This is a genomic window from Acinetobacter sp. 22323 (genome assembly GCF_052044895.1).
Lineage (GTDB): Bacteria > Pseudomonadota > Gammaproteobacteria > Pseudomonadales > Moraxellaceae > Acinetobacter > Acinetobacter schindleri.
Map to the genome: position 1 here is coordinate 57,352 of NZ_JBQEOL010000006.1, position 57,671 is coordinate 115,022.

Here is a 57,671-nt window from a genome sequence, read left to right on the forward strand (position 1 = left end):
CCGTTTTGGTTATCAGAACTCAGCCCAAAAGCAGCTCGGTATTCATTACAACAACTTGCAGGACTATCTGGAAGGTCTGCAAAAAGCAGTTAAAACACCATATAAACAATTTACCCGTCTGGGCTTTGAAGATGCAGCAGGGCAACCAATCCAGATCAATGATCATGTGCTACAGATCGAAAATGAATATTACAGTCTGGTACGTCCAAAGCAGGTGCCAGAAGCCGGTGAAACTCCATCACAGGCACTGGCAAATCGTGGTATTGGCTATGTGGAACTGCGTGCAGTGGATGTCAATCCATACAGCCCGATCGGGATTGATGAACATACCGCAGGCTTCCTGGAAGTAGTTGCACTGTACTGTTTATTGCAGGACAGCCCGGCACTGCTCAGCGATGAGCAGGACATCATCGAAAAGAATCAGGCTGAAGTGGTCAATCGCGGTCGTGCTCCGAATGCGGCTATTCTGGAAAATGGTCAAAAATATCTAATCGAAGACTGGTGTGGAGTTCATCTGGCGCGCATGCAGCCGCTGGCAGAATTATTGGATGCAGCATATGGCAATAATCTTTACACGACGGCCATGAAGACCATGCAAATCCGTGTTGATGAAGTCGATGCGACACTTTCTGCGCTTGTGGTGGGTGATATTCGTAAGCAGGGTGGCATGTGGCATTTCGGCCAGGTGCTGGCACAGCAGCATGCTGCGGTTTATCAAGCGCATCAGCTCAGTAAAAAAACCACTGCATATTTTGATGAATTAGTACAAAAGTCCTTGCAGCAACAGCAGGAACTCGAGCAAGATAGCAGCATCAGCTTTGCTGAATATCTCGCTCAATTTCGATTAAAAACAAGAGGATAGACCATGAAATGGGATTACCACTTCGTGAGTGGTGCGTTATTTGCCGCATCCGTGATGGGGATGGCATTTGCATTATATCTAGAACATGTGCAGGGTCTTGAGCCTTGCCCGTTGTGTATTTTTCAGCGTATTGGCCTGATTGGTCTGGGGATTATTTCTTTCATTGCTTTCTTGCATAATCCGAAAGCAAATGGCATGAAACGCCTGTATGCCTTTTTAGGATCAGTGAGTATTTTGTGGTCCGCAGGTGTGGCAGCACGTCATGTCTGGCTGCAAAACCTGCCGCCGGATAAAGTCCCAAGTTGTGGTCCGGGTCTGGATTACTGGCTGGAAACCTTGCCAATGAAGTCGGTGTTCCAGCAGGTACTTAGCGGTTCAGGTGAATGTGCCAAAGTGGACTGGACTTTTCTGGGGCAGTCTTTACCGGTCTGGTCACTGGTATTTTTCTGTATCTTGTTGCTGGTCAGTTTATGGCAGTTATTCCGTAAATATCAGACGGCGCCAGTCAAATGCCTAAGAGATAAATACTGATGCAAATAAAAGCCCTCATTTGAGGGTTTTTTTTATAACTGAATCAGGTCAGAGCAATGCCTTCAATACTTTCCAGATCCATCATATATTCATGGATCTGGTCAAAGACTTTGTCCTCCACACTCGGATAGAACCAGCGCACGATCTGTTCAGCCACTTGTGGGTGAAACCGGATTTCAAAATGGTTCAATCCATAGAAAATCGCTTTATGGGAGTCTGGAACTTTCAACTGAAAACGCGGGTTTGGATGTTCACCGAGCGCACTTTTGACACTGACCAGATAATCCCCAATCACATTGCGGGTGCGGTTATGCCGGTTTTCATATTCAATTGTACCGGCCACCAGATAGGTCTGGATATGCGACGGAATCGGTGCCGGTTTACGGTTATCATCCATCAGGCCAATTCTGACTTCATTATGTTCCCAGTCATCATCCCGAACACTGCCGTGGCGCAGATCCAGAATGCCATTACTGCGGATATTCACCACATGACCAATAATCTTTCCAAACGGGAAGCGTCCCAATTTATCCTGCAGGCTAAAACCAAAGCGCTCTAATGCTGCACCATGATGTGGTGAGCCGAGACAGACCAGATTGTCGACCATATTGACCCATTCATAGACATGCTGTTTGCCATAGAACAGGGCACTACGAGCGACTAATCCGCCCATACTGTGTCCGATCAGATCAATACTGGTAATGCCGGGATTGCGGGTGATCAAGTCATGCAGGGTATTGGCCAGACTACGGCCATTAGCGGAGATACGGCGTCCGGAATTATAGTTGAGGTACAACATGGTATTGTTATCACGCTGCGTTAGCAGCTTTTCACCAATGCCTTCATGCTTATGATTGGACCAGGTCAGATGATTCATGCATAAACCATGCACGAAGATAGTAATTCGACCCGTCAATTCGCCCTGCTGTAGTGAGGTATAATGATCATAAACCACCATCGGCAACGCCATCGGATTTTGATGCTTGATCAGATAGTCGCCAATGATGCCATTTAGCACACCAACCAGAAAATGCAGGCTCGGCGTCAGCGGCTTGTCATGCAGACGTGGGAATCTGGTAATAATACGGCGCAGTCCAGGGGCAACCATGGTATTGCCGTAGTGGAACAACAGGTCATAGGAACGCTGATAGAGCCGGACAATGGCAGGCAGGTTCTGGATTTTTTCTGAATGACGTTCACTTAAACCAAAGAAACTATATAAGATTTCACGCTGGATAGTCTTGATCAGTTCTTGGGCAACATCATTAAACCGCATGGTAACAAGCTGAGCAAGTCCTTCCAGTACATCTGCCTGGGTAGGAGGAGTACGATCCCACTTGCAATAGGTTTCATGCAATGGCGTTAAGCTTGTCATCGGATCCGTTCCTTTCATCAATGCGAATATCTGAGACCTTTCTTTTTAAAGATGTTCGCGGTATAAATTCTTCTGAACTTTGATGTTTCTAATTTTTCTGGGAATATTCTTAAAATACCGAGGAACGTGAAAAACTGCGGTGTTTTTTGTCGGACAATTCACCAAAAACAGATTAGATAACGATGATCCATCTCTCATATATAAAATAGATTTTGATTAAAACATAGGCGTTTTTTATTAATAATTGATGAATGTCATTTACTTACACGGCTTTCGAAGCAGCGCTGCCTCGATCAAGGGCCAGCTGCTTCAGCAGTATTGCGAAAAAAATCCACAAATTCAGGTGCATTTGCCAGATCTGAACATGTCACCTGTGGATACTATTCAGCACATGTCAGCGCTGATTGAGTCACTGGACCATGTAAGCTTGGTGGGCAGTAGCCTGGGGGGATTTTATGCGACACATCTGGTCGCCAAGCACAGTGTGCCGGCTGTACTGATCAATCCGGCCATGCGACCATGGCAGCTGTTCCGCGAACTGTTCGATGATGAGCTGCCATTACAGGTGCATCCGAACTGGCGTCTGGATGATTCACATCTTGATCAGCTGGAAGGACTGGCACTGCCAACTGCACAAGATGCAGACAAAATACTGGTACTGTTACAACAAGGCGATGAAGTTTTGGATTATCGTGAAGCACATCGCTATTATAGTGCTGCTCATCCTCCGGCGATGCTGATGACTGAGGCCAATGGCAATCACGGGATGGATGATTTTGCGGAGAAAATTCCGCTGGTGTTACAGTTTTTATTGGACTGCATAAAAAAGGAAACCGAATAACGTGTCTCAATATACGGCTCAATCTCTTGAAGTTCTGTCTGGTCTGGACCCGGTCCGTCGTCGTCCGGGCATGTATACCGATACCACTCGTCCGAACCATCTGGCGCAGGAAGTGATTGACAATGCTGTGGATGAGGCACTGGCCGGACATGCCAACAAAATTACCGTGACAGTCTATAAAGATGGCTCGTTATCAGTCGAAGACAATGGCCGTGGTATGCCAGTGGATATTCACCCGGAATATGGTCAGAGCGGGATTGAAATCATCCTGACTAAACTGCATGCCGGTGGCAAGTTTAGTACCGATAATTACCAGTTCTCTGGTGGTCTGCATGGTGTCGGGATTTCAGTGGTCAATGCGCTGTCGACCCGTGTCGAAGTAGCCGTACAACGTCAGGGTAACCTGTACAAAATGGCCTTTGAAAATGGTGAACCGACAGGTCCGCTGGAAGTGCTGGCAGGTAAGGCACCCAAACGCGCGTCTGGGACTACGGTGCAGTTCTGGCCAGAAGCCAAATACTTCGATTCACCAAAATTTGCCCTGAAAGCGTTAAAGCATAATCTTAAAGCCAAAGCTGTTCTGGCCGCGGGTTTAGAGATCAATTATATCGATCAGATTAATGATGAGAAGATCACCTGGCAGTTTGAAAATGGTCTGGTCGATTATCTGATGGATGAGCTGGAAGACCGTGAGATCATCCCAGCACCCGCTTTTGTTGCAACGGGTGATGCCGAACGAGCCAGTGCTGAATTTGCCATTTGCTGGAATGTTGAAGGTGGCGAAAGCATCCAGGAATCCTACGTCAACCTGATTCCAACTGCGCAGGGCGGTACCCATGTCAATGGTCTGCGTTCGGGTGTGACTGATGCGATGCGTGAATTCTGTGAATTACGTAATCTGTTGCCGCGTAACATGAAGCTGTCTGCCGAAGATGTCTGGGACGGCGTGAACTATATCCTGTCACTGAAATTCCAGGAACCGCAATTCTCAGGTCAAACCAAAGAACGCCTGTCGAGTCGTGAAGCGGTCGGGGTGGTGCAGAATATTGCTAAAGATGCCTTTGCATTATGGTTGAACCAGAATTCAGATATCGCCATGCAACTGGCTGAAATGGCCATTTCCAAAGCAGGACGCCGTCTGAAAGCGGCCAAGAAAGTTGAACGTAAGAAAATTGTTGCGGGTCCAACTTTGCCGGGGAAACTGTCGGATTGTGTAGGCCATGATCTCGATCAATCTGAATTATTTATTGTGGAAGGTGATTCTGCCGGCGGTTCAGCCAAGCAGGCGCGTGACAAGAATTTCCAGGCGATCATGCCAATTCGAGGTAAGATTCTGAATACCTGGGAGGTCTCTTCTGATGAGGTGCTGGCGTCTCAGGAAGTACATAATATCGCGATTGCCATTGGGGTGGATCCGGGTTCGGATGACCTGTCTGAACTGCGCTATGGCAAGATTTGTATTCTAGCCGATGCCGACTCGGATGGTCTGCATATTGCAACCTTGCTGTGCGCACTGTTTGTGAAACATTTCCCGACGCTCGTCGAAGAAGGCCATCTATATGTCGCAATGCCGCCTTTATTCCGGATTGATGACAACAAAGACGTGCACTATGCTTTGGATGAAGACGAGCTAAATAGCATTCTGAAAAAATGCAAAACCAAGAATCCGCAAATTACTCGATTCAAAGGTTTGGGTGAGATGAATGCCAGCCAGTTACGTGAAACCACACTTGATCCAAACACACGTCGTCTGGTGCAACTGGACCTGGATGATGCCCATCATACCGCAGGTTTACTGGATAAATTGCTGGCGAAAAAACGTGCCAGTGACCGCAAAGACTGGTTAGAGCAAAAAGGTAATCTGGCAGATCTGGTGGTTTAAACTACCGATTTTAAGCAATCAAAAAATCCCGCCAGAGCGGGATTTTTTATGAATCAAGATTAGACATCGCATAAAGAACAGTTAACGCCGCGGCAATTATGTAAAACCGAGCTGCGTGCGCTATTTTTGTTGGTACCGGGTCCTTCTACCAGAGGCCCTGCAAGTTGTTCAGCACCTGAACCCGGACGCCATTTGCTTTTCATATTAATTTGCTGATGACCGGTGATCATCGGTTTAGCCAAGGTTTGCTGTTGGCAATAATTACATTCAATCGTATCGGTTGAGATACGGGCAATTGGAACCCGTTGTTCAAAAATCCCCTCGCAATGCTCACAGCGGAAATCATATAACGGCATTTCTGTACTCCTGTAGCATGAAGGCCTCAAATTAAAAAGACGGGTAGCCGAAGGCTTTAGGTTGGATGACTACCCGTTGCGAAGCTAAAACAACAATAAATTGTAAAACTAGCGTTTATGCCCCCAGAATTTGTCATCGTTCAGTGCACCCTGAGGAAGGATGTTCTGCTCGAAGATTGAAGTTGGCAGAGATACGGTACATGCACAGTTTGGAATATCCACGATGCCACCGATACGGCCTTCAACTGGTGCCGCAGTCAGTAACATGTATGCTTGTGAACCGGTAAAGCCAAAGTTTTCAAGGTATTTGATCGCTTTTAAACACGCCTGACGATAGGCCACAGTGGCATCCAGATAATGGTTTACGCCATCTTCAACGCTGATGCCTTCAAAGGTCAGCCACTGGTCATAAGCCGGACGGACATTACTTGGCACAAAGATTGGAGAATCGATATTGTACTTTTCCATACCGCCCTTGATCAGGTCGAAGCCGACACGGGTAACACCATCCATTTCGATCGCGCCACAGAAACCGATTTCACCGTCTCCTTGCGAGAAGTGCAGATCGCCCATCGAGAAACCGGCACCTTTTTGATAAACAGGGAAATAGATACGGCTACCTGCTGCCAGGTCTTTAATGTCCGTATTTCCGCCATGTTCACGTGGTGGAACAGTGCGCGCAGCTTCTGCTGCCATACGGTCGAATTCGGCACCTGTTACGCCACGCAAAACGGCAGTACGCGGATCAGGTGGGTTGGCTTGGCCTTTAGGCACCAATAGTGCCTCACGACGGTTCCACTCTTTTAGCAGGTCATGTGAGGGTAAGGTTCCCATCAGGCCTGGGTGTTTGAGGCCGGCAATACGCACGCCCGGAATATGACGTGAAGTCGCAAATAAGCCTTTTAAGTCCCAGATGGCTTTGTCAGCTTCAGGGAAATAGTCAGCCAGGAAGCCACCGCCATTTTCCTTGGCAAATACGCCCGAGAAACCCACATCTGAAATTGGCTGAATGTCGAGCAGGTCAATTACCAGCAAGTCACCTGGTTCAGCACCTTCTACATAGAAAGGTCCGGTCAGTGGATGGGCACGGGTCAGGTCGACATTTTTGACATCAGAAATGTCATCAGTATCTTTAATCTGCGCATCGAGGAAGTCCAGACTTTCAATCAGGATTTCTTCACCCGGTTTTACCGAAGTCAGAAATGGCAAATCCGGATGCCAGCGGTTATGTCCAATTTCCGCCTGTTCTGCCAGCGGAACCCCCGGTTTAATTTTAATATGTTGCATGGTTTATCCCCTGTGTTGAGGTCGAATAAAGCTAGTTTTTGATGTTATTGCCCGTGTCATCCATGATGAACAGCGGATCTTCGATCACGCTTTCAACCGGAACTGACTGAACCTGGATCGCTTTGCCGTCATAATCAATGATTATCTGACCGGCTTCTGGATGCTGTATAAAAAACCTGGCGAGTTGTGGCTCAACCAAAACCCGAAAACGGCGACTCAAGCCTCGGGCACCGAAGCGAACATCGTGTCCGGTAGACAGAAACTGGGTGGCAGCGGGTGTAAGTTCAACCGTACGGCTCTGCTTACGGAGTCGCTGATTCAGTTTCTCGATTTCCAGACTGACCAGTGTTGGCGCGAAATCTGCTTCAACCGCTTCATACTGCAGAATACGCTCAATACGATTCAGAAACTCTGGATCAAACTTCTTGTACAGAGCGCGTTCGGTAATCTGGCTGTCATCCAGTTTGGCCAGTCGGGCCAGTTTCTGGATCGGTTTTGGAAGCTTGGTCAGCTGTTTTAAACGTGCCTGGGCGTCTTTGGCACCGACGTTACTGGTCATAAAGATCATGCAGTTTTTGAAATCCAGCACTTTGGTACCCGCGGTCAGCTTTAAGGTTCCGGTTTCCAGAACGTTGAGCAGACCGCGAATGACTTCGGTACTGGCTTTTTCAATTTCATCAAACAGCACAATACCTGGCTTGGAAAAACTGCCCTGAATATGGGCTTCATCAAACAGGGTATTGCCTTCTTTAGAGCCGACATAGCCTGGAGGGGCACCTGTCAGTGCTGCAGCATAATGTTCCTGTGCCAGTGTGTTCATGTCGATCCGGCAGAATGCATCTGGCTTGCCATGGATTGCCTCAGCAATCAGCCGAACCGTTTCGGTTTTCCCCACCCCCGTCGGCCCGAGCATCAATGTGACTGCCAGTGGCCGGGTAGGGGCATTAAAATCTGCCTTGACGGTTAAAAGCATGTTTTCAATTTCATCCAGTGCGGCACGCTGTCCGATGATATGACCACGTACATGCTGCATGACTTTTTCAGGATCAAAGCTAAAGCGAGAGGTACGTGCAATACGTTCTTTGCTCTGCATCTCATAACGCTGTTTGGCCAGAGTTTCCTGATTGGCACTGATGCGGTCGCTGGCAAATGTCATATCGAATACCTCCTCTCAGACCAAACTTAAGATGCTTCTTTTTCTAGGCCTTCATGTGGCAGATTGCCGATTGGGCATTCTGCAACACCGATGGTAGAGCGGGTAATTTTTTCCACGTTCTCTTGCGCTTTTTGAGCATCCAGAACCCAGGTTTTGTAGAAGTCGAATGGACAGTCCGCAACGCCTTTATCGCCGTCACCATTGTTATAGACACCGGTATAGCCGCGGTGCAGTAATTTAAATAAATGGTTTTGTGACTGGTCGTATTTACGTGCATCACGAATCTCATGCAGTGACAATTGTGCGTATTGAATGCCGTTTTCTTCCGTACCACATTCACCCAAGGTACGGCCGTCGAAGCCGACTACTGCTGAGTGACCGAAGTAGGTGTAGACCCCATCAAAACCGGTACAGTTGGCAACAGCAACATAAACGTTATTTGCCCATGCCATGCATTTCGCCATGTTGATCTGCTGATCTGCAGCCGGGTACATATAGCCTTGGCAACGCACGACCAGTTCAGCGCCTTTCATGGCACAGTCACGCCAGATTTCCGGATAGTTACCGTCATCACAGATGATCAGTGACATCTTGATGCCCTTCGGTCCTTCAGTCACATAAGTGGTATCACCTGGGCACCAGCCTTCAATCGGGCACCATGGGATAATCTTGCGGTATTTCTGAACGATTTCGCCCTTGTTATTAATCAGGATCAAAGTGTTATAAGGCACCTTGTTTGGATGTTCCTCATGTTGTTCACCGGTAATCGAGAACACGCCCCAGACGTTGGCTTCAATACAGGCTTGCGAGAAAATCGCGGTTTCATCGCCTGGAATGGTGGCAGCGGTTGCCATCATCTCGTCATGGTCGTACATAATGCCCATGGTGCTGTATTCGGGAAAAACAATCAGGTCCATACCCGGTATACCCTGTTTGATTCCTTTCAACATTTCAGCAATTTTTTTTGCGTTCTCAAGAACTTCCGCTTTAGTGTGCAAACGAGGAATTTTGTAGTTTACAACTGCCACACCTACTGTATCTGGGCTGCTTGAGATATCACCGTGACGCATTCAAATTTCTCCAACTCTTTTATCGATTCAACTTTATGATTCGAGTGTCGCGTGAAATGCGTCACAGCAAAATACGTTGAATTGCGTATATGGATGCGTAGACTAGAAGGAATTTTTAAATGTGAATAATCAAATAAAATATTAAAATCAGCTGCCGATTAATTAAGTGAAATAGAAATTAAAAATCCCCCGACGAATCGGGGGAGGTGGAGAAAAATTATAGCCAGATTAAACCAAGAAGATTAAACAGAGAGATATTTACTGATGGTGGTCTCATCAACATTTTCACGGACATTTTCATAAGCAAAGCGACCTTTGTCGATTACCAGGAAGCGATCGGCCATCGCCATGGTGAAACTCAGTACCTGCTCAGAAACCACAATGGTCAGATCACGCTGGTCACGGATTTCTTTCAGAGTTCTGGCAATGTCCTTGATGATAGAGGGCTGAATCCCTTCCGTCGGTTCATCCAGCAGCAGTACTTTAGGATTAGTCGCTAAAGCACGGGCAATTGCTAATTGCTGTTGTTGCCCACCCGATAAGTTTCCACCTTTACGTTTACGCATATCCCAAAGTACAGGAAACAGCTCATACAGGTCATCCGGGACTTTGCCGTTCGCAGAAGCCGGTAAACCGGTCTGTATATTTTCCAGTACGGACATGGTGGAGAAAATCATCCGACCTTGTGGCACATAAGCCACACCGTTTTCTACACGCTGGTAAGGATCCAGTTTTTCCAGATTCTTGCCATCCAGCCTGATTTCACCTTTGGTATTTTTAATATCACCAATCAGGGTTTTAAACAGGGTGGTTTTACCCATGCCGTTACGGCCCATGATCGCTACAATTTCCTTCGGCTGGATCTTCAGTTCCAGGTCGTGAATCACCTGACTTTGTTTATATCCTGAACACAAAGCATTAATTTCTAATAATCCGCTCATAGTGGCCTCCTTAGTGTCCCAGATAAACTTCAATCACTTTTGGATCATTTTGTACATCGTCCATTTTTCCGGCTGCCAGAATTTTGCCCTGGTGCAGTACTGTGACTTTGTCCGCAATGGTTTTGACGAATTCCATGTCATGTTCAATCACCAGCACAGAACGTCCTTTGCTGATTTCCCGTAACAGTTGCGCCGTCTGCTCACGCTCTGACACACTCATCCCTGCGACAGGTTCATCCAGCATGAGCAGCTCTGGGTCTTGCATGAGTAACATGCCAATTTCCAGCCACTGCTTCTGGCCATGAGAGAGCAGACCGGCGGAGGTATCCAGCAGGTCAGTCAGGAAAATCTTGCCAGCAACTTCACGAATACGCTCATCGACATCTTTGGTGCGTCTGAAGAACAGCGCACCAAAGACATTACGGCCACGCGGGAAGGACATTTCCAGGTTGTCATAGACCGACAAATTTTCATAAATATTCGGGTTCTGGAATTTACGCCCAACCCCTTTACGGACAATGTCGAACTCTTTCAGTTTGGTCAGTTCAATATCATTAAACTTGATCGTGCCTGACGTTGCTTTGGTCTTGCCGCAGATCAGATCCAGCACTGTGGTTTTGCCGGCTCCATTGGGACCGATCACCACATGGACTTCGTTTTTATCCAGATAGAAGTTGAGATCACTGACTGCCTTGAAACCGTCGAAGGACACGGTGAGATCTTCAATGACCAGAACCGGTTTATTCATTTCTACGCCGACTTTATTCATTTCACGCCTCCTTCTACAATTGGATCGATCGTTTTATCCGGATCACTACTTGGCGGTGGCGAAGTGCTGTCGATCGGTTTCTTTTTCAGGAACAATGGACGGACATATTTTTCATACAGACCCGCTAAGCCATTTGGTAAGAACATGACCACACCGATGAACAATGCACCGAGGAAGTACAGCCATATTTCAGGGAAGGCTTCAGAGAAGTAAGTTTTACCCAAGTTCACCAGAACGGCACCATACACTGCCCCAATCAGCGACAGACGACCACCGACTGCAGCCAGAATGACCATTTCAATCGAAGGTACGATGCCGATAATCGTTGGTGACATGAAGCCGACTTGCAGGGTAAACATCGCACCACCAATAGAGGACACCACAGCTGCGAAACAGAAAATGAAGACTTTGTACATGGCTACGTCATAGCCAGAGAAACGTACACGTTCTTCTTTGTCACGCATCGCAGAAAGCAGACGACCGAGTTTAGAACTGAGGACAAAACGGCTGATCATGATCACTGCAATGAGCAGCAGGGCATTGATGTAGTACAGGACATATTTGGCTTCATCGGTACGGATATCCCAGCCATGCAGGGTTTTCAGGTCTGTAATCCCGTTAATGCCGCCAGTGAAACCTTGTTGACCAATAATCAGAATGGTCAGGATCGCTACAATGGCTTGCATGATGATCGAGAAGTACACATCACCGACACGACGGGTAAACATCGCGAAACCGATGATGAAGGCAAGCAAGATTGGAATGATGATGATGGCAAACAAAGTAAACCCGAAGCTATGGAAAGGTTCCCAGAAGCCTGGCAAGCTGGTGATCTGGTTCCAGTCCATAAAGTCTGGAATTCCTGGCGTGGTTTGCGCTGCTGTAGATTGCATGTCTGAAGCTTCAAGTTTCAGGAACATGGCCATGCAGTAGCCGCCAATGCCAAAGAAAATCCCTTGACCTAAACTTAAGATACCCCCGTGTCCCCAACACAGAACCAGGCCGATTGCGACAAAAGCAAAAGTCAGATATTTACCCATCAGATTCAGACGGAAAATATCCAGGAACATTGGCATGACCAGCAGGATCAGTACGGCAAGAATCACCAGACCAATCGCACCTTCTTTACCGCCTAAAAAGGCATTCATTAGATTCTTCATAATATCTCTCCTGAATCCCTATTTACGTACTTTGATTGAGAAGAGACCCTGAGGACGCAGCATCAGGATAATAATGACTGTAGCCAGTGTCAGGACTTTAGCGACAGAACCAGAAAGGAAGAATTCCAGAATAGATTGTGCTTGCGCGATACTGAATGCAGAGGCAACGGTGCCAAGCAAGCTTGCAGCGCCGCCGAAGACCACGACTAAGAATGTATCGACGATATACAGCGAACCGGCTGTAGGACCAGTAGAACCGATGGTTGTGAAGGCTGCACCGGCAATACCTGCAAGCCCACAACCCAAGGCAAAGGTTAAGCTATCAACACGTTTGGTATTGATCCCGACAGCACCACTCATAAAGCGGTTCTGGTTGGTTGCACGAAGCTGTAAACCCCAGCGTGAACGGTAAATCAGAAAGTAGACAAATGCAGTGACACAGAGGGTAACGCCCACCAAGAATAGACCGTTGATTGGAATATCGATGGCTTCCGTCGGTTGATAAGAACCCATTAACCAGTCAGGTAAAGTCGGGCTGACTTCCTTAGGGCCGAAAATAGAACGGAACAACTGTTGCATGATGAGGCTTAAGCCCCATGTTGCAAGAAGTGTATCGAGTGGCCGTTGATAGAGCCGGCTGATCATGAGCCGTTCCACCATGTAACCGATAATGCCTGCTGTGAGGAAGGCTGCAATGATTGCAATCAGAAAATAGTAAGGTAAGAGTTGAGGGAAAAAACTTTCAGTCAGTGTGGAAATGAAAAATGTCGTATATGCACCAATGGTCAGAAACTCCCCATGTGCCATGTTAATTACGCCCATTTGCCCAAAGATAATTGCAAGGCCGAGCGCCATCAATAACAGCACACAGAACACAGAGAGACCATTAAAGCCTTGCATGGCAAATATTGCACCGAATTCTGCAAATGATAGATCCATCGCATCATCCTCCAAGCTTTAAAAAATTGTGTGGAATAAAAAGATCAGGAGAATGGCTTCCCCTGATCATGTGGCTGTTAACTCAGTAACCTTTAGGGAATGGGTTTGGTTTGATTAGACCTTTAGACTCGTAAACCACTTTAAATTGGCCATTTGGTTGCACTTGACCAATACGTGATTTGCTCCATAAATGGTGGTTCGGGTCAATTTTTACGTAGCCTTCAGGCGCGTTTTTCATTTCTAGGCCTTTAGATGCGGCAGTCACTTTCGCGACATCGAAGCTACCGGCTTTTTCAACTGCGGCTTTCCATAACCATGGACCAAGGTAGGCTGCTTGTGTTACGTCACCTACCACCGCTTTAGGGCCATATTTCGCTTTAAAGGCTTTTACGAATGCAGCATTATTGGGGTTATTCAGGCTTTGGAAATATTTCATTGAAGAGTAGAAGCCCTTCATGTTTTCGCCGCCAATCCCCAGCAATTCATCTTCAGTCACTGAAAGGGTAAGCAGTGTCTGTTTGTCGCCTGTTACGCCCGCAGCTTTCATTTGTTTGTAGAAGGATACGTTTGAACCGCCCACGACTGCTGCAAAGATGGCATCTGGTTTACGCAGTTTGGTTTTGTTGATGAGGGAGCCGAATTGTGTATGGCCCAATGGATAGTATTCTTCACCAACCACTTTACCTTTCAGTACTTTTTCGATGTGGGTACGGGCAATTTTCATGGTGGTACGTGGCCAGATGTAATCAGAACCAATCAGATAGAAGGTTTTGGCTTTTTTCTCTTTTGCCAGCCAGTTCAGTGCTTCAAGTACCTGTTGAGTTGCTTCCTGACCAGTGTAGATCACGTTTTTAGACTGCTCTAAGCCTTCATAGAAGGTTGGGTAATAAAGTAGAGAGTTGTTGCGTTCAATAATTGGCAATACGGCTTTACGAGAGGCTGAAGTCCAGCAACCGAAAATTGCAGCAACACGGTCTTTTTCAGACAATTTACGTGCTTTTTCTGCAAAGGTTGGCCAGTCAGAAGCACCATCTTCCTGAATAATTTTGATCTGTCGACCAAGTACACCGCCCTTTTTATTGATCTGTTCAATGGCCAGACGTTCTGCCTGGATTGAACCGGTTTCAGAAATCGCCATGGTGCCGGTTGCTGAATGCAACTGACCCACATACACAAACTTGTCATCGACTTTAAGTTTGGTGGTATTGACCTTTGCTGTTGCAGGAACGCTGGCATTGGTCAGTGCTGGTGCCAGCAGGAATGGAACAGCAAGTAAACCTGCCAGTAATCCAGATGTCTTTACTTTTGATTTCAAGCTCATGTCGGGTTCCCCTATAGAATTAGATGTGCTGATGCGCATAATCATTGGTTTGCGCTTGGTATGGAACTAAGCCTAAGGGGAGTTAAAAAATGAGCATATACGTCACTTTACGTATATAACCTTCAGTCGGATTATTTTTAGATACTGATAGGCTGGGCATAGTTATTGCTTTTAAGAGCAGATATTTAGCTTTATTTGATCTGTATGGACCCAACAGAGAATACCAGTCAGGCACCGCAGCGCGTCATTCATACCCGGCGTAAATACAATACCTGGGTGATCGATGAAAGTATTGAGGATTACGCCCTGCGCTATGCGCCTAAATCCGTCCGGAAATGGTCACTATGGACAGTGACCAACACGGCGCTTGCAGCCGTCAGTTTCCTGGCAATGGAGGCACTTGGAGCAACCATGCTCTGGCAATACGGTTTCAGTAATGCTTTCTGGGCACTGGTGGTTGTGGCAATTATCATTTTCCTGACCAGTTGGCCGATCGGCTATTATGCTGCCCGTTATAATGTCGATATTGATTTACTGACCCGTGGTGCCGGATTTGGCTATATTGGCTCCTCCATTACCTCGGTCATTTATGCCAGTTTCACCTTTATCTTTCTCGCCTTTGAAGCCGCTATCATGGCGCTGGCATTGGAGTTAGGCTTAGGGATACCCTTGAGTATTGGCTATCTGATTTCAGCACTGGTGATTTTGCCATTGGTGGTCAAAGGTATTGGCTTCATCAATAAGGTGCAGGCTATCACCCAACCACTCTGGTTATTTCTGCTTTTATTACCATGGTGCTTTGTCTTGGTGAAACAACCTGATTTGATCAACAATCTTGCATTCATTGAGGGCGCAAAAAGTCAGAGCGCTGCCTTTAATCTGTCTTTTTTTGGTGCATCCTGCACGGTGCTCTTTGCCTTGATCACCCAGATCGGAGAACAGGCGGATTATCTGCGGTTTTTACCCGATAAAAAACATATTCAGCGTAAATGGAATTGGGCAGTCTTTTTAGGTGGACCAGCTTGGATTCTAGGCGGATTTATCAAGATATTCATGGGTATGCTACTTATGGCGCTGGCAATGCAGTATCTGGTTGCCGATTCCGAACTGAGTAACCCCAATTATCTGTACTGGATTGCATATCAACAGGTGGTCAATCATCCCGGCATCGCTTTATTTCTGACTGTTCTATTTGTCTGCGTCGCTCAGATCAAGATTAATGTTACCAATGCTTATGCAGGGTCATTGGCCTGGTCGAACTTTTTTGCGCGTCTGACGCATAGCCATCCAGGGCGCGTAGTCTGGCTGGTATTCAATATCTTTATCGCTTTGCTGTTGATGGAGCTAGGGGTAATCCATGCGGTGGAGCGTGTGCTTGGCTTATACAGCAACGTGGCCCTTGCCTGGATTGGTGCCATTGTTGCGGATCTGATGATCTGTAAACCACTGGGACTGAGTCCAAAAGGAATTGAATTTCGACGGGCCTATCTATATGACATTAATCCGGTTGGAGTCGGTAGCCTGATCATTGCATCGGTCTTATCCATGCTGTGTTACTGGGGCGTTTTTGGCGAGATTGCCCGGTCCTTGGCCGGCTTTATCGCACTCGGTACGGCGATGTTATGTGTACCGCTAATTGCCTGGTTTACCAAAGGTAAATATTACTTGGCACGTCAAGAAAAGCCTGAGCTGGAACTGGTCGAAACCCAAACCTGTGTAGTCTGTGAGCATGATTATGAAACTGCAGACATGGCCAGTTGTCCAGCCTATAGCAGTCAGATCTGTTCTCTGTGCTGCACGCTTGAAGCACGTTGTCATGATCTGTGTAAGCCGCATGCACGCTGGTCTTCACAGCTCAGAGTTTTTGCAGCCTGGTTCCTGCCGAAATACTGGGTACAACATATTAATACCCGATTGAGTCTGTATATCCTGCTGATTTTTGTCTTGGGCGTGGTGTTGGCAGTTAGTCTGAGCCTGATTTATTTACAGGAGTCTGCCAGCCTGGGTGCTTTGTCACAGCAGCAGGATGCGCTGACAATGCTGTTCGTCAAAATCTATGCCGTACTGTTCCTGCTACTGTGTGTAGCCGCCTGGTGGTTAGTGCTGAATGATGAAAGTCGACGTCAGGCACAGCTGGAAAGTAATACCCAGACTCAACTGCTGATGGATGAGATTGAAGCGCATAAAGTTACCGATCGCCAGTTGCAGGATGCCCGCATTCAGGCTGAAAAGGCCAATGAAGCCAAAAGCCGTTATGTGATTGGTATCAGTCATGAATTACGAACACCGTTGAACAGTATTCTCGGTTATAGCCAGCTACTGCAGAAACAGGAAAAACTGTCTGAACAGGGCGAATCTGCCCTGGGCGTGATTAGCCGGAGCGGTCAGCATCTGACTTCTCTAATTGATGGTCTGCTGGATTTGGCACGGATTGAAACTGGTAAGATTTCTTTGGAAAATTCCAATATCGACCTGCCAAAATTTCTTAAACAGATCGTGCATATATTCGAGCCACAGTTTGCCCAAAAGCAGCTGAAGTTTGATGTGGAGATCAGTAGCAAGATTCCACAGTATGTCCGTATTGATAAAAAACGTCTGGAACAGATACTGATTAATTTGCTGGGTAATGCTTTGAAATTTACCCTGGAGGGGGGAGTCAAATTTAAGGTCGATTACCGTTTTCAGACCGCTTATTTTGAAATTCAGGATACTGGTTGTGGGATTGCTGAGTCGGATGTTGAGCGGATCTTCCAGCCTTTTGAACGTGGTCGTAATGTGGTACAGGGCAGTTTTGCCGGCACGGGTTTAGGGCTGCCAATCGTGAAGCTTCTGGTCGATATTCTTGGTGGCGAGCTGACCCTGAGTAGCCAGTTAAAACAGGGTTCAGTCTTTAAAATAAAACTGTATTTGCCTTCTAAATCCCTGATCCATCCGATCGCTGACGTTGCCTCTAATACTGTAACCGGTTATACCGGAGAACGCCGTAAAATACTGGTGGTTGATAATGAAGCGACCGACCGTGGCTTGGTTCTGAATTTTCTTAAACCCTTAGGTTTTATTTTAGAAGAGGCAGAATCAGGTTTAGCCTGTTTGCGTCAGGTTCCAGAATTTAATCCTGATCTGATTTTGATGGATTTGAGCATGCCTTTACTGGGCGGCTGGGAAACGGCGAAATTGCTGCGCCAGAATAAAATCACCAATGTACCGATTATTATTATTTCCGCAGATGCCAATGAGCGGATGATCAATCCGGAAACCGATGTTCTCAACGAAGACTTTTTAGTAAAGCCGGTCGATCTCAATTTATTATTAAACAAGATTGGCGATAAGCTGGGCTTAAGCTGGCTTCATCAGCATGAGCAGCAGACAGAACAAGAACAGCCTTCTGATCAGAAAGCACAGATCTCCACGCTGGTGGTTGAAAGCGAAAATGAACTGAACCCATCCATTTCATTGTTGAATGTGGCAGAGGTGGTCATTCAGTTGGAACAGTATTTAAGTATTGGTTTTATCCGGGGGGCAAAAGATGTCCTGCATGAATGTGGCCAGCACTTTGAACAATATAACGATATATGGCATCAGATTGAGCAGGATTTAAAACAATTTGATTTTAAAAGAGCAATTCAGCGACTTCATGAGCATGCAGATGTGCTGAAGTAGGGGTAAGGTGGACATGTTGGAAAGTATTTTGATTGTGGATGATATACCTGAAAATCTAAGTCTATTGCATGAGAGCCTGGATCAGGCTGGCTATCAGGTACTTGTGGCGACCAATGGATTTGATGCAATTGAAATTGCGCATCGCATTCAACCCGACATGATCCTGCTCGATGGCAGTATGCCGGAAATGGATGGCTTCGAAACCTGCACCCAGCTTAAGGCCAGTCCAGTAACTGAACATATCCCGGTGATTTTTATGACGGGTCTGACTGAAACCGAGCACATTCTTAAAGGCTTTCAGGCAGGTGGGGTAGATTACGTAACCAAGCCTTTAAATATTGATGAAGTTCGGGCACGAGTAAAAACCCATTTGTTACAGGCTCGTTTAATGCATCAGCAGCGACAAATGCTGGATGCAACCGGCAGTGCGATTCTATCGCTGAATCTGGAAGGTGAAATTATCTGGCAGACCCCAATCGTCAGTGAATTACTGAAAAATCATCAGGTGGATGTACAGCATTTTCAGTCCAGTTTAAATCAGTGGCTACAGGACTTGCTCAAGCAGCCAGATCAAGCACACTTACTGCATGGTCAGTACGGTCATGGCCATCAGCAGTTACAGCTTAACCTGCTCACCAAACTGTATGCAGGGCATATCTCTAAACATGTATTGGTGCAGTTGAAAGAGCAGACCCAAATGCCGAGCGCAGAGGAAATCGCGCAGGCTTGTCCCAACCTGACACCGCGTGAAGCAGAAGTGATGCATTGGGTCACGATGGGGAAGACCAACCGGGATATTGCCGAGATCCTGCAACTCAGCCCACGGACGGTAAACAAGCATCTTGAGCATGTCTTTGAAAAGCTCTATGTAGAAACACGGACGGCTGCGGTATTGCATGTCATGTCAGCCTGTCAGAATCAGGCAGTGGCTTAGTTTTCCCTTAGTAGAGAAATCTTTTGGAGGATTTACAACCTCACCCTAACCCTCTCCTAGAAGGAGAGGAGACTTAAAATTTTTATTTAGATCTCGGTATTTTCATTCCAGAGGAAATAGCCGCCATACTGACTTGGTCTAAACTCACCACCAATTTCTTTTCCTTGCTCAGTTAGAAGGTGTTTACCATTTTCATTGAGTTTTAGAAAACCTTTCTCTGTCATCTTATCGAGCAAATCAGCTGTTTTAATTTTGTGCTTTGCGGCGAGTTTAGACGTGGTAAGTCTAGAAAAAGTATTACTTTCTTCATCTACCTCAGTTTCTTTAGAACCAGATTCATTTTTCACTTCATCTAGACTAATTCGGACTTCTTCACTGATACGTATAACCCGCTGAGCTTCCTCGTAGGCTTCTTTAAAGACAATATCATCTTCGTATTTGCGAACCAGAATGCCCATCTCATTATTATTGACCTGACTAAACTCATAGAGATTTAAGCTTGAGATAATACATTCAGACTCATTGAGATAGCATTTAGCATGTAAGTTCTTACAGAAACTAAGACGGACATAATCAAGTTTTTGCAGCCATTTAATCTCTTCTGGATGTAGATCGCTCTTCCCATATACGATGCGAATATCAATTTTTAGCCGATCTTTATCTTCTAATAATTCTTTAATTCGATCATTCAAACGCAAGTATGGACTAATCAGGATTAAACGTTCTTTTGCACTCTTAATCAGCTCTTCCAGGAAGAAATTCGTTGCGCTAGTATTTAAAAATTTTGCCATCGTTTCCCTCTAATCTATTTTTATTGTCTGCGGTATATTAAATGATAATTTTTATAAAATTGAAGATTTATTCAACTTTCAAATAAACTCCACTCGCCGACACATTATGACCAAAACCACAACTCATGATGTTAGTTTCTTTTACATGAAGCTGCTGCCCAACTTTTGAATCAAATTTAAAATCCAAATCAATTTTACAGTCATCTGCACGATAGCTGGTTTGAGTTTTATTAAATGGCATGGTGGTCTGGAATTCACCGATATTTGGTCCATAAATCAGACTGCGAATTCCCATATATAAGCCATTAAATTCTATTGCATAGGACTTTGCAGTACGTTTCACTTCAATAGTATTCCATTGCCCAAAACCCGCGTAACGTACATATTTTCCAGACAGGTGAGAACTTTGCCTTGGGGCAGGAAGCTGTTTCAAGTTGAACTGGCTGTTTTTAGCGTCAGGATAGACAGAAAACCAGGCACGTGCCCATTGCGGTTTGCCTAGTTTGGCATAACTCAGACCAACATTATTAAACGCAGTACTAATTGCGTGCTCGGTAAAAGCAATGCCCCCATCTTCCACATTCATACTGCAAAAGCTTGACCATGCTGCCTGTTGTTCAAACTGTTCAACGGCCTGAGCATACTGTTTCTGATCATAGAATTGCTTGCCAGTGGCTGCATGGCTTTTGACCTTGGCACAACCAGCCCGTAATTCCTGTTGAAAGGGGGTATCTGAAAAACAAAGAGGACTCAAAGCAGTCAGAGCGATAGTAGCTAAAGATTTATACATGGTTTGCTCAGTTTTAATTCTTATTCTGAATAAAACACACAGCATACTTCAAGTAAATATTGGTCTTGTGATTAGAAGAGATTTCCTTCGATTTTGAAAGTTTCGGGAAACTGATAGACATCGCAATTATGTCCGGTACCAATCCGGTCAACCACGGCAAAATCACTGGGTGCCTCTAGGGTCAGCAGGGGATGATGCCAGGTACCTACCCGGTAATTGACCCCCTGTGTCCCATCTGTAATAAATGCACAAAGCTGAGACAGATCCGGAGTATCTGTATCCAAATTTGGCGCAACGATAATCAGGAACTTTTGTCCCTGCATGGGGATAAAGGCTTGAGAACCATTCGGATGTCGTTCCAGCATGGAGATTTCAAAAGGAATTTGAGTACTTTTAATATTTCTAAAAATACTGATCCCCGCTTTGGCATCTCCCATAATTTCAGTCATCACCAGTGCATGATAACGCTCGGTATGTGCATCGTTGATATGGAAATAGTCATTACCCTGACAGCTGATGACTTCACCAAAACGAGCAAAGTTTTCACTGGTTAATAGCTGAATTTGGATGGTATTTTTCATTCTTTTATATTCCTTTTGCTCGTATTTTTATGACAAGACTTTCTTGATTAATCTCACTATTTTATCCCTGTATATTAAGTAAGCAAGAAGGATACTTTGATGAAAATGTGAGTAGAAAGTAAATGAGCGAATTCGATCTGTCAGAAAGTATGGATAAAGTTTGGCAGTGAACCCGATTCTGAGATCAGGTCCACTGCCATCTGTTAAAACAGCTGTTCGATTGACCATCCTGTGGAGAGGGAGGGTCAATCGCATTAATCAGCTACCTTTCCCCATAAACGGATACGGCTAATACCGCCATCAGGAATCATATTCACACGGATATGTGAAATCTTTTCATGTGCCAGAATTTCATTGATAAAGCTATGCACATGATCCATCTGCATGGGCTGGGCTTCAAGCAGGAAAGGCCAGAACATACTTTGTGGAATCAGTTGCGGATCAGTCGCATCTTCTATATAGACAGCTTGAATGGAGACTTCTGCTGGATAGTTGCCTTTGAAGTGTGCAGTATCAATATCAATTTTTTCAATTTTTCCAGCTTGGCCTAAAGCCAGAATACACCAGTCAAAACCTGGAGCACGGCGGCGTTTAGTTTCCCAGCCATCGCCCATATTGATGCCACGGCCTGGGTTAATCAGGTTACGTGGATGACCAAAATGCGCATCACTATATGCAATCACACGTCCGCCATTTTCCAGTGCCAGCAGATCCAGAGTTTCATTGCTGTCTTTTAACTGAATCTGGACCTCCCCATAAACGCGTAGACGAGCTACACCACCATCCGGGTAGATATTTAAACGCAAATGGGTATAAGTGTTTTCTGAAGCAACTTGAAAAATATGATGCTGGCTTGGCCCTAATATACTGTTTGGTAAAATTTGGTGCCATTCAACCTGCTCCAGGTTCTGATCTGGTGCATAGCAGGCTTCAACTGCAGCGGAGGCAGGATAGTTGCCACTAAAAAAAGTGGTATCAATATCCAGTGCACTAATTTTTCCCGCAACACCGAGCTTTACAATTACCCAGTCATAGCCGGCATGACGCTTGCGGCGGGTTTCCCAACCATCCATCCATTTGCCATGATCATCGAACTTATCTTCGACAAAAATAGGTGCTGTAAATTGGAGCATGCGCTGTGCTTCAGCAAAAAAATCATCTGAACATTGCAATACTTTTGCACCAATACGTTCATCTGCCAGATTAGTAAGTTGCTGTAACTGTGCAGGTATTTCAAAAGCAGGTGCAAACAGGGTCGCCATATCAATCTTCCATTCTAAATTTATTCAACTGTCATTTTTTACGGGCTAAAGATAGCCAATGCCCTGTTTTTTTCTCCCCAAAACAAGGCAGTACTTTAAAAAATAATGCACAGCATGTGCCAACTTGAATCTGGGTATTTGAAACTATTCGGAAAATGGCACACTTTTCGCTTTGTCTCCCTGAGATGGATCAACATTTATGAACTTAGGGGGAACAATGAATATCACCATTATTGGCGCCGGGATGGCGGGCTTAACCACAGGCATTGCATTAAAGAAGTTCGGACATCAGGTCAGCATTTATGAGCAGGCCGAACAGATTTTGCCCGTGGGTGCTGCGATTTCTCTCTGGTCCAATGGGGTGAAATGCCTGAATTATTTAGGTTTAACTGACCAGGTCGCCCAACTGGGCGGGCAGATGGATAATCTGGCTTATGTTGATGGTCTGACTGGCGATGTTATGACCCAGTTCAGCCTTTATCCGCTGATTGAAGAAGTGGGGCAGCGTCCATATCCGGTCTCTCGTGCCGAATTACAGAATATGCTGATGGATGAATTTGGTCATGCTGATATTCATCTCGGTAAAAAAATGGTGGCGCTCAATGATGATGGACAACAGGTTACCGTTAGCTTTGCAGATGGTTCAGAAATTCAAACAGACTTGCTGGTTGGTGCCGATGGAACCCATTCCATGACCCGCGCTTATGTGCTCGGTGAAACTGTATCGCGTCGATATGCCGGTTATGTGAACTGGAATGGTCTGGTTGAGGTATCGGAAGATTTAGCCCCTGCTGATCAATGGACCACTTTTGTCGGTGAGGGCAAACGTGCTTCACTGATGCCGGTTGCAAATAACCGTTTCTACTTCTTTTTTGATGTGCCATTGCCAGTAGGACTGGAGAATGAGCGTAGCCAATATAAAACATTACTCAAAGAATACTTTAAAGACTGGTGTCCTCAGGTTCAAAAGCTGATTGAGGCAATTGATGAGCAGCGTACCAATCGTGTCGAAATTCATGACATCGAACCATTTGCCGATTTTTATAAAGGCAATGTCGTCATTGTCGGCGATGCAGCCCACAGTACAACGCCGGATATTGGTCAAGGCGGTTGCCAGGCGATGGAAGATGCGATCTATCTGGCTCGTGCACTTCAGATCAATACACTGGGATTACAGGACTCATTACGTCGCTATCAGAATAAACGCAATGAACGTGCAAATGAACTGGTGCTGCGTGCGCGTAAGCGCTGTGATGTCACTCATATGAAAGATAAAGAGGTAACAATGGAATGGTATGAAGAATTACGTCGTGAAAATGGCCCACATATTATGAAAGGCATTATTAGCAATATTATCGGTAACCCTTTGGACTGAAACTTGTATGAAAATTCATGATAATAAGCATATAAAATAATAACAATGATTGATCAGCAGAAGGGCGTAAGCCCTTTTTTTTTATCTCTGTACTTTCTTGTTGCAGTCAGTTTTTAATATAGAAAAATCTAAAGTGAATTTTGATCCAGGTTCAGCTGAAGCAAGACCAGATTACGCCACTGACCAAATTTTTCTCCCACCTGTGGCATATAACCCGTTTGAATAAAGCCAAGTTTTCGATGCAAATGAATGGAGGCTATATTTTCCGAATCAATTGCTGCCACCATGATATGCATGCCCTGCCTGCTGGCAATTTCCATCAAGCGCAATAACAACTGTTTTCCTATCCCTTGACCAGTATAGTCAGGATGTAGAAAGACCGCATGTTCAATTGTTTTAGAGAAACCCTGAATACTACGGAACTCATCATAATTGGCATAGCCAATGATTTTAGCTGTAGGCTGATGTTCTGCAACGAGTACCGGATAGCTCTGATCTTGAAGGGTTTTGAACCAGGCCTGTATATCTGACCATGCCATCGCAGTATGGTTCCAGGTGGCAGTACCGTTGATAATCTCCTGATTATAAATATTAAGGATACTTTCAAGGTCGTCTATATTGGCTGTACGGATCTGAACTGCACTCATTGAACCATCTACTGATTAAGTTAAATTAAAGAAATAAAAAAAAGCAGAACCGAAGTTCTGCTTTTAAGATAACATCTCTTAGAAGTGATACTTCACAAGAGCGCTGACATCGTGTTGGTCTAAACCTGGAATACCATATTTGTTATTCCACACAGAGTGCTCGACACCTAAGTAAAGTTTAGTCTCAGGAGAAATATGTTTGCCCAGATTCCATTTGTATTGTGAGGTCCAGTTTAATTCACTTGCGTGATCTTTTTCAGCAGTTGACCAATCCAGGAAAGCATCTGCCAGGAATTCTTCAGAACCGATTTTAAATGGCACTGCATAAGTGATGGTCATTTGATAATCATCTGGTGTGTCATCGTTGTCAGCTTTGTAGAAATTGATATTCGCATAACTTGTGTATGGAATATCAAGTGCAAAACCAATACCATATAAGTAGTTGTTAAAGTCAGTATTAGCGCTAGCGCTGCCTTCCCAAGTTGTCGCGATAAGAACGTCTTTAATTGGACCCAATTCAAGTTTTTGACCTGTTACAGCGCCCAGGCTTAAACGTGGTGCAACTTCGAAATAGGTTTCATTACCAAAGTCAGTATTACTACGGTCAGCAAAAGCAAAAAAATCGCCATACTTAAGACCTGCTGCATATTCAGCAGTAATCGTGGTCTGTTTGTTGTCATCACCTGCAAAAGGGACAGCATAGTTTTCACCATACAGACCTGTTAAGCTAAAGTCTTGCCAGATAGGTGCTGCTTGAGTAACAGCCGCAGTAGAAGCCAATGCACAAAGTGCTACGATTTGTTTAAGTTTCATTTAATATCTCTCCCCCAAGAAAGCAGATAAAGCATACAGATTAATAAGTAAAAATAAAGTGAAAATTGATCGCTAACCAACATTTATATATGCAATATTCCGACCAACTTTTTTAACCCAGGTTTAGTGGTGGCTATCTACTGCCGGTTCAGCATTGGCCAAAGTCTTAGTCTTAAACCAGTTTAAATGGTTGAATAAGATATTCAGTAAAATGGCCATTAAACAGGTTGAACTAATACCAGAGTGGAATAAAGTTTGAACCCATTTTGGAAAATCTGCATAAAAACTATGATCAATAATAGGCACCATGCCGGCAGCGATTGACGTTGCTACAATGATCAGGTTCTTTTGCTCGTTATAGTCAATCTTCGCTAAGGTACGAATACCACTGGCTGCAACTGTTCCAAATAACACCAAGCCTGCACCCCCCAGCACCGGTACGGGAATAGACGCAATTAAACGGCCCATAATTGGTAGCAAGCCCAGTACCACCAGAATAATGCCGCCTGCGGTCACAACAAAACGACTCTTAACTCCAGTAATCGCTACCAGTCCAACATTCTGTGCAAAAGCACTTTGCATAAACGAACCGAAGATAGGGGCTGCGGCACTCGACAGCATGTCCGCACGCAAGCCATCAGAAATACGGTCAGCATCGACTTTGGTGCCAACAATTTCACCAACTGCAATAATATCAGCCGTGGTTTCAGTCATGATCACCAAAGTCACAATCAACATGGAAAGAATGGCTGTCAGTTCAAAAGTAGGTATGCCAAAAGCAAAAAAACTCGGGAATTGTAACCATGCACCATCTGCCACTTTAGAAAAGTCACCAAAGCCGATTAAACCTGCAATTATGCTTCCTAATACAATAGATAGCAGAATGGACAAACGACGTACTGTGGCATTACTGGATAAATTCAGCAAAATCACAATAGCTAAGGTCATTAGCGCCAAGCTAACATTTTCTGCACTACCCCAGTTTTCAGCATTTTTGTTGCCACCCATCATCCAGCGTACTGCAACTGGCAGTAAGGACAGACCAATGATGGTGATCACACAGCCAGTGACTACCGGTGGGAAAAACCGGATAATTCTAGAGAAATAGGGTGCCAGGAAGAAACCGATCAGACCAGAGACAATTACAGCGCCATAGACTGCCTGCAATCCTCCTCCGGTGGTCACGATCGCCACCATAGTGGCTACGCCAGCAAAAGATACCCCTTGTACCAAAGGCAAACGAGCACCGACATATTTTACGCCTGCTGTTTGTAAAATCGTTGCCAGGCCACCTACAAATAGTGCTGCGGCAATCAACAGACCGATTTCCATACCACTCAGGCCTGCAGCAGTACCCACAATCAGGGGTGGGGCAATAATACCGCCATACATGGTCAATACATGCTGCAAGCCATAAGCCGCACTTTTTCCAACCCCTAAAAATTCGTGTTCGGGTGAGACAGTTTTTTCTTGTTCTGACATATAAAATCCTTCTCTATTCTGAATAATGAGCGGGCTAACTTAACTACCGCGATAGGTCGAATAAGCAAAAGGGCTGATGAGTAATGGAATGTGATAATGCTGAGCAGCATCTAAAATGCTGAAATGGATCACAGCCTTTGGGAAAAATGTAGCCAAGCCTTGGACATCAAAATAGGCTTTGGTTGCAAACTCGATGCTGTAGTCACCGGTGCTAATAATGTCTAAGCCAAAATCCGGCACCAGTACCCGGCCATCATTATTGGTGCTAGCAGTCGCCAATACCTGACCTGTGGCATCCATTAATTTGACTTCAACATCGGCTGCAGGTTTACCCAGATGAGTATCAAGAATATGGGTGCTGATCATGAATCAATCTCCTGTGCCAGACGTAACAAAGCAATTTCTAAAAGTTGCTGATGAACAATACGCTTTTCAGTATCCAGGTCATTCACCAGGCGGTAATTCAATGCTGTCAGAATCTCTTCGCTACTACGACCTGCTGCGCGAATCAGGAAGATGAAATCAAATTTTTTCTCATAGGCCAGATTGCCTTTTAGCAAAGCGGCTTGAGTTTCTTCATCTTGTGAAATCGAGGCCTGTTCCCGTTCGGAAAAACCTTCTTCTTTGGCGGTTAAAGCAGTCTGTGCCTGCTTTTCACCAATCCGAGGATGGGTTGCGAGCGCCTTGTAAATTTCTTCCCAAGTCCAGGTCTGTGCCTGTCTTTTGGCAGCTTCGAGCAGCTCATCGCATGAAGTAAAAGGTCGTTGCTGTTTTAATTCTTTAGCCCAACGGTCAATATGCACACACTGCTTGAGCAGCAGTTCAATATCGCTGTCAGATGCCTGGTTAAATTCAGTTAATTGCATAATTAAAGTTTGTTATCCATATTTCTCACTGGAAATTGCAATAACAATGCCAAATTGTTGAAAATCGCCTAATAGGGGGGCAACCAAAAGGTCAAAATAAAAAAAGAGAGCATGAGGCTCTCTTTGGATGATTTGAGTGAATGATTAATCTTGGTGCGCAGGAAAATGATGCGTATACCAATGCTGTGCAATATCGTTACGACGACAGACCCATACTTTGTCATGACTCTGTACATAATCCATAAAGCGCTGCAAGGCTTTGAAGCGTCCCGGACGTCCGAGCAGGCGACAGTGCATACCAATTGACATCATTTTTGGTGCAGTTTCCCCTTCACTGTAGAGCACATAAAAGGCATCTTTTAAATATTGGTAAAATTGCTCACCTGAATTGAAACCACCCGGAGAGCTAAACTTCATATCATTGCACTCTAATGTATAGGGGATGATCAAATGAGGGCGTTTTTGACCATTTGGTTCAGTTAAGGTGCTCCAAAATGGGAGGTCATCACCATAATAATCAGAGTCATATTTAATCTGAGAAAATTCAGCTAATAATTGACGTGTATTGGGACTGTCGCGTCCGGTATACCAGCCAATTGGCGTTTCACCAAAGAGTTCAGTCAGCACACTTAAGGCCTGATCCATATGCTGACGTTCAGTTTCAATCTCCATATCCTGATAATGCAACCAGCGCTGACCATGGGAGACCACATCATAATCAGCCGCCTTAATGGCCTCGACGATATAAGGATTACGAGCCAGTGCCATACCGACTCCAAAAATTGTCATAGGCCAGCCACGTTTTTGAAACTCCTCATGAATACGCCAGAAGCCAGCACGTGAACCATATTCATACATTGAATCCATGGAGCGGTGTACTGCTGGAAAACTGGCAGCACCCACGATTTCGGACAGAAACTGCTCGGAACCGCTATCACCATGTTCGACATGATTTTCACCGCCTTCTTCATAGTTCAATACAAACTGTACCGCGATCCGGGCAGCATTGGGCCACTGTGCATGGGGTGGTTTGCCGTGATAGCCGATTAAATCGCGTGAATATTCTTGCTTTTGTATCGTTTCAATCAATTGTTTTCCGCGTAAGTAAGCAGTTGTCACTATTGGTTGTCCTTTTGCTAAAAAAATCAAAATATCACTTGCATATTTTTAAGAGAGGACCGATATTCAAAGTATAAGGACACGGTTCTGCAGACTCAAAAATGTGTTCATCATTCAATGTGGAGGGTTAATCCAAAACGATTTGAAGAAGTGAAATGCAATACAAAACAGCAAGCTACAAACGTGCCAAGATAAAAAATCTGCACTAAAAAGTTACAATGATTTGAGGATGGTATTTTATGAACATTGAACTCCGTACCGATAAAAATATTCGCAATAGTGATCGCCTAATAACTTACGTTCGTACCGAATTAAATCAGGAATTCCAGCGCCACAGTGAGCGTATTACCCATTTCTCCGTGCATCTTAGTGATGAAAATGCCGCAAAAGGTGGCGATGATGATATTCGCTGCATGATTGAAGCACGTCCAGCAGGCTTGAAGCCAATTGTGGTCAACCATCATGGTCACAATATTGATACCGCAATTCGTGGGGCCATTGATCGTTTAAAACGCAGCCTGGAACATGTAATTGAGAAAAAAGACAATGTGCGTGGTAATCCGCTAAAACTTGCCGAAGAAACGGTTACAGATATAGAAGAATAAAAAGTTTGCAGATGAAAAAGGCCCCTACGGGGCTTTTTTCAATTTTAGATAAAATAAACGAATGAGAATAAAACAAATCCTGCTTTATTCGGCATAATAGTCGAAAACGAATTGAAGTGAGCTCCATCATGTTAACTGCGCAACAACAGCTTTTTGTGCAAGCACTCGAAGAACTGGATCTGAATCAGGTGAAAAAGCTCCTGGCAGATGGACTCAACCCAAATTTTATTGATATGGAAAAAGGCCCGGTCATTTCTGTCTGGTCAGATGGTCTGTTCAAGTGGTGGGAAGAAGTTTGTGAGGCTTATGAAGCAGGCAATGTTCTATCTAACGAAGAAAAACAACAGAAGCTTCAAGTGCATCTTGATATTCTGGATGCCCTGATTGCAGCCAAAGTGAATCTGCACCTGTGGGATGCCGAAGAAATTTATGGTCCACTTTGGGACGCTGCCAGTGCTGCCTGTGTACCTGCCGTACAACGTTTACTGGATGAAAATGTCGATCCAAATACCCGGGATGAAGACGGTCTGACGATTCTATCTTCAATCTGTGATCTGTTCTTTGACTGTGACTTTGATGAAATTAACTGGGCAGAAGCACTGGAAGAAGAAAAGCAGACACTGGAACTGCTGCGTAGCCGTGGCGCGAAGATGTCCAAAGAACTCGGTTAAGACTTAAAAAAGAAAGAGTAGCAATCTATGACAACATTAAAGACATTGGGTTTTGTGGCACTGGCAACTGCGAGCGCGCAGGTATTTGCTGCAGATTTTGCTTTCGACCGTCCAGGCACGGGGTTTAGCACGACGACGATACCAGTAGGGCAGTTAGTCTGGGAACAGGGCCTGCCTTCTGCCAGCTATGTTGAATCAGGCAGTGACTATAGCACCACACTCAATGCCGATATGTTGTTGCGTACCGGTTTAAGTGACAGCCTAGAATTACAACTGGGTTGGCAGGGCCCATCCTGGTCTAAAAGTAAAATAGATGGCATTAAATCAGAAGATGATGGTCTCGGTGATGTCAGTATTGGTTTGAAAAAAGCCATTGATCTGGATGATGAGCGACTTTCAATGGCCTTACTGGCTGAAGTACTGATTGCGACAGGTAATCAAGGCTTTAGTAATGAAGAAGATATTTATAGTTTAAGTTCAGCTGTGGCTTATCAATATAATGATCTGGTCAATACTTCAATTACCATGCGCTATGAATGGCAGGATGATCAGTGGGCCATCCAGGCCGTACCCACACTGAAATATAAAATCGCTGATAAATGGTCAGGCTTCTCGGAATTTGTCTATCGCAAGGCTGAAAGCCAGGATTATGAATATGGGCTGGGTACAGGCGTAATGTATGCCCTGAATGATCGTGTTCAGCTGGATGCCAGCGTGGGCGTGGATCTGAATGGTGCTGACAAGAGTTATACCTCAGGTCTGGGCGTAGCGTTCCTGTTCTAGGAGTTTTGACCAGTCGTCATGGATGCCGAAAAACTGAAAGCCTGGAGTAGATCTGGCTCCCGAATCCTGTTCGGGAGCCTGCTGCTAAGTTGTGCAGTACAGGCGCAAGCACCTTTATTGTCGCCTGATCAGGCTTTTCCATTTACGGTGGTTTCCAGCAGTCCGCAGCAGGCGGAACTCAGCTGGGAAATTCCAGACAACTATTATATCTATCAGCATATGGTGGAAGTTCAGCAGGGTGGCCAAATACTCCAACTGGATTTGCCACCTGCTGAAGACCTGCATGATGATAATTACGGTCAGACTCAGGTTTACTATCAACAATTACAGTTCAATATTCCGACACAAGCCTCGCAAACCTATCAGGTGACCTGGCAAGGTTGTGCCAAAGATCGGCTCTGCTATCCGCCACAAACGGTTGAATTCAAAACTGATCTGTCCGGCTTGGTACAATATCAGCCTACAGAAGGCAGTTCTAAACGGTTACTTGACCTAAGCAATTCATCAGACCAGCAAAACACTATTCTGAATAATAGTTCTGAATCTGTCGAGGTGAGTACATTAGATAATAAGGATGGCTCCAGCTTTGCTGCCAAAGACCAGAAATGGTCTGAACAACTGGCAGAAAGTTCATTAGGCTATGGCCTGTTGCTGTTTTTTGGCTTAGGTATGCTGCTGGCTTTCACGCCTTGTTCCTTGCCAATGTTACCGATCTTGACCTCACTGATTGTGCGGGATCGACGTGGAATGCAGGCCTGGATGGTTGCCTTGTGCTTTGTCACCAGTATGGCTCTGGTCTATGCAGTACTGGGCTTGATTGCTTCTTCTGCCGGACTGAATTTCCAGCGCTGGCTACAGCAGCCCGCTACTTTAATTGCCTTTAGCTTATTATTTGTGGCTTTTGCCCTCAACCTGTTTGGTCTGTTTGAAATCAAGTTGCCACAGCGTTTAGTACATCGACTGGATCAGGTTCAAGCCATGCAACAGGGCGGGACTCTGGTCAGTGCCAGTATTATGGGCATGGTGTCAGCACTGTTGGTGGGTCCCTGTATGACAGCACCGCTGGCAGGGGCATTACTATTTATTTCTCAAACCCAAAGTCAGTGGCGGGGTGCTTTGCTTCTATTTACCTTAGGCTTTGGTATGGGAACTCCTTTGCTACTCGCCAGTGTTCTCGGTTCGCGTATATTGCCTAGAGCGGGACATTGGATGAATCAGGTCAAGGTTCTGTTTGCTTTTATCATGCTGGCGCTGGCATTGTATTTTATCCGCCCCCTGATTTCAGAAGCAGCACTACAGTGGCTCTCTCTTGGACTGGGTTTAAGCTTTGTGGCCTACATATTGGCACGGCTGTTCTGGAAAAATACTGGACTGCGATGGTTGTATATTATCTGCCTGGCAACGGCAGTGCCGTATATTATTTATAGTCAGTATCAGCACAGTCAGCGCTTTTTTGTTGAAACTGCTCAGCAACAGGCGACTTGGCATGTCGCAGCGACTGCTACCGATTTTGAGCAGTTACTGGCTACAGTACCAAAAGGGCAACGAGTTATTGTCGATGTCTATGCCGACTGGTGTGTGGCCTGTCAGCCCATCGAACACCGGGTGCTAAAATCAGCTCAGGTACAGCAGGCTTTGGCACCGTATTTTCTGATCAAACTGGATCTCAGTCATTATGATGTAACGCATCAAGCACTGTTAAATCAGTGGGAAATTCTAGGTCCACCTACATATCTATTCTTGAATGATCAGCAACAGGAAATTCGTGGCTTGCGTTTGACTGGGGCTTTTACTGAAGCTGAATTATTAGAACAAATAGAACGTTTTGTTCAAGCGCAATAAAATAATTTTATGTACTGTGCAATTATGGAAAAGTCAATTAAATCACGAATGATGCAGTTGCATCCCGCCATCAAGTGTAGTGTTATAAGCTTTAACCAGATTACGACCACTCGCTTTGGCTTGATACAGGGCTTTATCTGCCTGACTCAATAACTGTTGTGGGCGAAGTTCTGGACTAGATAATGCAATACCAAAACTTGCAGTGACATGAATGCGCTGACCATCATCACTATAAATTTCCAGTTGCTGAATTGCAGCACGGCAACGTTCTGCAACCTGACGCGCCTTTTCCAGATTGGAATTTTTCAGGATCAAAATAAATTCTTCACCACCAAAACGGCCAACCACATCACTTTCACGTAGCAGCAAGGTGAGCACCTCACTGACCCGGATCAGGGTTTCATCACCTTTATGATGCCCATAATAATCATTAATTCTCTTGAAATGATCCAGATCTAACAAAACTAAGGCATAACTTTCCAGTTTCACGCTATTCAGTTTATCCAGACATTGATTGATACTACGTCGGTTAAACAGATTGGTTAATGGGTCAATCTGGCTTAGGTGCTGAATCAGTTTTTCACGGTGTCGCCACTGGCTGAGCAGGATTTCAAACAGCATCATACAGATAGTCAGAATAGGCAGAATAAAATACAACATGGATACCAGCCAGAAACCGTTATAGAACAGTTTGCCTGGAATGGTAAAAAGTGGTGAATAAGTAAGCTGGCCGGTATAGCTCAAATAACCGCAAATACTGAGAAAAATTGAAGCTGGAATCAGCATGCTATATACCAGCGTTCGAGAAAACAGGACCAGCCCTACTGTAATCAGGCTCACATAGGCAATCATGGCCACTGGACTGACGACACCAACAATATAGGCATCACGGCAAAGGGAAATCACAAAGATGCCGACTGAGATATAGGGCAGATAACGTTCGACGCGGGTGTTATTTCGAAATTTATAACAGGGATAAATCAGGCAAAGCAGAATCAGTAAAAACAGGCTATTGAGGATAATCTGCATTTTTGCCACGCTTATATCCACATATTGCCAATATTCAGGACTGAGTAAAACAAAGATATCCCAAAGCATCCAGCTGAGATGGATACCACAGCCAAGTACAAGCATGAGGATACATTTTTTCAGTATCCCCCAATTCATCACCACTTCTTCTTCAACCAGATACTTGGTAATTTTATACTTGAAAATAGCTTGCAGAGCAGGCGAGATACGCTTCATACAAGGCTGTATCCTATAATGACCATTCTAAATTATAAATATCGTAATAAATAAAATGTTTTATTTCTTGGGCTTAAGATAACATGAATATACTGCGAAAGAGAATGGTTATATTTTGTACAGCTAGGTCATTTTAGTAAAGTTTGAAATTTACATCGTTGTAACATGCGAAAAGATTACAGGATAGGCAGGTCACAGTGATGCATTTGGCTTTTTAAATATTTACCAAATAGAAAATTTTCCTGCACCATCCTGAAAATTGAAAAATATAAAAACTGGGCTTTTAGTCCCGATCCAGACGGTGTGCAAAGTCGGCCAAATCAGCCAGAGATTGTCGGGCTTCATCAAACCAGGCGCTAAACATCTGAAAATTGTGCCACATACCTGTATATAGCTTGAACTCTACTTCAACCCCTGCTGCGAGGGCCTTATCGCGGAGACGCTGCGCATCATCCAGCAAAATTTCCTTGGAACCGACCTGAATATGCATGGGTGGCAGACCAGTTAAGTCGGCAAAATAAGGTGATACTTCAGGATTGCCATGCTCGATTGACGAAGGTACATAGTATTGAATGCCACTTTCTAATGTTTCAATGGATAACAGGGCATCATGTACCTGATTGTAGCGCAAGGATTCACTGGTCAGGGTCAGATCAACAAAGGGAGAAAGCAGGATCAAACCACTGGGCTGAGGGAGTTCCAGTTTCTGAATTTTTAGGGCTAGCGCCAATGCCAAATTTGCCCCACAAGAATCTCCAGAGAGAATGATATCTTTGGCTTGCACGCCTTGATCTAACAGTTGCATATATACATTGAAAACGGCATCCAGTGCGGCTGGATAAGGTGCTTCAGGAGCAAGTGGATAATCTACATGCAGCACCTGCATCTGGGTACGGGCAGCAATCTGGCTCATAAAAGCACGATGGGTCTTCATTGAACCCAAATAAAAAGCACCCCCATGAATATGGAAAATCAGCTGGGTGGCTTCTTGCTGTGGCTTGATTTCCTCTGCATTCAGCCCTGCCAGTTTTAAGGATCGTATTTCAACATTTTTGTCTACAGGAAAAAGTTTGCAGAACTGTTCAAGAGTTTTTCTAAGCGCAGCAGGCGGGAGATTAAACTGGCTGGGTTTACGGATGGAAGTCTTTAAAATCGTTTCTGTAATTAACTGTTTCGTAAGGGGACTAATCTTCATTTTCTTTCCATCTTTTTATGTTTTCATTGGTCTGGTATGTTATTTACCAACAATATTTACAAGGTTACACTAGATAGTCACATCTAGAAATTGAAAAATTGTTGTGACTTAATTAATACTACAACGGTCTACTCACAGACTTAGGGAAAGAAACAAAAATGAAAAAAATCGCGCTTATGTTAGGACTACTGGGTTTAAGTGCATTGGCGAATGCCGCAGATCCTTTAAACGGAACAGTCTGGAAAACAATTGATGACAAAACCAATCAGCCAAAGGCGATTGTAAAATTTACTGAACAAAGCAATGGGACTTTAAGTGCCAGCATTCAGAAGGTTTTGACCAAAGGTGAAGAAAATGCCTGCACGAAATGTGAAGGTCCATATCACAACAAATCTCTGAAAGGCCTGACCATTGTTAAAGGTCTGAAAAATGTTGGCGGTACCAACTATGAGAGTGGTTCGATTCTTGATCCGCAATCAGGTAAGACCTATAAGCTAAAAGGTAACCTGGCTGATGGTGGTAAGAAGCTGCAACTACGTGGCTTTATTGGTGTAGCAGCGCTGGGCCGTAACCAGACCTGGATTCGTGCAAACTGATTCTGAGTCTGAGACTGTTAAAGCCTGACGATTGTCAGGCTTTTTTGTGGCTATAAATCGGTTGCTATATTGAACTTTATTATCAGTTCGCTTTAATTATTCAGCGCACGATAGGCAGGCTCATCAAAACCCGCGATAAAACCTGAACCAGTTGCCAGAATTGGACGTTTAATCAGACTGGTATGAGTCATTAAGGCAGCAAGCAGATTCTCTTCATTTGCCAAGGCGGTTTGCTGCTCTTCTTCACTGAGTTTGCGCCAGGTGGTACCTTTTTTATTCAGCACAACTTCCTGACCCAATGTATCCAGCCAGGTCTTTACAGTTTCAGCATCGACTCCCTGTTTTTTATAGTCATGAAACTCATAGTTCAAACCCAGTTCACCCAGCAGATCAAATGCTTTCTTCATTGAATTACAATTTTTAATTCCATAGATCTTCAACATGATCATCACCCATCTAAATTTTACTATAGCTTAGCGAAATTTAATGATTACAACCATGAGCAGGAAGCAAAACCCAGGTAAAAAATGAGATAAAAATAGATACATAGCAGATACAGGAATGTCATGAAATTGACATCCGATTTGTGCAAAATAGTGATGAAGATAAGGGCGCAGAATAAAAAGAAATGAGAAGCTGATAATGTTATAGAGGCGCTAAAATGAGAAAACCCGCATCTAATCATCCTGATTATGCGGGTCTCATCTCAACGTCCGATGTCACATCCATGCAAAACAAGCTAAATCTTGTAGTCTGTTTTATTTCTTCCTACGGCTTCCTGTCCTTTTGCTGTCATCCTGACATGTCCTTGTGCCGTGTAAGTATAATGCTGTGTATTTAGCTTTAAAAATAGCTGTTAATACGTCTTGTTATGTAAGTGATTAACACTAACTCAGTGAACAATTGTTCACTGAGTTTATCTGTTGAATTAAAGTTTGTAGTCAATAATTACTGGAGCATGGTCACTAAACCATTCATCTCTATACACCCAGGCATTTACGGTACGCTCTTTCCAGTCGGGTGAACAGGCTTGATAATCAATCCGCCAGCCTACGTTTTTGGCACGGGCCTGGCCGCGATTCGACCACCATGAGTATAGCTCAGCTTCTTTGCGTACTTCACGGAAAGTATCGACATAGCCCAGTTCATCATAGATGTGATCCAGCCAAGCGCGTTCATGTGGCAAGCAACCAGAGGCTTTCTGGTTACCTGACCAGTTTTTAATGTCGATACGTTTATGCACGATATTGTAGTCACCACATACAATGATAGATTTATCTTCATCGCGCCATTGTTTCAGGATCTTTTTATATTCATCCAGGAAATGATCTTTACGCGCCTGTGCTTCATCACCCGATGAACCGGATGGCAGATACAGCGAACAGATATGTGCTGTTTTCTCTAAACCTAAGTCAAATTCGGCAGCAATAAAGCGGCCTTGAGAATCTGCCAGTTCAAAGCCCAGACCATCGGTCAGGGAAACAAAAGGCAGGCGGCTATAAATTGCGGTACCGGCATAACCTGGACGTTCAGCCGGGAACAGGTGTGTATACCAACCTTCAGGTTTAAATTTATCGGTCCACTGCGCATGGGTAATCCGGCTTTCTTGCATGCAAATCACATCTGCGTCAGATTTTTCCATCCACTCCAGCAGACCTTTGGTCACGGATGAACGTAAGCCGTTGACATTAATTGAAACGACACGAAGAATTTTTTGATCACCTGGATAGCTACTCTTTGGTATCATGCGCAAGTCTTACCTTAATTAATGGATTTAGGAGCACCTCATGTCAACGCCAGCTCAGTTTAACCCGCAAGCTTTTATCGAACTCGCATTATCACGCGGTGTGCTTAAATTTGGTGAGTTTACTTTAAAATCAGGTCGCGTGAGTCCTTATTTTTTCAACGCAGGTTTGCTGAATGATGGCGAAGCGTTGACTGGCCTGGCATCTGGCTATGCAGCAAAACTGACTGAATGTGACAATGTTGAAGTGATCTTTGGTCCTGCCTATAAAGGCATTCCTTTTGTGGCAGCAACTGCTGTGGCTCTGTCGCAAAATCATGGGGTAAGTGTGCCGTGGGGTTTTAATCGCAAAGAAGCCAAAGATCATGGCGAGGGTGGCGTATTGGTTGGTGCTTCTGTAGAAGGTAAAAAAGTCTGGATCATTGATGACGTAATTACGGCAGGCACAGCGATTCGTGAAGTCGTGACCATCCTGAAAAATGCCGGTGCGCAGATTGCGGGTGTGCTAGTTGCATTAGACCGTCAGGAAAAAGGTCAGGGCGAACTGTCTGCGATTCAGGAAGTGCAGCAAGAGCTTGAGATTCCTGTACATGCGTTAATTACCATGAAAGATTTAATGGACTATCTGGAAGCGAAAGGCGACCTAGCAGCTTTGGCGAAAATGGAAGATTACCGTGTTAAATATGGGATCTAAGCCTAGATTGGCATAGAAAAGGAAGCTTGAGCTTCCTTTTTTTGTAGATGTTCAATTTGCTAAACATTTGAAATTTATTATCTCTGTCTATTCTTGTAAGCATTGGCTTACATCAATTCCAGCACTTTGCGGCTGTTTTGAATAGTGGAAATTTCCTATGATAGCTTTAACAGGAACAGGAGGTTCCACACAAGAATAACAATAGATAAATACAAGGAAAGTAAGGTACGACAGGAGTTATACCAAACGAACCCATACGGAAAGCCCCTGGCAGGATGCTAGGGGTTTTTCATTTTTATCTTTTATAAAGTCCCACTGAGCAGCAGTGATTCAGAAACATGATTCTTAAAAATTCATTGTTAATGAGCTAAATAGAGGAGCAGAAAACCTTTCATCAAAATTATGAATCTTCAGAGCTAAAAAAAGCACCTGAAGGTGCTTTTTCTTATTGCTGGGCTAAATTATAGCGCAACGATATTGATCGCATTTGGACCTTTTTGACCATCAACCACGCTAAAAGAAACGCGTTGACCTTCAAACAAAGTTTTGAAACCAGAACTGCTGATTTCTTTGAAATGAGCAAAAACGTCAGGACCTGATTCTTGTTGAATAAAACCAAAACCTTTAGTTTCGTTAAACCATTTTACTGTACCGGTAACTGTAGTAGACATAATATAACCTGTTAAATTTTAATAATTTTAGTCATGCAAATGACTATGGATAACTTGGAAAAACAACAAGAATTGAAATAAAGATCTGAAAAAACGGAGGATTATAAATAATACTGCGGCACTTAAAGAAGCTTAACTAAACAACGCTTTTTTCTAGTTAAAGACAGCATAGCCTAAATCAGAAAATATTCAAGTTTTTTATATTTATTATTTATTTTTCTTATAAAAGTGGCTCCATTCTTGTTTTTTAAAGAATTTCAAGCTGTTTGCTTGAGCTTTATCGGTTGTATTTAAGCTTTAACCAAGCTAAACAATAAATACACGTTGTGTTTGTGTTACTTTATGTTAATCAAAATCGTTCAGTACCCAGCAAGATTTTACTAAGTCAGTGTATTTTATAACTTTGGGTAAATTAGTATTTGTAGTTTTAAGATAGTTATCGTCATTGTTTGTGTATAAAAATCCACCTATATTAAAATTCAATTGGAAAAATTAACTATAAGAATTTCTTGATTTTAATTTAAAACCAAACACGAGTGAGTCTCATGGATTACTGGAACAGTGTGTTACTTATATCCATCATCACCATGGTTGGACTGGCCATGATCATCCTGTTTGTCGGATGTAAAATGTGGAAGAACTTGGTGGTTACTTTACTGATTGCCACCTTGATTGGATTTCTGATTGTATTTGCGATCAATTTTATTTTTGGCGATCGTCTTCAATTTCTATGGGGTGCCCCTGAGACTGGTGATAGTAATTTTATGCTGGAAATGGGGCTGCTGAGCCTGTTAATTGGCGGTGTGAGTACCTTTATCATTATGTTAGGCACTTTGGTTGCTAAAAGTAACAGTGGAAATCAAGGCGATGAAGACTAGTTTTTCGCAAAATAACAAGTCTCTTAATGAGCGGGAAAGTGCAGAAAAACATCGCATGTACAGTTCATAGGCTTAAAAAATCTTTCTCAGCCAAAAGTATAGTGCCATAGCGCTACGGGGCATAAATGGAGCTTCATATCCCGTAGCTGCATAATTTTCTGTATCAAAAATTTAGAACATCATTCTTAGACCTGCACCATAGATCCAGCCTTTTTCAGAATCAGAGCTTTGCTGCCAGGCTGTCTGTTTGTTGCCTTTACTATATTCATAACCCACTTCCAGATAAGGCATGAGCTTTTTGCTCAGTTCATAGCGTGTTTCCAGGCCCAAGGTGGCATGACTAAGGCCGGTTTTTTTCGCATTCGCTGCCTGATCATTCAGGATGACATCCAGTTCGACAAAGGGTTGCATAATCAGTTTCTGAGTCAGTAACAGGTCACGCTCTGTTTCCAGTTTTAATCCGACAAAGTCATCTTCACCGACATAGACATGTGCATTCGTTTCGAAAAAGTAGGGGGCCAAGCCATGCAGGCCAAATACTGCATCGAAGCGCTCGTTCTGCCGTTGTGTAGCAGGCTCGGCTAAATTTTCCTGTCGATAGCGCACCCCGGTCTGCACATCCCAAAAATCGGAAATATTGCGGCTATACAAAACTTTGGCATCATATTCGGCCTGATGGGATTCATGTTTGTCGGCTTCTAACTTGAGGAAGATTTTATTTTCATCCGTGCCGACTCTCGCTTGGTTCTTGGACTTGAATGCTCCATTTCTCTCTGAACTATGCTGCCATTTCTGGTCCAGAATAATCTGGCTATAAATCTGTGCACCATGTTCTTTACGATGATCATGTTCGCTGGCAGAACTGACTGAATTTTGTGGCGTGCTCAGCACCTGCTGTTGATGCAATAACTTTGGTGGCGGTTGATAGGATGAGGCATCTGCTGTTCCAGTATGCTGTGAGTGGTTATCAGCCATGTTTTGCATGGCATGATGTCCGCTATGATGCTGATGTTCAGCATGGCTTGTATGATCGCTAGAAGCTGCCGCAAAAATACTCAGACTGCTTAGGGTAAGCGCACTGCTGAGCACTGACTTTACAAAAAGATTAGTGATGTGCATGGCTTTCTCCTTGAGCAGCTGCTGGTTTTGAAGGCATTTTTTGTGAAGAAGGGTGAGATGTTTGATCTTCATCTACATGTGCCACAATCAGCTTGTTCATCATGCCGGCACTCATGTGATAGAGCAGATGGCAGTGAATCGCCCATTCTCCCAGTTCGTCTGCTGTGAGCAAGGTCGTGACCGTTTTCCCGGGCGGCACAATCACGGTGTGTTTATTTGGCATATTTGCAGCAGACTGACCATTTTCCAGCTGCATAAACATGCCATGCAAATGCATCGGATGGGCCATCATGCTGTCATTGATAAATTTCAGCCGGATCCGCTCGCCATATTTCACTTGAAGTGGCTCGGCATCACTGAATTTTTTACCATTCATGGTCCAGATGTAGCGCTCCATGGTTCCACCTAGACGAATCACCAGTTCACGTTCTGCTGCGCGGGTATCAGGTTGTGGTGTCAGGGCTTTGAGGTCTTGATATTGCAAGGCTTTGTGCCCTGCAGGCGTAGACATATTGGCCCAGCCCTCAACCGGCTGATGAGGCTGATGGGTTCCGGACATGGCATTATGACTTGCATGCATGTCGTGCTGGGCATGTTGATCATGTTCACTTGTGGCAGTCTGCATGGTCTGACTGCTGTGTGTGTCATGTGACATGTCATGTTGTTCGCCATGTCCCATATCTTCCATGGTCAATAAGGCACGAGGGCGCGGTGTTGGTAATTGAACCGGAGCCGGGGCTTTACTTGAATCAGTTGCCTGATGCAGACTGCCAATGGCAAAGCCTGAGCGGTCGATCGATTCCGCTTCAATCTGGTAATGCGCTGCAGTGGGTTCCACAATCACATCATAGGTTTCAGCGGTTCCGATACGGAATTCATCTACATTGACCGGCTGCACCGGTTGTCCATCGGCACTGACCACGGTCATTTTCAGCTGGGGAATACGCACATCGAAAAACGACATGGCAGAAGCATTGATGAAACGCAGGCGGACTTTTTCATTGGGCTGGAACTGGCCACTCCAGTTTTGTTGCGGCGTTTTTCCATTGACCAGAAAGGTATAACCGGTAACATCAGATAGGTCGGTTTTCAGCATACGCATCTGGTTCCACATCTTGCGGTCTGACCAGGTGGCCTTCAGGCCATCACGTTTCACCTGCTGGAGTACATCGCCCAAGGTTTCACGCTGGTTCTGATAATATTCGGCCGATTTTTTTAAATTGTTCTGAATCTGCTGGCCGCTTTGTTCGTGAAAATCTGACAGCATCACCACATAATCCCGCTCGGTTTGTTCATGTGGAGGTAGTAATGTCTGTGCTTTGGGGCGAATCACCAATGCGCCATAGAGGCCATCCTGTTCCTGACCTTTGGAATGTGCGTGATACCAATAGGTGCCGTTTTGACGAACCTTGAAGCGATAAGTAAAAGACTGTTTCGGTTTGATCCCCTGAAAACCGTTAAATCCGGGGACACCATCCATCAGCCCGGGCAGGAGGAGGCCATGCCAGTGCAGCGAGGTATCCTGATTGTTCAGGTTGTTTTGTACATGAATGACTGCATCATCACCTTCTTCAAATTCCAGCAAGGGTGCAGGGAATTTTCCGTTTACAGTGATACGCTTGACCGTCTTTCCGGTGAGATTGATCGGGCTTTCATCAATGACCAGATGATATTCTTTTACGGCTGCAAACAAGGCAGACGACGAGATGAGACCGAAGCCCAGACACAGGCTTTGACTGATTTTAAGCAACATAACTTAATCCTTAATGAATAAAAAAATTTAAAAATTCAGGATCAAGCTTTGGGTGGGCACAGGATTTCTTGCCAGTAACCGGCAAGGTGCTGGGCATGGTAAGCAGGGAGGAGGGTTTTTTCCGGATAACCGTGATCAGGCACGCTTAACTCGGGCGTTGTAATGGGTAGGCTGGTGACCAAGTTCTGGCAGGCCATAGTGCCACAATCCAGACAATCTGATGACTGCTGGGTGCTGTCACTGACACAGTCCGGCTGAATCAGTTCCTGATCTTGATGATGATCAGTCTTATGCAGCGAGTGAGAAGCAGAGGGTTTTGTCATTTCCAGACAATGAGGATTCGTTTTTTCAGACGGCATAACCAGATGCATGGTGTTTGCAGATGCGACAGACACACTGCCCCAGCCGATGGCAAAAACCATCAGCAGGATAAACCAGGCCTGTTGAAAAAAGCGTTGCAGCACGAAGCACCTTGAATCGCAGAATGCGTATTATTTTTTAAGCATAAAAGTTCTGCAGGGATTTGGCAATAATACAGGAGCACTTAACAATGCAGATGGCTTAAATATTCCAAAGAAGCTGAAAGATTTATTTAAAAAATTAGAAAGCTTGTGATGAGCAGTCAGGGTTATTCTAATCAATCATCTTTATCGGACTGCTGTGTTTCCTCACATTTTTTGCAGTCCAGTTCTATGCCCAGTTTTTCCCTTCGACCTGATACAGCCATGACCCAGGGACGGTTTTGCCAGGGTGGATCATGCCGTACATGTTGACCATGTCCACAGGCCAGTTCAGCAACCCAATGATTTTCTTCATCTAAATGAAAACCGACGATAGCTTGCAACATCTTTAGATTCATCCTTAACACAAGAATGCATACATACTCATGCAAAATCTGAATAAACAAAAGAATAATCTCGGCTATACTCATTGCCAAATTCATTTTGAAAATAGAGCACAGAAATATGCGCGTACTTGTTGTGATGGATCCCATCGAAAATGTAAACCTGAAAAAAGATTCAACTATGGCGATGCTTTGGGCAGCCGCACGCCGTGGTCATGAACTGGGTTATGCATTACAGCAAGATTTGTATATTGATCAGGGTAAAGCATTTGGTTTGATCTCACCACTACAGGTGTTTGAAGACTATAATCATTACTATGAATTAGGTGAAAAGCGTAAAGAATCCATCGCGGCATATGATGTGGTGTTAATGCGTAAAGACCCACCTTTTGACATGAATTTTGTCTATGCAACTTATATCCTGGAACAGGCTGAACGTGAAGGTGCCTGGATCATTAACAAGCCGCAAAGCCTGCGTGACTGTAATGAAAAGCTGTTTGCCACCCAGTTCCCGGAACTGCAAGTACCAACTTTAGTGACTTCACAACAAAGCCTGATACGTGAATTCATTAAAGATCATGGTGATGTCATCGTTAAACCCTTAGATGGCATGGGGGGAATGGGGATTTTTCGTCTGTATCAGGACGGAGTAAATATCGGTTCGACTATCGAAATCCTGACCAATAATGGGACTCAGCCCATCATGGCACAGCGTTATATTCCAGAAATTGTTGAAGGCGATAAACGTATTTTGATGGTGAATGGTGAACCAATACCTTACTGTCTGGCACGTATTCCCCAAAATGGTGAAGTGCGTGGCAACCTGGCAGCAGGTGGTCTGGGGGAAGCGCGTCCTTTAACTGAAAATGATAAAGCCATTGCTGCAAAAGTTGGCCCATTTTTACGTGAAAAAGGTCTGGTCTTCGTGGGCCTGGATGTGATTGGTAACTATGTCACTGAAATTAACGTGACCAGTCCAACCTGTATCCGTGAAATTGATACCCAGTTTGGGACTTCGATTGCGGATGACCTGTTTGATGTACTGGAAGCGGGTATCAAGTAGGCCTAAGTTTTACAGTTATAAATAAAAAAGAGTCTCTATTGAGGCTCTTTTTATTTACCATGCCGTCGGAACAGATAGCTGCTCATCATCAGACCGAATATCGAAAGGCAGGCAGTAACCAGTGCAATATTGGCCCATTGTCCGGTCGCAGAAACCAGTGATGCACTCAGTGGCGGGACAAAAAACTGTGCAAATGCCGAAACTTGAAGAACAAGGCCGACACTGGCTGCCGCGGTATTGGCCTGAGGTGCATATTTCAGGGTAATGGCAAAAACAGTCGTCGGAATAATTCCGCCAATCAGTGAAAACAATACAGCACTCAATACCTGTAATTCCAGCATCAACCAGGAACGCGCGGCAAAGACCAGAAAGCTGGTCAGCATCATGCTGATAAAACCAGTCCAGAGCAGGGTTTTCGACTGCCAGCCACGTTGCAACAGCATACCGGCACCAAAGGTACCACCCAGATTGGAAACCACGACCAGTGAAGCCAACATACCTGCAGTTTTTAAATCAATCTGATTCGCGACATACATACTCGGTAAAAAGCCGATTACAGTCAGCCACTGACTGGTATAACAGGCAAAAATTACCGCCAGACATAAAATTGGTGGATGAGTAATGGTGACCCGAACAATTTCCCAGAAAGAAGAACTGGTAGCCGATGATGATGCGGTTTCAGAGGTGGGTACTTGCGGTTCAAGATGCAGATAACGATGTACCATTAAGGCAATCAACAGACACAATCCACCGAGTAAAACCCAAATAGTCTGCCATTGCAGCCATTCCAGCAATATCGGAATACACAGAACGGCTAGACTCACCCCTACACCCATATAGGAACTCCACAATCCCATCTTGAAATTCAGATGTTCTGGCCGGCTGATCCTTTTCAGAATGGCTGGTGCACACAGGGAGATGGTCAGGAAGCCGAGGCCCTCAGTAAAACGAAAAAAATATAATGCAGCGACATGTTGAATCCAGAGTCCGGCAATACTGCTGAACCCTAGAATCGTTAGCGCCAGAATCAGGCAACGTTTTAGACCAAATTTTTCAGAGAATGCACCAATACTGAGAGCAAACAGCATGCCTGCGCCTTGAACCAGAGACAAGGAAAAACCTGCTTGGGTAAAACTGAGTCCTAAGTCCTGCTGCAAAATTGGAATTACCGCAGAGAGTTTGCCGACATGAATGGCAGCCAGATAACCTGCCAGGATCACCCAGCTGTCATGCACTGAAATTTTTGACATCTGTCATCGCTTTATCTGTTAAATCAATTCATTAAAGAATTGATGGTATTTATTAAGAATATAAATAACATAGAAAAAGAATAAATTTCATGCTGTTTAGACCTAAGTTTAGGTCTGAAAAATAGTGATCAGTGCAATAATGTTTTCGCTTCATCCTGCGATAAAATCTGTTTTATATCTATAAAAAAGAGATCATTGAAATCAATTAATAAAATCCGTTTTTTTCTGAAAATTGAATAAAAATGCAGACCTGATTATAAATACAGTTTAAACTTTAAAATCGTGTGAAAAAAAACAATGAAACGCTCGTTGAAATAAAGTAAATAAACTTTCATGGCTTAGCGATTGTGATTACAATTGACGACTTAAATTACACATCCTGTTTATATTTTAGAATTGAAGAATTAGACCGTGACCGATGCTCAGCAAAAACAGCCTAAACATGTCATGATGATGGCCGCAGGTACCGGTGGACATGTATTTCCAGCGTTAGCCGTTGCAAAAGAATTAGAACAGCAGGGGATCAAAGTGTCCTGGTTGGCAACTCCGGCAGGCATGGAAAACCGACTTTTAAAAAACCATAATATTCCAATTTATCAGATTGATATTCAAGGCGTGCGCGGCAATGGCGTAGTACGTAAATTGGCGGCACCGTTTAAAATTCTAAAAGCCACTCTTAGCGCCATGAAGTATATGAAACAGCTGAAGGTGGATGCTGTCGCCGGTTTTGGTGGCTATGTCGCCGGTCCAGGTGGTCTAGCAGCGCGAATGCTGGGCATTCCCGTGATTATTCATGAGCAAAATGCTGTAGCCGGTTTTACCAATACCCAGTTGTCCCGTATTGCTAAAAAAGTCTGTCAGGCATTTCCGAATACTTTTCCGGCCCAGGATAAAATTGTCACTACAGGCAATCCGGTACGTAAAGAAATTACTGAAATTTTCAATCCGTCCTGGCGTTATCAGGAACGGGAAAAAGCTGGCCAGCCACTGCATATTTTAATTGTCGGGGGTTCACTGGGCGCACAGGCACTCAATGAACGTGTGCCTGAAGCCTTAAAACAGCTGAATACCCCATTGAATGTTTTTCATCAGTGCGGTCAAAATCATGCAGATGCGACGCGTGCCCGTTATGCTAATGCACCTGCAACTTTAAATGTTGAAGTACAGCCATTTATTGAAGATATGGCACAGGCCTATAGCGATGCGGACTTAATTATCTGCCGTGCCGGTGCGTTGACCGTAACTGAAATTGCCACAGCAGGCGTGGCCGCAATCTTTGTGCCATTACCAAGTGCGGTAGATGATCACCAGACCGCCAATGCCCGATTCCTGGCGAATCTTGGCGCAGCAAAAATCTGCCCGCAAGCCACAATGACCCCAGACAGTTTAAAAGCGCTGCTGGAACCGATGCTGAATCGCCAGCTTCTTATGGAAATGGCTGTAAAAGCACGCCAGCAGGCTCAACCAGATGCAACCCAACACGTGGTTCGTTTAATTCAAGAATTGTAAACCGAGTAAATTATGTCTCCATCAACTCCAGCTGACCAAGCGAAAAAATTAATCAAAGTGCCAGAAATGCGCCGTATCAAACACATTCATTTTGTGGGGATCGGCGGTGCTGGCATGTGTGGTATTGCTGAAGTATTGAAAAACCAGGGTTATAAAGTCTCTGGTTCAGATATTAAAGCGTCCAAAACCACGGCTCAGCTGGAAGAAAACGGAATTAAGGTGTACATCGGTCATGCCGCTGAAAATATTCAGGGTGCCAATGTCATTGTGGTTTCAACCGCCATTGATCCTGAAAATCCGGAAATTAAGACTGCGATTGAAAAGCGTATTCCAGTGGTTCGCCGTGCTGAAATGCTGGGTGAATTGATGCGCTACCGTCACGGTATTGCTGTAGCAGGTACTCACGGTAAAACGACAACCACAAGTCTGGTGACTTGTATGTTGGCCGAAGAAAATCTTGATCCAACCTATGTGATCGGTGGTTTGCTGAACCGTACGGGTGTGAATGCTGCATTGGGTGCCAGTCGTTATATCGTGGCAGAAGCAGACGAATCAGATGCCTCTTTCCTGCATCTGCAGCCAATGGCGACCATTGTCACTAATATTGATGCTGATCATATGGATACTTATGGCGGCAGCTTTGATGTGCTGAAAGATACTTTTGTTCAGTTCCTGCAAAAACTTCCGTTCTACGGCCTAGCCGTGGTATGTGGTGATGATGCCAATATACGCGAAATTATGCCGCGGATCGGTCGCCCACTCATTACCTATGGTTTCAATGAAGACAATGACATTCGTGCGGTTGATATTGAACAGGATGGCATGCAGTCGCACTTTACGGTATTGCGTAAAGATCGTGAGCCGCTGCGTCTTACGATCAATATGCCGGGTGCACACAATATTCTGAATTCACTGGCAGCAATTGGTATTGCGACTGATGAAGGCGTTTCGGATGCTGCGATTTGCCGTGCCCTGGAAAGCTTTAGCGGTGTTGGTCGTCGCTTCCAGGTGCAAGGTCAGTTCGAGCTTGAAGGCGGTGATGTGAAGCTGGTGGATGACTATGGTCACCATCCTAAAGAAGTTGAAGCAACCATCAAGGCGGCACGTGCCAGCCATCCAGACCGTCGTCTGGTGATGATGTTCCAGCCGCACCGTTTTAGCCGTACCCGTGACTGTTTTGAAGATTTTGTCGATGTATTGTCCACGGTAGATCAGTTGTTATTACTAGAAGTTTATTCAGCAGGGGAGAAACCAATCGTTGGTGCAGATAGCCGTGCTCTGGCGCGCAGTATTCGTCTGCGTGGTGAGGTAGAGCCAATTCTGGTTGATCCGGTTGAAGGAAACCTCAGCAATGTCATGAAAAATGTGCTACAAGCAAATGACCTGCTGCTGACTCAGGGTGCCGGTAATGTAGGTGCAATTTCAATTGAACTTGCTCAGAATCATCTATATGTAAAATAGTCGCCGTGTGTGGCTTAGATAGAATTGACCAGATTTAAAAGTTTAAGGATATAAACGTGTCAAATGCTTCAAAATTCGGAAAAGTTGCCGTATTGCTTGGTGGTAAATCTGCAGAGCGTGAGGTTTCGCTAGACAGTGGTACGGCAGTGCTTGAGGCATTGCTGCGTTCTGGGGTGAACGCAGAAGGCTTCGATCCTCAGGAGCGTAGCATCACGGAGCTGACGGCTTATGATCGTGCTTTCATTGTGCTGCATGGTCGTGGTGGTGAAGATGGCCAGATTCAAGGTGCACTGGAATGGCTGAATATTCCTTATACCGGTACAGGCGTACAGGGTTCAGCGATTGGTATGGACAAGGTTAAAACCAAGCAGGTTTGGCAAGGTTCAGAACTGCCAACAGCATCTTACCGTATTGTGACCAAAGATTCGAATGCTGAAGAAATCGTTGCAGCACTGGGCTTGCCACTGATTATCAAGCCAGTGCATGAAGGCTCAAGCATTGGTATGAGCAAGGTTGAGAAAATCGAAGACTTTGCCACTGCCATTGCGAAAGCGACTGAACATGATGCCATTGTGATGGCAGAGAAATGGATTACCGGTCGTGAATTCACTATTGTTTTGTTAAATGGTCAGGCACTTCCGGTAATTCGTTTGCAACCACCAGAAGATGTGGCTTTTTACGACTATGAAGCCAAATATAACCGTAATGATGTACAGTACGGCATTCCATGCGGTCTAAGCGAAACAGAAGAAAAAGAACTGCAAGCCTTGGCTTTACGGGCTTTCCAGGCAGTAGGTGCTAGCGGTTGGGGCCGTATTGATGCCATGCAGGATCAGGACGGTAAGTTCTGGCTACTTGAAGTGAACACGGTGCCAGGCATGACCAGTCATTCTTTGGTGCCAAAAGCGGCAGCAGCAGTAGGCTATAGTTTTGAAGCGCTATGTGTGGCGATTCTGGAACAAACTCTGAACGGTGTGGCTCACTAAGATATGGCTCAACTTCCTGCATCCATGCGCCGCAAACGTGCTGCGATTACCTCAATTCACGACAAGCCGCCCACACGAAAAGAAAAAATGGCCAATCTAGGTGGTTGGTTACTGCTGTGTGTGGCGTTTGTAGTACTTGCAGCAGGAATACTGGGATTCTATCGTGTGATGACCGATGCCCAGGTAGCAGAGCTTGAAGTGACTGGTTCTCGTTCGGCGGCAGAAGAACGTCAGATCCTGCAACATGTATCGCCAATTATTACCGAAAATTATTTTACCTCGGATTTAAGATCAGTCCGTGATAAAACTCTAGAATTATCTTGGGTAGATCGTGTTGTGGTATCACGTGCCTGGCCGAATGCAATTCGGGTACGGGTAATGCCGCACCATGCAATTGCACGTTGGGGCACTGGACGTCTGCTCAGTGATAGCGGGAAAATTTTTACTGAAGTACTTCCTCGCAGTTATCCTGAATTACCGTTACTGCATGGTCCTGCCAGCCAGGCCAAAACCATGATGCGTCGCTATAACGAAATTAATCAGCTGTTCGCACCGCATGGCATTCGTTTAAAAGAATTATATCTAACAGAGCGCATGACATGGTTTATGCAGTTTGATTCGGGATTACGCGTGATTGTGGATCAGGATCAAACCATGAGCAAGCTGCAACGTCTTAGCCATCTTTCCTATAGCGATTTGAAGCCAGTTTGGTCTAGAATTTCTTCAATTGATCTGCGCTATAGAAATGGGCTTGCGATTCAGTGGAAGAATGCAGTTCCACCAAAGATACAAAATGGTCATTTTATTGTAACGAATAATGACACCGGCGTTGAGAACGGCGTTACAGTAAAGCCATAATGTTCGGCTTTGAAAAATAGAGGCTTAGAGCCATAAATTAAACACAGGTAATGGTAGTAACGAATAATGAATGAAGCTGTTCCCTCAGTTGTTGCGATTGACATTGGGACGCACAAAGTTTCAGTTTTGATTGGTAAGGTACATGCGCCAGACAATATCCAGGTCATTGGGATGGCGACTGCTCGTAACCGAGGCATGAATAAAGGGAAAATTGTAAGTCTCGATAAAGTCATTACCGCAATAAAAAATGCCGTTCAAGAAGCGGAAGACATGGCGGAATGCCGTGTACATTCAGCCTGGATTTCAATTCCAAGTGCGGAGCTGAAAAGCTTTTATGCTTCAGGCCGCACTTCAGTTGACAATGCAGAACATACAATTACCACCAGTGAGGTGGTGCGTGCGCTTGAACTGGCCAAAGCCAGTCATCAGATCTCAGATCATTACCTGGTCAGCGCAGTTCCACTAGGTTTCGAGCTGGATGATGCACCAGAATGGGTATTGAATCCGATCCGTATGTCGGCGCACAGCATGACCGGACATTATCATTTAATGATGTTGCCAATTAGCACCATGCAGAATATTGACCGTGCCCTGAAAGGTGCCAATATTGGTGTAGAACGCATGGTGGTATCATGTCTGGCCACTGCTGAAGCCAGCTTGCTGAAAGATGAAAAAGAATATGGCGTATGTCTGGTCGACATCGGTGCCGGAACCACAAATCTTGCAGTTTATCTGGATGGTCGTCTGGCATTGACCCATACCATTCAGCGTGGTGGGGAACATGTAACACGTGATATCGCAGCGGTGTTACAGACTACCACTGAAGAAGCTGAACGTATCAAGCTGTTATATGGTTGCGTCGATCTGAAAGTGGTAAAACCGGACCATATGATTCAGTTCCAGGGTATTGATGGTCCGCAGACTATTAGCCGGATTGAACTGACTGAGATTATTATTGCGCGTTATAGTGAAATTCTGGGCTTGGTGCGTGATGAACTGGAAAACAGTGGTGCAATGCAGGGGCTGTACCATGGTGTGGTATTAACGGGTGATGCCAGCCATATTGAAGGTATGGTCAGCTATGTACGCCGCACTTTGGGTATATCGGCGCATTTGGGTAATCCGCCAGCGCCAGTACATGCAGATGAAGCACATCAGGCAGCGCTGCGTCGTTCGCAGTACGCTACAGCTGCAGGTCTGCTGATGTTCAGCCAGAGTGACGCGCAGGAAACCATCGTAGAATCGGAAGAAAATGAAAGACTGTCAGTGACTCAGCGCGTTAAACGTGCCTGGTCAGGCTTTAATGAAACATTGAAGTCAATTTTTTAGTCGACATTTATTGTGAATATTGTTGAGAAGTTGTAGTAAAAAATGCCTGCACTTGACAACTGAGTTGTGGAGCAGCATTCTTAAAAACAATTTTTTATTAAGATCAGGGCAGTATACGGGCTTAGTGACTGCCAGTACTAAATTAGGAATTTTATAGGTCATGGCCTCATTTGAATTTTTTGAAGACGATCAAGACGATAGCATTGGTCAAGCCCGTTTCACTGTGTTTGGTGTAGGGGGTGCGGGTGGTAATGCTGTGCAGCATATGCTGCAATCAGACATCCAGGGTGTAAAATTTGTCTGTGCCAATACTGACAAACAGGCACTTGATCGCATGGAAGCTGAATTTAAAATTCAGTTAGGCGAACAAAGTACCCGTGGTCTAGGTGCAGGTGCAAATCCACAAGTCGGTCAAGCGGCAGCAGAAGAAAGCCGTGAACTGATCCGCCAGCATCTTGAAGGCACAGATATGGTGTTCGTGACTGCTGGTATGGGCGGCGGTACAGGTACCGGTGCAGCACCAGTGGTTGCAGAAATTGCCAAAGAAATGGGCATCCTGACAGTTGGTGTGGTGACTACGCCATTCAACTTTGAAGGTAAACGCCGTTTACAGTCCGCTGAGAAAGGTATTCAAGCCCTGGAACAGCACGTTGATTCCCTGATCATCATTCCAAACCAGCGCCTGCTGAAAGTATTCCGTGACATCTCGATGAAAGATGCTTACAAGAAGGCGGATGACGTTCTGTTAAATGCAGTACGCAGTATCTTTGATCTCGTGGTACGTCCAGGTCATATCAACCTTGACTTCGCCGATCTGAAAACAGCGATGAGCACACGTGGTTATGCCATGATGGGTGTTGGTCTTGGTCGTGGTGAAAACCGTGCACGTCAGGCAGCTGAACAGGCAATTCGTAGCCCATTACTGGATAACGTTACTATCATGAATGCCAAAGGCATCCTGATTAACGTGACTGGTGGTGATGATGTAACCTTCGGTGAAATTGAAGAAATTACCGATGTTGTGAACCAGATCGTGGACCTGGATGAAGGTCAAGTCTTCTACGGTACCGTCTTCGATCCAGATGCGCGTGATGAAATTAGCGTAACTGTAATCGCAACAGGTCTGACCCGTAACTCGGCAGATGCTGCTGAGCCTGCGAAACGTACCAATGTACAGCAGTCACGTCCTGTAACAGCGCCGGCTGCAGTAGATGAAGATGATGTGCCAGCGATTCAGCGTCAACAAACTGGTACAGGTGCGGCAGCGACGCCGGCTGCCTCTGTTTCAAACCCACGTCCAACGCCAATGAGTATTCAGGATTATCTTAAAAATCAACAACGTAAGTAACATGTAACAATATGTGTTTACGATGATTCAACAGAAAAGGTGGCTTTAGGGCCACCTTTTTGTTTTTTATCAATGGCTAAATATGCTAACGTATAGCGGTTTTGTTGATGAACAGATGATAAAAGCATGTTGAAACAGCGTACCCTGAAACGTGTCGTGAAAGCGAGCGGCATCGGTCTTCATAGTGGGCAGAAAGTCATGATTAACTTCGTGCCACACCATGCCGATGGGGGAATTGTATTTCGACGCATCGATCTGAATCCACCAGTTGACATTGCTGCCAATGCCATGCTGATCCAGGAAGCCTTCATGTGCTCGAATCTGGTTCAGGAAAATGCCAAAGTGGGTACCATTGAGCATGTCATGAGTGCCATTGCCGGCCTGGGCATCGATAACCTGATTATTGAAGTATCAGCTTCTGAAGTGCCCATCATGGATGGTAGTGCCGGTCCATTTATCTATCTGCTGATGCAGGGTGGACTTCAGGAGCTGCAGGCACCAAAGAAATTTATAAAAATCATTAAACCTGTAGAAGCGCTTATTGATGATAAGCGTGCGGCTTTTAGCCCACATGAAGGCTTTCAGCTTAACTTCACCATCGACTTTGACCATCCTGCTTTCAAGAAAGAATACCAGTCTGCCACCATTGACTTCTCTACTGAAACCTTTGTATATGAAGTCAGCGAAGCGCGTACATTTGGCTTTATGAAAGATCTGGACTATCTCAAAGCCAATAATCTGGCTCTTGGTGCAAGTCTGGAAAACGCAATTGGCGTGGATGAAACTGGGGTAGTCAATGAAGAAGGGCTACGTTTTTCAGATGAATTTGTGCGTCACAAGATTTTGGACGCTGTCGGTGACTTATATCTGATGGGTCATCAGATTATCGCTAAATTCGACGGTTACAAGTCAGGCCATGCCTTAAATAACCAGCTTTTGCGTAATGTCAGCAGTGATCCGGATAGCTATGAAATTGTAACATTTGATGACATTGAAACTTGTCCAATTCCTTATGTGAATGTGATATAAGTCATTGTCTTTTAGTGTATATGTTATATTATAACAATATAGAGTGAGAACTGGTTCTCGCAATTTACATTGTAAATCAACATGATTTAATTTGTATGTTATTTTTTATTGCTTGCCAAACGTAGTAAAGCTTGGCTAAGCTTAGGGTCGCTTATAAAGTCAGCAGCACTACGGAGCATATCCTGTGTTTCTGGGCTTAAGGCTCTTTCGGATTTTTCTGTAATCAAAGGTGTTTTGGATGGATTTCGTAAACACACTTGTAGTTTGGTTAAGTCCTTTAATTCGCTAATTTGAGAGAGTTGTGAAACGTATTGCTTCTGTAAATAGGCCAATTGAGAAATCATGGCCTGGTTTTCACCAGTAAGCGTTAACACACCATTTTGATAGCAGACAACCTGCCATTGTTCCGGTTGGGGCAACAAAGGTTGAATGAGTTTTGTAAGTTTCTGCCATGCAGCAACTTGTGATGAGAGAAACGAGAAGTTTCCTGTTTTTATGTGTTTTCTTGTTTGTTGAAAAACGTTGACAGGTTCAGACATACATCATTCCTACATGATTATGCCTTAATCTTATGCGCTCTTTTCGGTAGATATCAAGGAAGAGATCACCCAAGGAACTCGATTAAAACAGTTTTAGAGAGGTTTTTTATGCATTTGCGACGTATTTTGTTGGCATTTTCCTTGGCGAGTTCAGCTGCTTCTGTAGCATTCGCAGATTTAGTGGATCTAAATCAGGAAAGTGGATCCGTCGATCGTCTTGAGCAGCTTACACGGACTTTAGCACAGGGCGCTTATACACAATCAGATGATGTTTATATTCCTGCTGAAACCAAATTAAGCGTTCAGCTCCGTGAGAAGCCAGTTGAGCTCAACAATGCAACGATTGAGAAAAAATACGGCGCTTCTAAGTCTACATCTAAATCTTCTTCAAGTTTTTCATCTTCTCCATATTCCTGGTTAGTTGCACATCCTCTGCCAAACCTGAAACGTGTCAGCTCTGACTTTGGTGGGCGTACCATGAATGGTCGCGCTGAAAACCATTCTGGTCTGGATATGTCTGCACCAAGCGGTACACCGATCTATGCGACGGGTCCTGGTATTGTAACCAAGTCAGGTTGGGGTACAGGTTACGGCCAATACGTGGAAATTAATCACGGTAATGGTTACCTAACTCGTTATGCACATGCTTCACGTCTGATTGCACGTGTGGGTGATCGCGTAGAAGCAGGTGAGCACATTGCCAACGTAGGATGTACAGGTCGCTGTACAGGCCCGCATTTACACTATGAAGTAGTAAAAGACGGTCAGCGTAAGAATCCTTCAACTTATCTTGCCATGCTGCCATAAGGCCTGTCAGGTCATTTAAGCTACCCTGTACATAACACCTACAGAAAAAGCACATCCATATTTAAAAGTAATAAATCTCTGGTCTCTTTCTAAAATGAGAGAAACTGGAGATTTATTGCTTTCAGGTCTTAATTTATCACTAAAAAATATGAGCAATGTATAATTTTGATTCTTTACTGACTCAGATTTGTATCTTTGTGTAATAAATGATCAATAGGTATTTAGCTGCTAAATACCCTGGCATTCGCGCATTCAGCGTGGGCGATACCTGTCACTGCCCTAAATATGATACATATAAACGATTAATGTAGATCTTTAGGAACAGTAGATTATGGCGTTTTATGGCGATACAGACGCGCAAGAAACTCAAGAATGGCAAGACGCTTTTGACTCTGTTTTGCAACACATGGGCACTGAGCGTGCAGCTTTCTTATTAGAGAAACTTTATCAGCGCGCGATTGCTAAGCATGTTCCCATTCAGCGTTTAAATACTCCTTACTTAAACACGATTTCTGTTGAAGAACAACCACCTATGCCGGGTGACCAGGACATGGAGCGCCGTATTCGTGCGCTGATCCGCTGGAATGCACTGGCGATGGTTCTTCGCGCGAACAAAACTGGCGATGATCTAGGTGGCCACTTGGCCAGTTTTGCATCATCCGCAACCTTATATGATGTAGGCTTTAACCACTTCTTCCGTGCCAATAGCGATAGCTTCGGCGGTGACATGATCTATTATCAAGGTCACTGTGCTCCGGGTATCTATGCACGTTCATTTCTGGAAGGCCGTTTAACGGAAGACCATTTAAATAACTTCCGTCGTGAAGTAGATGGCGTTGGCTTACCTTCTTATCCACATCCATATTTGATGCCGGATTACTGGCAATTCCCGACTGTATCGATGGGTCTGGGTCCGATTATGTCGATCTACCAGGCACACATTCAAAAGTATTTGATGAACCGTGGCTTGATCAAGGAAGAAGATCGTAAAGTCTGGGCTTACCTGGGCGATGGTGAGATGGATGAACCAGAAAGTACCGGTGCAATCTCTCTGGCTGGCCGTGAAAAGTTAGATAACTTGATTTGGGTGGTCAACTGTAACCTGCAACGTCTTGATGGCCCGGTACGTGGTAACGGCAAGATCATCCAGGAACTTGAGTCGCTATTCCGTGGTGCAGGCTGGCGCGTCATTAAAGTCGTTTGGGGCCGTCATTGGGATCCATTGCTTGCCAAAGATGAAACTGGCGCTCTAAAAGCGATTATGGAAGAAGCGGTAGACGGCGATTACCAACGTTACCAAGTAAAAGGTGGTGCTTATACACGTGCGCACTTCTTTGGTAAATACCCAGAAGCTGAAGAGCTGGTTAAAGGTTTAAGTGATGAAGACATCGACAACTTGAACCGCGGTGGTCACGATCCATTCAAAGTATATGCAGCCTATGCAGAAGCAATGAAATCCACAGGTCAGCCAACCGTTATCTTGGCGAAAACAGTGAAAGGCTATGGCCTGTCTGAAGAAATTGAAGCGGTGAATAAGACTCACCAAATCAAGAAAATGCAGCTTGAGTCGTTGAAATATGTGCGTAACCGTTTCAACTTGCCATTTACTGATGAGCAGTTAGAAGAAGTTCCATTCTACCGTCCAAGCGAAAATTCGCCTGAATTGAAATATATGAAGGCACGTCGTGAGGCGCTCGGTGGTTACCTGCCTGCACGTCGTAAGGAGAGCGAACAGCTTGCGATTCCAGAACTGTCGGTATTTGACGCAGTACTTGCAGGTTCTAACGGTAAGCAACAATCAACCACCATGGTGATGGTTCGTTTAATTTCTTCATTATTGAAAGAAAAAGCCATCAAAGACCGCGTGGTTCCAATCGTTCCAGATGAAGCGCGTACATTTGGTCTGGAAGGTATGTTCCGTCAGCTGGGTATTTATGCTGCACATGGTCAAAAATACACGCCTGAAGATCAGGAACAATTGATGCATTACCGTGAAGCAAAAGACGGTCACATGCTTCAAGAAGGGATTAATGAAGCGGGTG

The 57,671-nt window shown here is 44.7% G+C and carries 55 protein-coding genes (2 of these 55 only partly in view); 24 read left to right on the forward strand and 31 right to left on the reverse strand.

Annotation, left to right across the window (positions count from 1 at the left end; all coding sequences use genetic code 11):
* Both gshA and ACTJIX_RS05620 read left to right on the forward strand, forming a co-directional pair.
* Positions 1 to 862: the 3' portion of a glutamate--cysteine ligase gene (gene gshA, locus ACTJIX_RS05615; protein ID WP_440611256.1), read on the forward strand. Its footprint begins 731 nt before the window's first position; only the last 862 of its 1,593 coding nucleotides appear in the window; its start codon lies off the left edge, out of view; it ends in the stop codon at positions 860 to 862.
* A 3-nt stretch (positions 863 to 865) separates the two neighbouring features.
* On the forward strand, positions 866 to 1,393 hold the full coding sequence (locus tag ACTJIX_RS05620) for a disulfide bond formation protein B (RefSeq protein ID WP_440611257.1): 528 nt from the start codon (positions 866 to 868) through the stop codon (positions 1,391 to 1,393).
* A 43-nt stretch (positions 1,394 to 1,436) separates the two neighbouring features.
* On the opposite strand, the gene ACTJIX_RS05625 is transcribed toward ACTJIX_RS05620, so the two are convergent.
* The gene (locus ACTJIX_RS05625) at positions 1,437 to 2,768 is read right to left on the reverse strand and encodes a PGAP1-like alpha/beta domain-containing protein (RefSeq protein ID WP_440611258.1); all 1,332 of its coding nucleotides are present in this window, start codon (positions 2,766 to 2,768) and stop codon (positions 1,437 to 1,439) included.
* Positions 2,769 to 3,015: 247 nt separating this feature from the next.
* Here ACTJIX_RS05625 and ACTJIX_RS05630 point away from each other — a divergent pair, with 247 nt between their 5' ends.
* Both ACTJIX_RS05630 and parE read left to right on the forward strand, forming a co-directional pair.
* Complete coding sequence (locus tag ACTJIX_RS05630; protein ID WP_076752861.1) at positions 3,016 to 3,609, forward strand: YqiA/YcfP family alpha/beta fold hydrolase; 594 nt, start codon at positions 3,016 to 3,018, stop codon at positions 3,607 to 3,609.
* 1 nt (position 3,610) lies between these two features.
* The gene (gene parE, locus ACTJIX_RS05635) at positions 3,611 to 5,491 is read left to right on the forward strand and encodes a DNA topoisomerase IV subunit B (protein ID WP_163168871.1); all 1,881 of its coding nucleotides are present in this window, start codon (positions 3,611 to 3,613) and stop codon (positions 5,489 to 5,491) included.
* A 59-nt stretch (positions 5,492 to 5,550) separates the two neighbouring features.
* Here parE and ACTJIX_RS05640 read toward each other — a convergent pair whose 3' ends face one another.
* The 9 genes from ACTJIX_RS05640 to urtA form a co-directional block, all read right to left on the reverse strand.
* Entirely contained in the window at positions 5,551 to 5,847 is a 297-nt protein-coding gene (locus ACTJIX_RS05640) for an FmdB family zinc ribbon protein (protein ID WP_004813845.1), read from the reverse strand.
* 108 nt (positions 5,848 to 5,955) lie between these two features.
* The gene (gene fmdA / locus ACTJIX_RS05645) at positions 5,956 to 7,134 is read right to left on the reverse strand and encodes a formamidase (RefSeq protein ID WP_001163819.1); all 1,179 of its coding nucleotides are present in this window, start codon (positions 7,132 to 7,134) and stop codon (positions 5,956 to 5,958) included.
* A gap of 31 nt (positions 7,135 to 7,165) precedes the next feature.
* Positions 7,166 to 8,290, reverse strand: a complete 1,125-nt coding sequence (locus ACTJIX_RS05650) for an AAA family ATPase (protein ID WP_440611259.1) — start codon at positions 8,288 to 8,290, stop codon at positions 7,166 to 7,168.
* Between the two features lie 26 nt (positions 8,291 to 8,316).
* Entirely contained in the window at positions 8,317 to 9,360 is a 1,044-nt protein-coding gene (locus ACTJIX_RS05655; RefSeq protein WP_004813842.1) for an aliphatic amidase, read from the reverse strand.
* 242 nt (positions 9,361 to 9,602) lie between these two features.
* A complete protein-coding gene (urtE, locus tag ACTJIX_RS05660) occupies positions 9,603 to 10,301 on the reverse strand; it encodes an urea ABC transporter ATP-binding subunit UrtE (protein ID WP_440611260.1) in 699 nt (232 codons plus the stop codon).
* Between the two features lie 10 nt (positions 10,302 to 10,311).
* Positions 10,312 to 11,070, reverse strand: a complete 759-nt coding sequence (gene urtD, locus ACTJIX_RS05665) for an urea ABC transporter ATP-binding protein UrtD (RefSeq protein ID WP_048882155.1) — start codon at positions 11,068 to 11,070, stop codon at positions 10,312 to 10,314.
* Positions 11,067 to 12,230 (reverse strand): urea ABC transporter permease subunit UrtC, encoded by a 1,164-nt coding sequence (gene urtC, locus ACTJIX_RS05670; protein WP_048882156.1) that lies wholly within the window; start codon positions 12,228 to 12,230, stop codon positions 11,067 to 11,069. Before urtC ends, urtD begins: the two co-directional genes overlap by 4 nt.
* A gap of 18 nt (positions 12,231 to 12,248) precedes the next feature.
* Positions 12,249 to 13,169 (reverse strand): urea ABC transporter permease subunit UrtB, encoded by a 921-nt coding sequence (gene urtB, locus ACTJIX_RS05675; protein WP_000365952.1) that lies wholly within the window; start codon positions 13,167 to 13,169, stop codon positions 12,249 to 12,251.
* An 82-nt stretch (positions 13,170 to 13,251) separates the two neighbouring features.
* Positions 13,252 to 14,490: an urea ABC transporter substrate-binding protein gene (gene urtA / locus ACTJIX_RS05680; RefSeq protein WP_151723161.1), complete on the reverse strand. Its 1,239-nt coding sequence runs from the start codon at positions 14,488 to 14,490 to the stop codon at positions 13,252 to 13,254.
* Between the two features lie 204 nt (positions 14,491 to 14,694).
* Here urtA and ACTJIX_RS05685 point away from each other — a divergent pair, with 204 nt between their 5' ends.
* Positions 14,695 to 18,150, forward strand: a complete 3,456-nt coding sequence (locus ACTJIX_RS05685; RefSeq protein WP_440611261.1) for a hybrid sensor histidine kinase/response regulator — start codon at positions 14,695 to 14,697, stop codon at positions 18,148 to 18,150.
* Between the two features lie 13 nt (positions 18,151 to 18,163).
* Positions 18,164 to 19,084, forward strand: a complete 921-nt coding sequence (locus ACTJIX_RS05690) for a response regulator (RefSeq protein ID WP_008305806.1) — start codon at positions 18,164 to 18,166, stop codon at positions 19,082 to 19,084.
* Between the two features lie 86 nt (positions 19,085 to 19,170).
* Here the strand turns inward: ACTJIX_RS05690 and ACTJIX_RS05695 are convergent, their stop codons facing one another.
* The 4 genes from ACTJIX_RS05695 to alc all read right to left on the reverse strand — a co-directional run bounded on the left by ACTJIX_RS05695 (position 19,171) and on the right by alc (position 22,508).
* Positions 19,171 to 19,875, reverse strand: coding sequence for a phospholipase D family protein (locus ACTJIX_RS05695; RefSeq protein WP_071320140.1), 705 nt, complete (start codon positions 19,873 to 19,875; stop codon positions 19,171 to 19,173).
* Between the two features lie 67 nt (positions 19,876 to 19,942).
* A complete protein-coding gene (locus ACTJIX_RS05700) occupies positions 19,943 to 20,665 on the reverse strand; it encodes a hypothetical protein (protein ID WP_440611262.1) in 723 nt (240 codons plus the stop codon).
* Positions 20,666 to 20,736: 71 nt separating this feature from the next.
* Positions 20,737 to 21,246 (reverse strand): ureidoglycolate lyase, encoded by a 510-nt coding sequence (locus ACTJIX_RS05705; RefSeq protein ID WP_440611263.1) that lies wholly within the window; start codon positions 21,244 to 21,246, stop codon positions 20,737 to 20,739.
* Between the two features lie 254 nt (positions 21,247 to 21,500).
* On the reverse strand, positions 21,501 to 22,508 hold the full coding sequence (gene alc / locus ACTJIX_RS05710) for an allantoicase (protein WP_440611264.1): 1,008 nt from the start codon (positions 22,506 to 22,508) through the stop codon (positions 21,501 to 21,503).
* Between the two features lie 217 nt (positions 22,509 to 22,725).
* Here alc and hpxO point away from each other — a divergent pair, with 217 nt between their 5' ends.
* Positions 22,726 to 23,883 carry an FAD-dependent urate hydroxylase HpxO gene (gene hpxO, locus ACTJIX_RS05715; RefSeq protein ID WP_048882163.1) on the forward strand — a complete coding sequence of 386 codons (1,158 nt, stop codon included), beginning with the start codon at positions 22,726 to 22,728 and terminating at the stop codon, positions 23,881 to 23,883.
* Between the two features lie 128 nt (positions 23,884 to 24,011).
* On the opposite strand, the gene ACTJIX_RS05720 is transcribed toward hpxO, so the two are convergent.
* From ACTJIX_RS05720 to puuE, 6 genes are all read right to left on the reverse strand, one after another.
* Positions 24,012 to 24,530, reverse strand: a complete 519-nt coding sequence (locus tag ACTJIX_RS05720) for an N-acetyltransferase family protein (RefSeq protein ID WP_440611265.1) — start codon at positions 24,528 to 24,530, stop codon at positions 24,012 to 24,014.
* 78 nt (positions 24,531 to 24,608) lie between these two features.
* Positions 24,609 to 25,343: an outer membrane protein OmpK gene (locus ACTJIX_RS05725; protein ID WP_440611266.1), complete on the reverse strand. Its 735-nt coding sequence runs from the start codon at positions 25,341 to 25,343 to the stop codon at positions 24,609 to 24,611.
* Between the two features lie 123 nt (positions 25,344 to 25,466).
* A complete protein-coding gene (locus tag ACTJIX_RS05730) occupies positions 25,467 to 26,825 on the reverse strand; it encodes a nucleobase:cation symporter-2 family protein (RefSeq protein WP_108619336.1) in 1,359 nt (452 codons plus the stop codon).
* Between the two features lie 39 nt (positions 26,826 to 26,864).
* Positions 26,865 to 27,191, reverse strand: coding sequence for a hydroxyisourate hydrolase (gene uraH / locus ACTJIX_RS05735; RefSeq protein WP_005220531.1), 327 nt, complete (start codon positions 27,189 to 27,191; stop codon positions 26,865 to 26,867).
* Positions 27,188 to 27,691: a 2-oxo-4-hydroxy-4-carboxy-5-ureidoimidazoline decarboxylase gene (gene uraD / locus ACTJIX_RS05740; RefSeq protein WP_048882167.1), complete on the reverse strand. Its 504-nt coding sequence runs from the start codon at positions 27,689 to 27,691 to the stop codon at positions 27,188 to 27,190. The genes uraH and uraD overlap by 4 nt, the downstream gene beginning before the upstream one ends.
* Positions 27,692 to 27,835: 144 nt before the next feature.
* Entirely contained in the window at positions 27,836 to 28,810 is a 975-nt protein-coding gene (puuE, locus tag ACTJIX_RS05745; protein ID WP_440611267.1) for an allantoinase PuuE, read from the reverse strand.
* A gap of 239 nt (positions 28,811 to 29,049) precedes the next feature.
* On the opposite strand from puuE, the gene ACTJIX_RS05750 reads away from it, so the two are divergent.
* The 4 genes from ACTJIX_RS05750 (at position 29,050) to dsbD (ending at position 32,711) form a co-directional block, all read left to right on the forward strand.
* The gene (locus tag ACTJIX_RS05750) at positions 29,050 to 29,415 is read left to right on the forward strand and encodes an HPF/RaiA family ribosome-associated protein (protein ID WP_004813805.1); all 366 of its coding nucleotides are present in this window, start codon (positions 29,050 to 29,052) and stop codon (positions 29,413 to 29,415) included.
* A gap of 128 nt (positions 29,416 to 29,543) precedes the next feature.
* On the forward strand, positions 29,544 to 30,086 hold the full coding sequence (locus ACTJIX_RS05755) for an ankyrin repeat domain-containing protein (RefSeq protein WP_008305788.1): 543 nt from the start codon (positions 29,544 to 29,546) through the stop codon (positions 30,084 to 30,086).
* 27 nt (positions 30,087 to 30,113) lie between these two features.
* Entirely contained in the window at positions 30,114 to 30,869 is a 756-nt protein-coding gene (locus ACTJIX_RS05760; RefSeq protein ID WP_440611268.1) for a transporter, read from the forward strand.
* A gap of 18 nt (positions 30,870 to 30,887) precedes the next feature.
* On the forward strand, positions 30,888 to 32,711 hold the full coding sequence (gene dsbD / locus ACTJIX_RS05765; RefSeq protein ID WP_440611269.1) for a protein-disulfide reductase DsbD: 1,824 nt from the start codon (positions 30,888 to 30,890) through the stop codon (positions 32,709 to 32,711).
* Positions 32,712 to 32,753: 42 nt separating this feature from the next.
* Here the strand turns inward: dsbD and ACTJIX_RS05770 are convergent, their stop codons facing one another.
* Together ACTJIX_RS05770 and ACTJIX_RS05775 are read right to left on the reverse strand one after the other, a co-directional pair.
* On the reverse strand, positions 32,754 to 33,956 hold the full coding sequence (locus ACTJIX_RS05770; protein WP_440611270.1) for a GGDEF domain-containing protein: 1,203 nt from the start codon (positions 33,954 to 33,956) through the stop codon (positions 32,754 to 32,756).
* A gap of 283 nt (positions 33,957 to 34,239) precedes the next feature.
* Positions 34,240 to 35,151, reverse strand: a complete 912-nt coding sequence (locus ACTJIX_RS05775) for an alpha/beta hydrolase (RefSeq protein ID WP_440611271.1) — start codon at positions 35,149 to 35,151, stop codon at positions 34,240 to 34,242.
* A 158-nt stretch (positions 35,152 to 35,309) separates the two neighbouring features.
* On the opposite strand from ACTJIX_RS05775, the gene ACTJIX_RS05780 reads away from it, so the two are divergent.
* On the forward strand, positions 35,310 to 35,747 hold the full coding sequence (locus tag ACTJIX_RS05780) for a DUF2147 domain-containing protein (protein WP_004813793.1): 438 nt from the start codon (positions 35,310 to 35,312) through the stop codon (positions 35,745 to 35,747).
* Between the two features lie 92 nt (positions 35,748 to 35,839).
* On the opposite strand, the gene ACTJIX_RS05785 is transcribed toward ACTJIX_RS05780, so the two are convergent.
* Positions 35,840 to 36,190, reverse strand: a complete 351-nt coding sequence (locus ACTJIX_RS05785; RefSeq protein ID WP_005220539.1) for a Spx/MgsR family RNA polymerase-binding regulatory protein — start codon at positions 36,188 to 36,190, stop codon at positions 35,840 to 35,842.
* A gap of 485 nt (positions 36,191 to 36,675) precedes the next feature.
* Positions 36,676 to 37,494: an exodeoxyribonuclease III gene (locus ACTJIX_RS05790; protein WP_286831061.1), complete on the reverse strand. Its 819-nt coding sequence runs from the start codon at positions 37,492 to 37,494 to the stop codon at positions 36,676 to 36,678.
* 40 nt (positions 37,495 to 37,534) lie between these two features.
* On the opposite strand from ACTJIX_RS05790, the gene pyrE reads away from it, so the two are divergent.
* Positions 37,535 to 38,185: an orotate phosphoribosyltransferase gene (gene pyrE, locus ACTJIX_RS05795; protein WP_440611272.1), complete on the forward strand. Its 651-nt coding sequence runs from the start codon at positions 37,535 to 37,537 to the stop codon at positions 38,183 to 38,185.
* A 461-nt stretch (positions 38,186 to 38,646) separates the two neighbouring features.
* On the opposite strand, the gene ACTJIX_RS05800 is transcribed toward pyrE, so the two are convergent.
* Positions 38,647 to 38,856 (reverse strand): cold-shock protein, encoded by a 210-nt coding sequence (locus ACTJIX_RS05800; protein ID WP_004281299.1) that lies wholly within the window; start codon positions 38,854 to 38,856, stop codon positions 38,647 to 38,649.
* Positions 38,857 to 39,401: 545 nt separating this feature from the next.
* On the opposite strand from ACTJIX_RS05800, the gene ACTJIX_RS05805 reads away from it, so the two are divergent.
* Positions 39,402 to 39,734 carry a hypothetical protein gene (locus tag ACTJIX_RS05805; RefSeq protein WP_243474492.1) on the forward strand — a complete coding sequence of 111 codons (333 nt, stop codon included), beginning with the start codon at positions 39,402 to 39,404 and terminating at the stop codon, positions 39,732 to 39,734.
* Between the two features lie 171 nt (positions 39,735 to 39,905).
* Here the strand turns inward: ACTJIX_RS05805 and ACTJIX_RS05810 are convergent, their stop codons facing one another.
* From ACTJIX_RS05810 to ACTJIX_RS05825, 4 genes are all read right to left on the reverse strand, one after another.
* Complete coding sequence (locus ACTJIX_RS05810; protein WP_440611273.1) at positions 39,906 to 40,853, reverse strand: copper resistance protein B; 948 nt, start codon at positions 40,851 to 40,853, stop codon at positions 39,906 to 39,908.
* Positions 40,840 to 42,606, reverse strand: a complete 1,767-nt coding sequence (locus ACTJIX_RS05815; protein WP_440611274.1) for a copper resistance system multicopper oxidase — start codon at positions 42,604 to 42,606, stop codon at positions 40,840 to 40,842. Before ACTJIX_RS05815 ends, ACTJIX_RS05810 begins: the two co-directional genes overlap by 14 nt.
* Before the next feature lie 41 nt (positions 42,607 to 42,647).
* The gene (locus ACTJIX_RS05820; RefSeq protein ID WP_440611275.1) at positions 42,648 to 43,070 is read right to left on the reverse strand and encodes a hypothetical protein; all 423 of its coding nucleotides are present in this window, start codon (positions 43,068 to 43,070) and stop codon (positions 42,648 to 42,650) included.
* Positions 43,071 to 43,243: 173 nt separating this feature from the next.
* Positions 43,244 to 43,453: a DUF3565 domain-containing protein gene (locus ACTJIX_RS05825; RefSeq protein ID WP_440611276.1), complete on the reverse strand. Its 210-nt coding sequence runs from the start codon at positions 43,451 to 43,453 to the stop codon at positions 43,244 to 43,246.
* A 118-nt stretch (positions 43,454 to 43,571) separates the two neighbouring features.
* Between ACTJIX_RS05825 and gshB the strand changes: the two genes are divergently transcribed.
* Positions 43,572 to 44,513, forward strand: coding sequence for a glutathione synthase (gene gshB / locus ACTJIX_RS05830; protein ID WP_440611277.1), 942 nt, complete (start codon positions 43,572 to 43,574; stop codon positions 44,511 to 44,513).
* A gap of 50 nt (positions 44,514 to 44,563) precedes the next feature.
* Here the strand turns inward: gshB and ACTJIX_RS05835 are convergent, their stop codons facing one another.
* A complete protein-coding gene (locus ACTJIX_RS05835; RefSeq protein ID WP_440611278.1) occupies positions 44,564 to 45,763 on the reverse strand; it encodes an MFS transporter in 1,200 nt (399 codons plus the stop codon).
* Positions 45,764 to 46,174: 411 nt separating this feature from the next.
* On the opposite strand from ACTJIX_RS05835, the gene murG reads away from it, so the two are divergent.
* The 7 genes from murG to lpxC all read left to right on the forward strand — a co-directional run bounded on the left by murG (position 46,175) and on the right by lpxC (position 54,283).
* Positions 46,175 to 47,272: an undecaprenyldiphospho-muramoylpentapeptide beta-N-acetylglucosaminyltransferase gene (gene murG, locus ACTJIX_RS05840; RefSeq protein WP_440611279.1), complete on the forward strand. Its 1,098-nt coding sequence runs from the start codon at positions 46,175 to 46,177 to the stop codon at positions 47,270 to 47,272.
* A gap of 12 nt (positions 47,273 to 47,284) precedes the next feature.
* On the forward strand, positions 47,285 to 48,733 hold the full coding sequence (murC, locus tag ACTJIX_RS05845) for a UDP-N-acetylmuramate--L-alanine ligase (RefSeq protein WP_440611280.1): 1,449 nt from the start codon (positions 47,285 to 47,287) through the stop codon (positions 48,731 to 48,733).
* Between the two features lie 56 nt (positions 48,734 to 48,789).
* Positions 48,790 to 49,719 carry a D-alanine--D-alanine ligase gene (locus ACTJIX_RS05850; RefSeq protein WP_440611281.1) on the forward strand — a complete coding sequence of 310 codons (930 nt, stop codon included), beginning with the start codon at positions 48,790 to 48,792 and terminating at the stop codon, positions 49,717 to 49,719.
* Positions 49,720 to 49,722: 3 nt separating this feature from the next.
* The gene (locus tag ACTJIX_RS05855; protein WP_163172486.1) at positions 49,723 to 50,577 is read left to right on the forward strand and encodes a cell division protein FtsQ/DivIB; all 855 of its coding nucleotides are present in this window, start codon (positions 49,723 to 49,725) and stop codon (positions 50,575 to 50,577) included.
* Between the two features lie 66 nt (positions 50,578 to 50,643).
* Positions 50,644 to 51,906, forward strand: a complete 1,263-nt coding sequence (gene ftsA / locus ACTJIX_RS05860; RefSeq protein ID WP_008305751.1) for a cell division protein FtsA — start codon at positions 50,644 to 50,646, stop codon at positions 51,904 to 51,906.
* 160 nt (positions 51,907 to 52,066) lie between these two features.
* The gene (ftsZ, locus tag ACTJIX_RS05865; protein ID WP_440611282.1) at positions 52,067 to 53,254 is read left to right on the forward strand and encodes a cell division protein FtsZ; all 1,188 of its coding nucleotides are present in this window, start codon (positions 52,067 to 52,069) and stop codon (positions 53,252 to 53,254) included.
* Between the two features lie 126 nt (positions 53,255 to 53,380).
* Positions 53,381 to 54,283, forward strand: coding sequence for a UDP-3-O-acyl-N-acetylglucosamine deacetylase (gene lpxC / locus ACTJIX_RS05870; protein WP_340817273.1), 903 nt, complete (start codon positions 53,381 to 53,383; stop codon positions 54,281 to 54,283).
* A gap of 98 nt (positions 54,284 to 54,381) precedes the next feature.
* Here lpxC and ACTJIX_RS05875 read toward each other — a convergent pair whose 3' ends face one another.
* Complete coding sequence (locus ACTJIX_RS05875; RefSeq protein WP_004813748.1) at positions 54,382 to 54,822, reverse strand: DciA family protein; 441 nt, start codon at positions 54,820 to 54,822, stop codon at positions 54,382 to 54,384.
* A 108-nt stretch (positions 54,823 to 54,930) separates the two neighbouring features.
* Between ACTJIX_RS05875 and ACTJIX_RS05880 the strand changes: the two genes are divergently transcribed.
* A complete protein-coding gene (locus tag ACTJIX_RS05880; RefSeq protein WP_004813747.1) occupies positions 54,931 to 55,629 on the forward strand; it encodes a M23 family metallopeptidase in 699 nt (232 codons plus the stop codon).
* 331 nt (positions 55,630 to 55,960) lie between these two features.
* Positions 55,961 to 57,671, forward strand: the 5' portion of a protein-coding gene (aceE, locus tag ACTJIX_RS05885; protein WP_108675734.1) for a pyruvate dehydrogenase (acetyl-transferring), homodimeric type. The gene runs 992 nt beyond the window's last position; the window shows 1,711 of its 2,703 coding nt (coding positions 1–1,711); it begins with the start codon at positions 55,961 to 55,963; the stop codon falls past the right edge of the window.

Bases quoted from the DNA above. Each gene is read 5' to 3' on its own strand.
- urtB (WP_000365952.1), bottom strand. From the start codon at position 13,169: ATGGATCTATCATTTGCAGAATTCGGTGCAATATTTGCCATGCAAGGC.
- ACTJIX_RS05760 (WP_440611268.1), top strand. From the start codon at position 30,114: ATGACAACATTAAAGACATTGGGTTTTGTGGCACTGGCAACTGCGAGC.
- ACTJIX_RS05625 (WP_440611258.1), bottom strand. From the start codon at position 2,768: ATGACAAGCTTAACGCCATTGCATGAAACCTATTGCAAGTGGGATCGT.
- ACTJIX_RS05855 (WP_163172486.1), top strand. From the start codon at position 49,723: ATGGCTCAACTTCCTGCATCCATGCGCCGCAAACGTGCTGCGATTACC.
- lpxC (WP_340817273.1), top strand. From the start codon at position 53,381: ATGTTGAAACAGCGTACCCTGAAACGTGTCGTGAAAGCGAGCGGCATC.
- ACTJIX_RS05640 (WP_004813845.1), bottom strand. From the start codon at position 5,847: ATGCCGTTATATGATTTCCGCTGTGAGCATTGCGAGGGGATTTTTGAA.
- ACTJIX_RS05700 (WP_440611262.1), bottom strand. From the start codon at position 20,665: ATGTATAAATCTTTAGCTACTATCGCTCTGACTGCTTTGAGTCCTCTT.
- ACTJIX_RS05770 (WP_440611270.1), bottom strand. From the start codon at position 33,956: ATGAAGCGTATCTCGCCTGCTCTGCAAGCTATTTTCAAGTATAAAATT.
- ACTJIX_RS05650 (WP_440611259.1), bottom strand. From the start codon at position 8,290: ATGACATTTGCCAGCGACCGCATCAGTGCCAATCAGGAAACTCTGGCC.
- ACTJIX_RS05810 (WP_440611273.1), bottom strand. From the start codon at position 40,853: ATGCACATCACTAATCTTTTTGTAAAGTCAGTGCTCAGCAGTGCGCTT.
- ACTJIX_RS05815 (WP_440611274.1), bottom strand. From the start codon at position 42,606: ATGTTGCTTAAAATCAGTCAAAGCCTGTGTCTGGGCTTCGGTCTCATC.
- urtD (WP_048882155.1), bottom strand. From the start codon at position 11,070: ATGAATAAAGTCGGCGTAGAAATGAATAAACCGGTTCTGGTCATTGAA.
- ACTJIX_RS05880 (WP_004813747.1), top strand. From the start codon at position 54,931: ATGCATTTGCGACGTATTTTGTTGGCATTTTCCTTGGCGAGTTCAGCT.
- ftsZ (WP_440611282.1), top strand. From the start codon at position 52,067: ATGGCCTCATTTGAATTTTTTGAAGACGATCAAGACGATAGCATTGGT.
- ACTJIX_RS05695 (WP_071320140.1), bottom strand. From the start codon at position 19,875: ATGGCAAAATTTTTAAATACTAGCGCAACGAATTTCTTCCTGGAAGAG.
- ACTJIX_RS05750 (WP_004813805.1), top strand. From the start codon at position 29,050: ATGAACATTGAACTCCGTACCGATAAAAATATTCGCAATAGTGATCGC.
- ACTJIX_RS05720 (WP_440611265.1), bottom strand. From the start codon at position 24,530: ATGAGTGCAGTTCAGATCCGTACAGCCAATATAGACGACCTTGAAAGT.
- dsbD (WP_440611269.1), top strand. From the start codon at position 30,888: ATGGATGCCGAAAAACTGAAAGCCTGGAGTAGATCTGGCTCCCGAATC.
- pyrE (WP_440611272.1), top strand. From the start codon at position 37,535: ATGTCAACGCCAGCTCAGTTTAACCCGCAAGCTTTTATCGAACTCGCA.
- uraD (WP_048882167.1), bottom strand. From the start codon at position 27,691: ATGCAATTAACTGAATTTAACCAGGCATCTGACAGCGATATTGAACTG.
- ftsA (WP_008305751.1), top strand. From the start codon at position 50,644: ATGAATGAAGCTGTTCCCTCAGTTGTTGCGATTGACATTGGGACGCAC.
- gshB (WP_440611277.1), top strand. From the start codon at position 43,572: ATGCGCGTACTTGTTGTGATGGATCCCATCGAAAATGTAAACCTGAAA.
- ACTJIX_RS05775 (WP_440611271.1), bottom strand. From the start codon at position 35,151: ATGAAGATTAGTCCCCTTACGAAACAGTTAATTACAGAAACGATTTTA.
- ACTJIX_RS05690 (WP_008305806.1), top strand. From the start codon at position 18,164: ATGTTGGAAAGTATTTTGATTGTGGATGATATACCTGAAAATCTAAGT.
- ACTJIX_RS05705 (WP_440611263.1), bottom strand. From the start codon at position 21,246: ATGAAAAATACCATCCAAATTCAGCTATTAACCAGTGAAAACTTTGCT.
- ACTJIX_RS05725 (WP_440611266.1), bottom strand. From the start codon at position 25,343: ATGAAACTTAAACAAATCGTAGCACTTTGTGCATTGGCTTCTACTGCG.
- ACTJIX_RS05785 (WP_005220539.1), bottom strand. From the start codon at position 36,190: ATGTTGAAGATCTATGGAATTAAAAATTGTAATTCAATGAAGAAAGCA.
- ACTJIX_RS05620 (WP_440611257.1), top strand. From the start codon at position 866: ATGAAATGGGATTACCACTTCGTGAGTGGTGCGTTATTTGCCGCATCC.
- uraH (WP_005220531.1), bottom strand. From the start codon at position 27,191: ATGATCAGCACCCATATTCTTGATACTCATCTGGGTAAACCTGCAGCC.
- ACTJIX_RS05755 (WP_008305788.1), top strand. From the start codon at position 29,544: ATGTTAACTGCGCAACAACAGCTTTTTGTGCAAGCACTCGAAGAACTG.
- ACTJIX_RS05805 (WP_243474492.1), top strand. From the start codon at position 39,402: ATGGATTACTGGAACAGTGTGTTACTTATATCCATCATCACCATGGTT.
- fmdA (WP_001163819.1), bottom strand. From the start codon at position 7,134: ATGCAACATATTAAAATTAAACCGGGGGTTCCGCTGGCAGAACAGGCG.
- ACTJIX_RS05780 (WP_004813793.1), top strand. From the start codon at position 35,310: ATGAAAAAAATCGCGCTTATGTTAGGACTACTGGGTTTAAGTGCATTG.
- ACTJIX_RS05730 (WP_108619336.1), bottom strand. From the start codon at position 26,825: ATGTCAGAACAAGAAAAAACTGTCTCACCCGAACACGAATTTTTAGGG.
- alc (WP_440611264.1), bottom strand. From the start codon at position 22,508: ATGGCGACCCTGTTTGCACCTGCTTTTGAAATACCTGCACAGTTACAG.
- ACTJIX_RS05630 (WP_076752861.1), top strand. From the start codon at position 3,016: ATGAATGTCATTTACTTACACGGCTTTCGAAGCAGCGCTGCCTCGATC.
- ACTJIX_RS05835 (WP_440611278.1), bottom strand. From the start codon at position 45,763: ATGTCAAAAATTTCAGTGCATGACAGCTGGGTGATCCTGGCAGGTTAT.
- ACTJIX_RS05825 (WP_440611276.1), bottom strand. From the start codon at position 43,453: ATGTTGCAAGCTATCGTCGGTTTTCATTTAGATGAAGAAAATCATTGG.
- hpxO (WP_048882163.1), top strand. From the start codon at position 22,726: ATGAATATCACCATTATTGGCGCCGGGATGGCGGGCTTAACCACAGGC.
- murC (WP_440611280.1), top strand. From the start codon at position 47,285: ATGTCTCCATCAACTCCAGCTGACCAAGCGAAAAAATTAATCAAAGTG.
- urtC (WP_048882156.1), bottom strand. From the start codon at position 12,230: ATGAAGAATCTAATGAATGCCTTTTTAGGCGGTAAAGAAGGTGCGATT.
- ACTJIX_RS05790 (WP_286831061.1), bottom strand. From the start codon at position 37,494: ATGATACCAAAGAGTAGCTATCCAGGTGATCAAAAAATTCTTCGTGTC.
- ACTJIX_RS05655 (WP_004813842.1), bottom strand. From the start codon at position 9,360: ATGCGTCACGGTGATATCTCAAGCAGCCCAGATACAGTAGGTGTGGCA.
- urtE (WP_440611260.1), bottom strand. From the start codon at position 10,301: ATGAGCGGATTATTAGAAATTAATGCTTTGTGTTCAGGATATAAACAA.
- urtA (WP_151723161.1), bottom strand. From the start codon at position 14,490: ATGAGCTTGAAATCAAAAGTAAAGACATCTGGATTACTGGCAGGTTTA.
- ACTJIX_RS05875 (WP_004813748.1), bottom strand. From the start codon at position 54,822: ATGTCTGAACCTGTCAACGTTTTTCAACAAACAAGAAAACACATAAAA.
- ACTJIX_RS05685 (WP_440611261.1), top strand. From the start codon at position 14,695: ATGGACCCAACAGAGAATACCAGTCAGGCACCGCAGCGCGTCATTCAT.
- ACTJIX_RS05800 (WP_004281299.1), bottom strand. From the start codon at position 38,856: ATGTCTACTACAGTTACCGGTACAGTAAAATGGTTTAACGAAACTAAA.